The organism is Vibrio sp. 10N.222.49.A3, assembly GCF_041475145.1.
Taxonomy (GTDB): Bacteria; Pseudomonadota; Gammaproteobacteria; order Enterobacterales; family Vibrionaceae; genus Vibrio; species Vibrio tasmaniensis_A.
This window is the reverse complement of sequence record NZ_JBFRVM010000129.1, coordinates 1-42,807: the sequence shown is the minus strand read 5'-3', so window position 1 is coordinate 42,807 and position 42,807 is coordinate 1. Positions and strand designations below refer to the sequence as shown.

35 protein-coding genes are annotated in these 42,807 nt (G+C 45.5%); 9 read left to right on the top strand and 26 right to left on the bottom strand.

What is annotated here, in order from left to right:
• Positions 1-134: 134 nt before the first annotated feature.
• The 6 genes from accC to AB4589_RS19595 form a co-directional block, all read right to left on the bottom strand.
• Complete coding sequence (accC, locus tag AB4589_RS19620) at positions 135-1,478, bottom strand: acetyl-CoA carboxylase biotin carboxylase subunit (protein ID WP_009844691.1); 1,344 nt, start codon at positions 1,476-1,478, stop codon at positions 135-137.
• A 15-nt stretch (positions 1,479-1,493) separates the two neighbouring features.
• On the bottom strand, positions 1,494-1,946 hold the full coding sequence (gene accB / locus AB4589_RS19615) for an acetyl-CoA carboxylase biotin carboxyl carrier protein (protein ID WP_004729736.1): 453 nt from the start codon (positions 1,944-1,946) through the stop codon (positions 1,494-1,496).
• Positions 1,947-2,020: 74 nt separating this feature from the next.
• On the bottom strand, positions 2,021-2,470 hold the full coding sequence (gene aroQ / locus AB4589_RS19610; protein ID WP_009844692.1) for a type II 3-dehydroquinate dehydratase: 450 nt from the start codon (positions 2,468-2,470) through the stop codon (positions 2,021-2,023).
• A 323-nt stretch (positions 2,471-2,793) separates the two neighbouring features.
• A complete protein-coding gene (acs, locus tag AB4589_RS19605; RefSeq protein WP_009844693.1) occupies positions 2,794-4,743 on the bottom strand; it encodes an acetate--CoA ligase in 1,950 nt (649 codons plus the stop codon).
• Between the two features lie 218 nt (positions 4,744-4,961).
• On the bottom strand, positions 4,962-5,594 hold the full coding sequence (locus AB4589_RS19600; RefSeq protein ID WP_009844694.1) for a 3'-5' exonuclease: 633 nt from the start codon (positions 5,592-5,594) through the stop codon (positions 4,962-4,964).
• Positions 5,595-5,605: 11 nt separating this feature from the next.
• The gene (locus AB4589_RS19595; protein ID WP_372101546.1) at positions 5,606-7,435 is read right to left on the bottom strand and encodes a DUF294 nucleotidyltransferase-like domain-containing protein; all 1,830 of its coding nucleotides are present in this window, start codon (positions 7,433-7,435) and stop codon (positions 5,606-5,608) included.
• A gap of 242 nt (positions 7,436-7,677) precedes the next feature.
• Here AB4589_RS19595 and AB4589_RS19590 point away from each other — a divergent pair, with 242 nt between their 5' ends.
• Positions 7,678-8,874 (top strand): 3-phenylpropionate MFS transporter, encoded by a 1,197-nt coding sequence (locus AB4589_RS19590; protein WP_017101054.1) that lies wholly within the window; start codon positions 7,678-7,680, stop codon positions 8,872-8,874.
• A gap of 117 nt (positions 8,875-8,991) precedes the next feature.
• Positions 8,992-12,423, top strand: coding sequence for a PAS-domain containing protein (locus tag AB4589_RS19585; protein WP_372101545.1), 3,432 nt, complete (start codon positions 8,992-8,994; stop codon positions 12,421-12,423).
• 110 nt (positions 12,424-12,533) lie between these two features.
• Here AB4589_RS19585 and AB4589_RS19580 read toward each other — a convergent pair whose 3' ends face one another.
• From AB4589_RS19580 to AB4589_RS19565, 4 genes are all read right to left on the bottom strand, one after another.
• Positions 12,534-13,919: a class II fumarate hydratase gene (locus AB4589_RS19580; RefSeq protein WP_372101544.1), complete on the bottom strand. Its 1,386-nt coding sequence runs from the start codon at positions 13,917-13,919 to the stop codon at positions 12,534-12,536.
• 12 nt (positions 13,920-13,931) lie between these two features.
• Positions 13,932-14,315: a hypothetical protein gene (locus AB4589_RS19575; RefSeq protein WP_017096527.1), complete on the bottom strand. Its 384-nt coding sequence runs from the start codon at positions 14,313-14,315 to the stop codon at positions 13,932-13,934.
• 202 nt (positions 14,316-14,517) lie between these two features.
• Positions 14,518-16,221: a sodium:solute symporter family protein gene (locus AB4589_RS19570; RefSeq protein WP_372101543.1), complete on the bottom strand. Its 1,704-nt coding sequence runs from the start codon at positions 16,219-16,221 to the stop codon at positions 14,518-14,520.
• Positions 16,222-16,231: 10 nt separating this feature from the next.
• Positions 16,232-16,498 (bottom strand): DUF4212 domain-containing protein, encoded by a 267-nt coding sequence (locus tag AB4589_RS19565; protein WP_009844701.1) that lies wholly within the window; start codon positions 16,496-16,498, stop codon positions 16,232-16,234.
• A gap of 449 nt (positions 16,499-16,947) precedes the next feature.
• Here AB4589_RS19565 and AB4589_RS19560 point away from each other — a divergent pair, with 449 nt between their 5' ends.
• A complete protein-coding gene (locus AB4589_RS19560) occupies positions 16,948-18,699 on the top strand; it encodes a potassium/proton antiporter (protein ID WP_372101542.1) in 1,752 nt (583 codons plus the stop codon).
• On the opposite strand, the gene AB4589_RS19555 is transcribed toward AB4589_RS19560, so the two are convergent.
• The 11 genes from AB4589_RS19555 to aspA all read right to left on the bottom strand — a co-directional run bounded on the left by AB4589_RS19555 (position 18,696) and on the right by aspA (position 33,420).
• Positions 18,696-19,325, bottom strand: coding sequence for a response regulator transcription factor (locus tag AB4589_RS19555; protein ID WP_012604978.1), 630 nt, complete (start codon positions 19,323-19,325; stop codon positions 18,696-18,698). The two genes, AB4589_RS19560 and AB4589_RS19555, sit on opposite strands and share 4 nt — an antisense overlap.
• 212 nt (positions 19,326-19,537) lie before the next feature.
• A complete protein-coding gene (locus AB4589_RS19550; RefSeq protein WP_372101541.1) occupies positions 19,538-21,403 on the bottom strand; it encodes a protein-disulfide reductase DsbD in 1,866 nt (621 codons plus the stop codon).
• A gap of 175 nt (positions 21,404-21,578) precedes the next feature.
• Positions 21,579-22,067 carry an arginine repressor gene (locus tag AB4589_RS19545; RefSeq protein WP_009844705.1) on the bottom strand — a complete coding sequence of 163 codons (489 nt, stop codon included), beginning with the start codon at positions 22,065-22,067 and terminating at the stop codon, positions 21,579-21,581.
• Positions 22,068-22,394: 327 nt separating this feature from the next.
• Positions 22,395-22,859 carry an aspartate carbamoyltransferase regulatory subunit gene (gene pyrI, locus AB4589_RS19540; protein WP_009844706.1) on the bottom strand — a complete coding sequence of 155 codons (465 nt, stop codon included), beginning with the start codon at positions 22,857-22,859 and terminating at the stop codon, positions 22,395-22,397.
• Between the two features lie 15 nt (positions 22,860-22,874).
• Positions 22,875-23,804, bottom strand: a complete 930-nt coding sequence (gene pyrB, locus AB4589_RS19535; protein ID WP_004729720.1) for an aspartate carbamoyltransferase — start codon at positions 23,802-23,804, stop codon at positions 22,875-22,877.
• Positions 23,805-24,319: 515 nt separating this feature from the next.
• The gene (locus AB4589_RS19530) at positions 24,320-25,330 is read right to left on the bottom strand and encodes an ornithine carbamoyltransferase (protein ID WP_009844707.1); all 1,011 of its coding nucleotides are present in this window, start codon (positions 25,328-25,330) and stop codon (positions 24,320-24,322) included.
• Between the two features lie 178 nt (positions 25,331-25,508).
• On the bottom strand, positions 25,509-26,420 hold the full coding sequence (gene arcC, locus AB4589_RS19525; protein ID WP_009844708.1) for a carbamate kinase: 912 nt from the start codon (positions 26,418-26,420) through the stop codon (positions 25,509-25,511).
• A 72-nt stretch (positions 26,421-26,492) separates the two neighbouring features.
• Positions 26,493-27,716, bottom strand: a complete 1,224-nt coding sequence (gene arcA, locus AB4589_RS19520) for an arginine deiminase (protein WP_009844709.1) — start codon at positions 27,714-27,716, stop codon at positions 26,493-26,495.
• 804 nt (positions 27,717-28,520) lie between these two features.
• Entirely contained in the window at positions 28,521-29,969 is a 1,449-nt protein-coding gene (locus AB4589_RS19515; protein WP_012604975.1) for a YfcC family protein, read from the bottom strand.
• 510 nt (positions 29,970-30,479) lie between these two features.
• A complete protein-coding gene (locus AB4589_RS19510) occupies positions 30,480-31,787 on the bottom strand; it encodes an anaerobic C4-dicarboxylate transporter (protein WP_009844713.1) in 1,308 nt (435 codons plus the stop codon).
• A gap of 181 nt (positions 31,788-31,968) precedes the next feature.
• A complete protein-coding gene (aspA, locus tag AB4589_RS19505; protein ID WP_009844714.1) occupies positions 31,969-33,420 on the bottom strand; it encodes an aspartate ammonia-lyase in 1,452 nt (483 codons plus the stop codon).
• 284 nt (positions 33,421-33,704) lie between these two features.
• Here aspA and AB4589_RS19500 point away from each other — a divergent pair, with 284 nt between their 5' ends.
• Positions 33,705-34,229, top strand: coding sequence for an FxsA family protein (locus tag AB4589_RS19500; protein ID WP_012604974.1), 525 nt, complete (start codon positions 33,705-33,707; stop codon positions 34,227-34,229).
• A 136-nt stretch (positions 34,230-34,365) separates the two neighbouring features.
• Here AB4589_RS19500 and trmL read toward each other — a convergent pair whose 3' ends face one another.
• From trmL to AB4589_RS19480, 4 genes are all read right to left on the bottom strand, one after another.
• A complete protein-coding gene (gene trmL / locus AB4589_RS19495) occupies positions 34,366-34,845 on the bottom strand; it encodes a tRNA (uridine(34)/cytosine(34)/5-carboxymethylaminomethyluridine(34)-2'-O)-methyltransferase TrmL (protein WP_009844716.1) in 480 nt (159 codons plus the stop codon).
• A gap of 77 nt (positions 34,846-34,922) precedes the next feature.
• Positions 34,923-35,540: a superoxide dismutase gene (locus AB4589_RS19490; protein ID WP_012604973.1), complete on the bottom strand. Its 618-nt coding sequence runs from the start codon at positions 35,538-35,540 to the stop codon at positions 34,923-34,925.
• Positions 35,541-35,616: 76 nt separating this feature from the next.
• Positions 35,617-36,996, bottom strand: a complete 1,380-nt coding sequence (gene cpxA, locus AB4589_RS19485) for an envelope stress sensor histidine kinase CpxA (protein WP_372101540.1) — start codon at positions 36,994-36,996, stop codon at positions 35,617-35,619.
• Positions 36,996-37,685, bottom strand: coding sequence for a response regulator (locus tag AB4589_RS19480; RefSeq protein ID WP_009844719.1), 690 nt, complete (start codon positions 37,683-37,685; stop codon positions 36,996-36,998). Before AB4589_RS19480 ends, cpxA begins: the two co-directional genes overlap by 1 nt.
• Positions 37,686-37,864: 179 nt before the next feature.
• Here AB4589_RS19480 and AB4589_RS19475 point away from each other — a divergent pair, with 179 nt between their 5' ends.
• The 3 genes from AB4589_RS19475 to pfkA all read left to right on the top strand — a co-directional run bounded on the left by AB4589_RS19475 (position 37,865) and on the right by pfkA (position 40,725).
• Positions 37,865-38,374 (top strand): CpxP family protein, encoded by a 510-nt coding sequence (locus AB4589_RS19475; protein WP_012604971.1) that lies wholly within the window; start codon positions 37,865-37,867, stop codon positions 38,372-38,374.
• 163 nt (positions 38,375-38,537) lie between these two features.
• Complete coding sequence (gene fieF, locus AB4589_RS19470; RefSeq protein WP_009848870.1) at positions 38,538-39,446, top strand: CDF family cation-efflux transporter FieF; 909 nt, start codon at positions 38,538-38,540, stop codon at positions 39,444-39,446.
• A 316-nt stretch (positions 39,447-39,762) separates the two neighbouring features.
• Positions 39,763-40,725, top strand: coding sequence for a 6-phosphofructokinase (gene pfkA / locus AB4589_RS19465; protein WP_009848871.1), 963 nt, complete (start codon positions 39,763-39,765; stop codon positions 40,723-40,725).
• A 150-nt stretch (positions 40,726-40,875) separates the two neighbouring features.
• Here pfkA and tpiA read toward each other — a convergent pair whose 3' ends face one another.
• A complete protein-coding gene (tpiA, locus tag AB4589_RS19460) occupies positions 40,876-41,646 on the bottom strand; it encodes a triose-phosphate isomerase (protein WP_012604968.1) in 771 nt (256 codons plus the stop codon).
• Positions 41,647-41,895: 249 nt separating this feature from the next.
• Here tpiA and AB4589_RS19455 point away from each other — a divergent pair, with 249 nt between their 5' ends.
• Positions 41,896-42,243, top strand: a complete 348-nt coding sequence (locus tag AB4589_RS19455) for a 5-carboxymethyl-2-hydroxymuconate Delta-isomerase (RefSeq protein ID WP_004729703.1) — start codon at positions 41,896-41,898, stop codon at positions 42,241-42,243.
• Positions 42,244-42,329: 86 nt separating this feature from the next.
• A complete protein-coding gene (locus tag AB4589_RS19450) occupies positions 42,330-42,752 on the top strand; it encodes a DUF805 domain-containing protein (protein WP_009848873.1) in 423 nt (140 codons plus the stop codon).
• Positions 42,753-42,807 lie beyond the last annotated feature (55 nt).

The following is a 42,807-nucleotide window of genomic DNA, read 5'->3' as shown; positions in this document are numbered from 1 at the left end:
ACTTATCCGAACGGCATTAACGGAATATAATGGGGATTATGAATTGATTATTGCGAGTATTTACAAACAAAAATGCTCACCGAAGTGAGCATTTATTACTGTTCTACAGAGAACGAATTACGGAAGGCTAGCGTCTATTGTAGACCAAGCTTCTTCTCAAGGTAGTGGATGTTTGCCCCACCGTGTTGGAAGTTTTCGTCGTTCATAATAGACAGTTGAAGCTCAGTATTAACGTTAATACCTTCAACAATCATTTCACCCAATGCGTTCTTCATACGAGCGATAGCAACATCACGGTTCTCACCGTAAGTGATCAGCTTACCAATCATTGAATCGTAGTGTGGTGGCACTGTGTAACCCGTGTAGATGTGAGACTCCCAACGTACGCCCATACCACCTGGAGCATGGAAGCGCGTGATCTTACCCGGAGACGGTAGGAAACGTACGGGATCTTCTGCATTGATACGACATTCGATTGAGTGGCCGCGCAGCTTAATATCATCCTGTGTGAATGATAGAGGCTGACCAGCAGCAATGCGAAGTTGCTCTTTCACTAGATCGATACCCGTTACCATTTCAGTAATCGTGTGCTCAACCTGGATGCGAGTGTTCATTTCAATGAAGTAGAACTCACCGTTCTCGTATAGGAATTCAAATGTACCTGCGCCGCGGTAACCAATCTCAAGACATGCACGAGTACAACGGTCGCCGATGTATTTACGCATTTCTTCAGTGATACCTGGAGCTGGTGCTTCTTCCACAACTTTCTGGTGACGACGCTGCATTGAACAGTCACGCTCACCTAGGTGGATAGCATTACCTTGACCATCGGCAAGCACTTGTACTTCAATGTGACGTGGGTTTTCTAGGAATTTTTCCATGTAAACCATGTCGTTATTGAAACATGCTTTTGCTTCAGCACGAGTCATTGCGATAGCTTCTGTTAGTTCTTTTTCAGTACGAACAACACGCATACCACGACCGCCGCCGCCGCCAGAAGCCTTGATGATTACAGGGAAACCAATGCGCTTAGCGTGCGCTTTGTTTTTCGCTTCGTCGTCGTCAAGAGGGCCGTCAGAACCTGGTACACAAGGTACACCCGCTTTTTTCATTGACGTGATAGCTGACACTTTGTCACCCATCATGCGAATGGTTTCAGCTTTAGGGCCAACGAAGATAAAACCACTGCGCTCTACCTGTTCTGCAAAATCTGCATTTTCAGATAGGAAGCCGTAGCCTGGGTGGATAGCAACTGCACCTGTTACTTCAGCAGCGCTGATGATACGAGGGATGTTCAGGTAGCTATCGATACCACGAGCTGGACCGATACAAATTGTTTCGTCAGCAAGCAGTACGTGCTTAAGATCGCGGTCAGCGGTTGAGTGAACTGCTACCGTTTTGATGCCAAGCTCTTTACATGCTCGCAGAATACGCAGTGCAATTTCACCACGGTTCGCGATTACTAATTTATCTAACATAATGAGTGCTCTCTATTATTCGATAATTACTAGAGCTTGGTCGAATTCTACTGGTTGACCGTCTTCAACTAGGATAGCCGTTACAACACCAGATTTATCAGCTTCGATTTGGTTCATCATTTTCATCGCTTCAACGATACATAGTGTTTCGCCAGCAGTTACAGATTGACCCACTTTAACGAACGGTTTTGCATCTGGGCTTGGAGCGCCGTAGAAAGTACCAACCATTGGAGAAAGAACTTGGTGACCAGCAGGAACCGCAGGAGCTGCCGCTTCTGCAGCTACAGGTGCCGCCGCAGGTGCTGCTGCCGCTACAGGAGCTGGAGCTGCTGCATATTGAATAGGCGCTGCAGATACAGGGCTGTTACGACTGATTCGTACTGACTCTTCACCTTCAGAGATCTCTAGCTCAGAAATACCAGACTCTTCAACCAATTCGATTAGCTTCTTGATTTTGCGAATATCCATTGTTTCTTTCTCTTTATCTGTTGATTGAACTTACTCTTTGACTGAGTAGGTTAGTAATAGTTCGTTGTTTTTATTTACTTTGCGTTGAGCTTGTTGAGCGCAGCTGTCAAAGCAAATTGATAACCTTGGGCACCTAAGCCACAAATCACACCTTCTGCTTTATCAGACAGGTAAGAGTGGTGACGGAATGGTTCACGTGCGTGAACATTCGATAGGTGAACCTCAATAAATGGGATAGCAACACCAAGTAGTGCATCACGCAACGCCACACTGGTATGTGTAAAGGCCGCTGGGTTGATAATAATGAAATCAACATTTTGATAAGCACTATGGATAGCTTCAATCAGCTCATACTCACGATTTGACTGTAAGTGAGATAGCTCAACATCGTGTGTTTTCGCTTGCTCGGTCAATGAGCTAATAATCTGGTCAAGTGTTTGAGAACCGTAGTGTGCAGGTTCTCTAAGGCCTAACAGATTAAGGTTTGGTCCATTTAAAACTAGAATGCGAAACTTTGTAGACATTGTGGGGCTATCTTCCTTTATCGTGTTTACGAACGTGAATGTTGCCATTTTATTGAAAATTTGGGGATAATTTCCAGTAAGAAAAACCCAAATTTAAAAATTAGAACCAGATTATAGCTAATTCAGCGCAAATCGCAGCAATTTACTGGTCTAATCTCCTATTGAGAGAGTGTGAGATTGTTACCAACTTAACAAAAAAGCGCCTTAGCCTTAATTTTGTCGAGGATATTTGAGATCAAGATCAGCCATAAAAAAACCGCCACATAGGTGACGGTTTAGAAAGGAGTTGTTTTAAACAGTAATTACGTAATGTGACGGGTTGCTTATGCCAGTTCCGCTTTCTCTGCAATCAGCTTATCGACCACGCTTGGGTCTGCGAGTGTCGACGTATCGCCTAGGTTGCCAGTATCGCCAGTGGCAATCTTACGCAGGATACGACGCATGATTTTACCTGAACGAGTTTTTGGTAATGAGTCGGTCCAGTGCAGTACATCTGGCGTTGCGATTGGGCCTATCTCTTTGCGTACCCAGTCTTTCACTTCTTTATGAAGCTCTGCGGTCGGGAATTCACCATCATTCAACGTGATGTAAGCGTAAATCGCTTGGCCTTTAATATCATGAGGGATACCTACAATCGCAGCCTCTGCGATCTTATCAAATGCGACTAGAGCCGATTCAATCTCAGCGGTACCCATACGGTGACCTGATACGTTCAGAACGTCATCAACACGGCCAGTAATCCAGTAGTAACCGTCTTCATCACGACGAGCACCATCACTGGTGAAGTACATGCCTTTAAAGGTCGAGAAGTAAGTCTGTTCGAAACGGTCATGATCGCCATGAACGGTACGCATCTGGCCTGGCCAAGAGTCAAGAATCACTAGGTTGCCGTCTGTTGCACCCTCAATAATGTTACCCATGTTATCAACCAGCGCGGGTTGTACACCGAAGAATGGACGCGTCGCTGAACCCGGTTTTAGGTCTGTTGCGCCTGGTAGCGGTGCAATCAAGATTCCGCCCGTTTCTGTTTGCCACCATGTATCAACAATTGGAGACTGCTCATTACCGATTGTTTTGTAGTACCACTCCCACGCCTCTGGGTTGATAGGTTCACCCACTGAGCCCATGATTCTTAGGCTGTCACGAGACGTGCCTTCAACGGCTTCATTGCCTTTCGCCATCAATGCACGAATAGCTGTTGGCGCAGTATAAAGAATATTAACTTGGTGCTTATCGACCACTTCACTCATACGGCTTGTGTTCGGGTAGTTCGGCACGCCTTCAAACAGAATGGTTTTTGCACCATTGGCAAGCGGTCCGTAAACAAGGTATGTGTGACCGGTAATCCAACCCACATCGGCTGTACACCAGAAAGTTTCGCCTTCTTGGTAATCGAATACGTATTTGAAGGTCATTGCTGCATAAACAAGGTAACCACCGGTGGTGTGCATAACACCCTTAGGTTTGCCTGTTGAGCCTGACGTATAAAGGATGAATAGTGGGTCTTCTGCGTTCATCTCTTCTGGAGGACAATCTGCAGATACATTAGCAATAGCATCGTGCCACCACACATCGCGGTGTTCGTGCCATGCAACATCGCCGCCAGTACGTTTGAATACTACAACCTTTTCGATGTTCTTCACTTCAGGATTCGTCAGTGCTTCATCGACATTTTTCTTCAGTGGAACCGCACGGCCGCCACGCACGCCTTCATCGGCAGTGATAACGACTTTAGAATTTGAGTCGATAATACGACCAGACAGTGCTTCTGGGGAGAAACCGCCAAATACTACTGTGTGAACCGCACCTATACGGGTACACGCCAGCATCGCAACCGCAGCTTCTGGAACCATTGGCATGTATAAACAAACTACATCACCTTTGCGCACGCCTTGCTCTTTTAGAGCATTTGAAAACAGGCACACTTCTTTGTGTAGTTCATTAAAAGTTAGCGTTTTGTCATCAGCCGGATCATCGCCTTCCCAGATGATAGCGACTTCATCACCGCGCTCAGCAAGGTGGCGGTCGATACAGTTAGCCGAAACGTTAAGCGTGCCATCTTCAAACCAGCGAATATCAATGTGGCCAGGGTCGAAAGAGGTATTTTTTACCTGTGTGAAAGGTTTAATCCAATCAACGATTTTTCCGTGTTCACCCCAAAAGCCTTCAGGGTCAGAAACAGATTGCTGGTACATGGCTAGGTAAGTGTCATTATCCGCGTGTGTGGTTGATTTAATATTTTCTTTTACCGGATAAACGTGGGCTTCACTCATTGCATCTCTCCTTGTGCCTACATTCCTAATGAACTGGCAACTTCCTTTGTGTTCAGTTTCTAGGTCTATTACAGAACCGTCGTTGTGTTATCACTCTCGACTAGGACGGCGATTTCCACAATTAGACTTTAGGATGAGACGTTGCTTTTCACTTACAAAATAGCGAGTTAAGTTCATTTTTGAGATGTTGCTCTCTATGTGAAGCGCCAGTGGTTGAATTAAGAATAAGAAGAGTTGAAACGGGGTAGGTCACCATGTTTCAGGCGAACAAAGATCAGGGCGGCGGAGATAGCGTCTTGTAATGCATCATGTTTATTGACGGGGATAGGTAAATCGAGCTGGCGACAGATAGCGTCCATACTGAGATCAAAATAGGCGTTAGGCAGCTGCCTTTCGAGCTTGTCTTGATAAAGTTGGCTTACTTCGACTAATCGGTTAGGCAGTGGAAATCCAAGCTGTTTTAAACAGGCGCGATCGAGGATTTTTTTATCATAGCGGATGTGATAGCCGACTAAAGGACGATTTCCAATGAAGTTCAGTAGCTCGATTAAAGCCTGTTTTTCTTCGATGCCGTGCTTTAGATCTTGATGGCGAATACGGTGGATTTTTATTGAATTGCAATCGAGCGATTGAGGGGCGCGCAATCGGACTTCAAAAGGTTGGCTGGTAATGATTCGGTTGCCGATGATCTTGGTAGCGGCAATGGTGACTAATTCTGCCTGATTGGGGTCGAGGCTGGTGGTTTCACAATCGAGAGATACGTATTCGTGATTAGCAGGCGCAGTAAACAGAGGCTGATAAGTAGAGCCTTTGAGTTTATGATGCCAGTAATAACGAACCAGTCTATTCATCGTTCAATCGCCTAATCCCGTATCTGATAGTGGTAGCCAAGCCATTGCTTGAATTTTTTGACCACATGCAAGCTATGGCGAAGTAAGTCTCTGTCTGCTCGCTCCATCAATTTGACGTTAATCTTGTTGCTGCTGTGCTGTTGAGAAAGCCTTTGGGCTAAGCGCCACTTAAAGAATTGCTTGAGTGCTTCACTGAGATTATCGGCAGTACTTTGCTCAAGCACTTTCTTGCTAACCAGTTGTTCAATGCGTTCGAAGGTATTGTTTACCGTGACACCATGCTCAAGACAGAGTGCCCTCACACCATGCACGATAGGGAAAATACCGCCTTGTTTGATATCGAGCCCTGACTTGGATTGTTTAACATTGCCAAACAGGGTGAGGGGTACTGAGAAGTTCAGAGCCGGTCGGCAGAATTCAGTCAGAATCAATTCTTGTCCGAGCATCAAATCACTTAGGTGCTGCTTTACGGGTTTTAATAACTCTCTATTACCCGCAACGGCGTGTGCATCCGCCATGATCGCGATATCCATCACGGTATCTGGCGTGGCTTTTTTTACCCAACGGGTGAGGGTTTGTTTCCACTCTTGTTCTGAATGCACCCATTTGGGGTTGTTGACCATCACGTTGCCGGGGCAGAGTGGATAGCCCAATTGCTGCAATGTGTGAGTGAGGTCGTTCATAGCACTCTGGCATTGATGCCACTCTAAACCATCTTGAATAATCAGCGCGTTGTCTTGATCGGTTTTGAGAATTTGTTCTCCACGGCCTTCGGAACCCAACACGATGAGGCAGCAATGATTATGCAGTGCGGGTGGGATCACCAACTCAAACGCTTTCTCTATTATCTGTTCATTAACGGCTGAAATTAGCTCCATGATGAAGCGCGTGCGAATGCCGTTATTGAGTAGGCTTTCGACCAGTTGACGTTGTTTGTTGGAGGCTAATGCGAGCTCTTCAATGCTGGTGGATCGCGCAATACGCAAAGTGAGCACGTGAGAGTGAGTGGAGAATGCACTGAGGATTTGTGTCATATCCACCATGCCGACAGCATTTAGACCGTCACAAACCATCAACCTTTTTACCCGGTTTCTGGTCATGGTAATCATGGCATTAAATAAGAAATCCCCTTGGTTTACGTGCATCACTGGAAATGTTGCAATCTCGCCAACGGGCGCGTCCTGTGGGAAGTTATCGAGCATTACAGCGTGCAATAAATTGGTTCGTGTGACGATCCCATACGGTAAGGAGCCTGAACCAAAATCTTTTATGCCTTTGTTGTCTAAATGCACCAGCGCCGAGTCTAAGCCTTGCTCTTTTAGGATTTGAGTTACTTGGTTGATGGGTTGCCCTGGCTCAAGAATCAGTGGTGGGTGATAGATAGAGTCATCCACTTTGGTCAATATAAACTCGGCAAGGTTTTGTTGCTGCTGAGCGGCCTCAATCAGAGCTTTCCGTGTCGACAGGTTACTATCAAAGTAGGCGGCAAATTGACCATTGGCGTGATAAAGATCGAGAAAAATATCGGTAGGCAGTAGGTAGCTTAAGGTGTCTTCGAGTGCGATATATTGATGTTTGGTGTGAGGTTCAAACTGGCTGCGCACATCAAAAATATCGTCATTGGCGTAATGTGCGTAAATCTCACCATCACTGCTCGCGCGCTCTTCAACGGCTCCTTTGATCAGGATATGCAGGTGTCTGCTCGGCCTATCTGCTTCCAGTATCACTTCTTGAGAGCGGTAATACACCACGTCTAATGAAGAGCGAAGCTTCAATTGTTCCGTATCGGACAGGCTATCGAAGGGTGGGTGCTGCATATTAAATTTTTCAGGCATAAGCATCACAAGAAGTGGGAGTCTTTAATCAGTCTGACAAAATACCAGCGAAGCTCCAGACGACTTTAGTCTAAATGCAGACTAGATATCGATGAACGTGATATAGCTTGGTGATAAGTGATAAGTGATAAGTGATATCTAGGCTAATTAAATATAGGAATGCTATCCCAGTAATAATTCCCTTTTTCATCCTACTCTAGATAGGCATAATTGGAGCCGCCTTTTTCCGCACACTTTATAGGTTATTTATGTTTAGCCCCTCTCCTTACGGATGGATATCTCAGTATTTTCTTGGTTTCTTTTTTGCGTATGGTGTGTACTTGCCATTTTGGGCGTTGTGGTTTGAAGACCAAGGCGTTTCTGCAGGAGACATCGGTGTATTGATTGGTATTGGTTTTGCGACTCGCTGTGTTGCTAACCTTGTGATTACGCCGCGCATCCATAACGTAGAGAATCTTTTGCCCGCTCTGCGCTGGTTGAGCTTCGCCTCATTGTTATTTGTTGGCTTCCACTTCTTCACTGGAGGCAGTTTTCTATTGATGCTGTTGGCAACAGTACTGTTTAACCTCTGTTGTGGGCCGGTTATCCCTCTTTCTGACGCAATGGCTAACCATTACAGTCGTCTTAAGATGCTTGACTATGGACGCACTCGTTTATGGGGTTCGATTGCTTTTATTGCAGGTTCAACCGTGGTGGGTTATTTAGTCGCACAGTTCGGCACTGATATGATTTTGTATACAGCGCTTGCTGGTGTGCTGTTGTCGTTAATGTTAGCGATGAGAAACCCTAACGTGATGCCAGTAACGCAATCTGAGAAACAAGCAGTGCGACCAAAATTAGGTGAGTTACTGCGTGAGTCGTCTGTGGTTAAATTTTTGGCCTTGATGGCGTTGCTGCAAGGTAGCCATGCGGCTTACTACAGTTTTAGTGCGATTTACTGGAAAGAAGCAGGTCACTCAGAAGCGATTATTGGTTATTTATGGAGCCTAGGTGTTGTTGCTGAGGTGGCTGTGTTTGCTCTCAGTAAGCGCTTATTCTCTGGCTGGTCAATGCGTACTCTATTCGTGGTAGCTGCAATCGGTGTGATGGCTCGTTGGGGGATTACCGCATCAACAACGGCGATTTTCGCCTTGGTTATGGTGCAAATGCTGCATGGTGTGACGTTTGCTATGGCGCACATCGCAGCCATTCAATACATTCAATCAGAAGAACAGAATAAAATGGTCGCGCTGCAAGCTCTGTATAACGCGATCCCATTGGGGGCTGTTATCGCACTAATGACGACCTTAAGTGGTTGGGGCTATGAGCTTTGGGGGGCAAACATCTTCTGGGGTATGGCCGCGATGGGGGCTCTTGCTCTGTTCATTAAGTTGGACGAGAGAAGTTCAGTGGTTGAGATTAATCAATCAGGTTCGGAACAATTAGAATCTAACAGCAAATGCTGATAATTAGAGTCTGAAGCACAGAATTTAAGCGATTCGATTGAGTTAATGACCCATCCTTAGTTAAATGAAACCTCTCCCTTATGGAGAGGTTTTTTTATGGATGAAAAAGGGTTTTTAATGCAAGGATGGATAGTAATTCCAGTCTCTTTAGCCTATTTGGGCGTGTTATTTCTGATCGCTTGGTATGGAGACAGGCAGGTTCGTTGGCTATCGCGTTGGCGCCCATGGATCTATAGTCTTTCGATTGCAGTGTATTGTACCTCTTGGACTTTCTATGGAACGGTCGGACAGGCGAGCAATAACCCATGGTCCTTTTTACCCATCTACCTCGCCCCCATTCTGGTCTTTACACTCGGGTGGCGGATCTTGGCGCGGTTGATCCTGATTGCAAAGCGTGAACACATCACTTCAATTGCCGATTTTATCGCGGCTCGTTATGGAAAATCTCAGGGCTTGGCTGTTGCCGTCACCGTGATTGCCGTGGTCGGTATTCTTCCTTATATCGCGCTACAGCTGCGTGGTATTACGATGGGGCTAGATATTGTTGCGCCAAACCTAGCGTCTGATTTCGGCTATCAGGATTATCACGTGTCTTGGTTTGTGGTCGGTGCTTTGGCCATTTTTACCATGCTGTTTGGTACTCGGCATATCGATAACACAGAGCATCACCGTGGCATGATGATGGCGGTGGCGTTTGAGTCAATTGTTAAGCTAGCGGCATTCCTGATTGTTGGCCTGTTTATTATCTACCTGGCGATGAGCAGTGACAAAATTGACTTGTTTGATGTGGCGGCTTCCACCTACGAATCGCCTAATATTCCGACCTTAATTATTCATACCGTTTTGACCATGTTGGCGATTGTCTGTCTGCCGCGCCAATTTCACACCATGGTGGTTGAGAACGAACGTCCTCAAGACTTGCATACCGCTCGCTGGTTGTTTCCACTTTATCTGATTTTAATGGGCCTGTTTGTGCTGCCAATTGCTTGGGCAGGACAGGGGCTGCTTACTGATATGCCAGCTGATACTTACGTGATCAGTGTACCAATGGCTGAAGGTGCGAATCATATTGCTTTGTTAGCTTTCCTCGGAGGTACTTCGGCGGCGAGTGGAATGGTGATTGTCTCGACCATCGCATTAGCGATAATGGTATCGAATGATTTAGTGATGCCATTGCTGCTGCGCCGTATGCGTCTAACTCAAAGAACCCATCGACATTTTTCTGGCATGTTGCTGGTGATTCGACGCGGGTTGATTTTACTGCTGTTACTGGGTGCTTGGCTGTTCTATCAAGCGCTCGATACCATTCATTCACTGTCGGCGATTGGCTTTCTTTCTTTTGCGGCGATTGCTCAATTCGCGCCAGCACTTATTGGTGGTTTGTACTGGCGTCCAGGCAACCGGAAGGGGGTTTATGTCGGCTTAATGGTGGGCTCGTTGATTTGGCTGATCACCCTGATGAGCCAAACCAGTATGCTGGCAGGCAATAGTGAAAGTAACCTTTTACTGTGGATTATCACGCCACCAGAGTTGCTCAACAGTTGGGAGATCAGCAGTTCAAACTGGGGGATTGTGCTGAGTATTTTGCTGAATACTTTGTGTTATGCCGTGGTTTCTATGATGACCAGACCAAGCCTAAGTGAGCGTTTACAATCGGCTGCTTTTATTGGCACACCATTACCAGAAAATGAGAATATCAGCCTCTATCAGAGCCGTGTGACGGTCGCTGAATTAGAGATGCTGGCGTCTCGTTTTGTGGGGCGTAAGCGTGCGAAAAGTGCCTTGCAGAGTTATTGGCAACAGCACGGTCAGCCGCTACTTCCTAACCAACAAGCGCCCGCAAGCCTGATTCGACATGCAGAACGTGTGCTCGCTGGTGTATTCGGTGCATCTTCAGCTAAGTTAGTACTTACTTCGGCCTTGCAGGGCAGAAATATGCAGCTTGAGGAAGTTGCGACCATCGTTGATGAAGCCTCTGAACTGTACGATTTCAGCCGTGGTTTACTGCAAGGTGCGATTGAACATATTGGCCAAGGCATTGCAGTAATTGACAAACAGATGAGGCTGGTGGCGTGGAATCAACGTTATCTTGAGCTGTTTGAATTCCCTGCTGGCTTAATTCAGGTGGGTCGACCCATTTCAGATGTAATTCGTCACAATGCTGAGCAAGGTTTATGTGGCCCAGGCGACCCCGAAGATCACGTTCGACGCCGTGTTTATCACCTTGAGCAAGGCACGCGACACACCTCATCTCGTATTCGTCCGGATGGTCGAGTGATTGAGGTGCAAGGTAACCCAATGCCTAGTGGTGGCTTCGTCATGAGCTTTACCGACATCACGGTTTTCAGACAAGCAGAGCAAGCGCTAAAAGATGCTAATGAAAGCTTGGAATCGAGAGTCCATGAACGAACTCAAGAGCTCGAGAAGCTTAACCATCGTTTGGTAAAGGCGACGCAAATATCTGACCAAGAATCACAATCTAAGAGTCGTTTTCTTGCGGCTGTTAGTCACGATTTGATGCAGCCATTAAATGCTGCTCGCTTGTTTGCTTCTTCGCTATCTGAGGTCGCAAAAGAACAAGAGGAGAAGCAGCTTTCTTCTCATATCGAAAGTGCGTTGGGTGCGGCTGAAGATCTGATTGGCGACTTACTGGATATTTCGCGATTGGAGTCAGGAAAATTAGAAACCAACGTTCATGCGATTGCCGTGCATGATGTACTGACCAATTTGAATGCGGAATTTAGCGCTTTAGCGACACAGCAAAAAATACAGTTTCAGATGATTCCATCGTCACTGTTTATTCATTCTGACCCTAAGTTATTAAGACGAGTGATTCAGAACTTTTTAACGAATGCGTTTCGCTATAACCCTGAAGGAAAAGTGGTACTCGGTGCGAGACGAGTCAATGGTCAGGTACGAATTGATGTGTGGGATAACGGAACCGGTATCGATGAAGACAAGCAACAAGAGATCTTCGAAGAGTTTACGCGTGGCAGCCAAGTTCGTGCCGATCAAGGGTTGGGATTAGGGTTGGCTATCTCGAAAGGGATTGCTCATGTGCTTGGTCATCAAATATCGATGCGTTCATGGCCGGGAGAAGGCAGCGTCTTTTCCATCACCTTAGCGAGAGCAGAGCAGGTGGCTCCGGTTGTACAAGCTTCGACGCCAATGGCGACAAGCGACATCGAGCACCTGAAAATACTGTGTGTCGACAATGAGCGAGAAATTTTGGTCGGTATGGAGAACTTGATAGGACGCTGGGGTTGTGAGGTTAAGACCGCCGTCGACTTAGTCGAAAGTTTGAAGTGTCTCGATGATGATTGGCAGCCGGATGTGATTTTCTCTGATTACCGTTTAGATAATGGCAGAACGGGGCTCGAAGTATTGCAGCAGTGTCGTTTACGCCTTGGAGATTCTTTTGAAGGGGTCATTATCAGTGCAGATAGAACCGATGACATGTTGGCAGCAATAAAAGCCAATAGCTTCAGCTTTATCGCTAAACCCGTCAAGCCGCTAAAACTCAGAGCGGTTCTAAATCGGGTGAGCTAGTTAAGAGTCATCAGCTTGAATTCCTAATTAATGAACGGATGTAAGAGGGCCTCGAATGAGGCCCTTTTTTGTGTTTCTATAGTTCTATTCTGGCTTAGCGTAGTCTCGGGCTAACCCGCAATCCCACCTTGAGTTAGAGCGGTTGGGTTAAGCAACTTGCTGAGCTCTTCTCGGCTGAGATCCGTTTCTCTTTCGGCAACATCCAGAATTGGTAAGCCCTCTTTGTAGGCTTTCTTGGCGATGTCCGCTGCTTTTAGGTAGCCAATCACAGGGTTAAGTGCGGTCACCAGAATTGGATTCTTTGACAGTGCCAAATCGAGGTTGTCTTGGCGTACCGTGAAGGTAGAAATCGCTTTATCAGCCAGTGCGACTGAACTGTTTGCTAACAACTCTATGCTTTCTAATACGTTATGAGCAATAACGGGCAGCATCACATTCAATTGGAAGTTACCCGATTGGCCTGCAATCGTAATGGTGGTGTCATTACCTATTACTTGAGCCGCCGCCATGGCTGCAGCTTCTGGAATTACAGGGTTTACCTTGCCAGGCATGATAGATGAACCCGGCTGTAGAGCCTGCAACTCAATTTCCCCTAAGCCAGCCAGTGGGCCTGAGTTCATCCAGCGAAGATCGTTTGAGATCTTCATGATCGCAACTGCTGCAGTTTTGAGCTGACCTGACAGCGCAACGATCGCGTCTTGGCTGCTGAGGTTAAAAAAGAAGTTTTCACTCGAGGTAAAACTGATCTTTGTCGATTGAGACAGGTTACTTGCAAACTTATCGGCAAAGCGTGGGTCGGCATTGATCCCCGTACCAACCGCTGTGCCACCTTGAGCAAGCGCCTTGACTGCTGGCAAGCTGCTTTCTATCGCTTGCTTGGCATGTTCAATCTGAAATTTCCAACCACCAAGCTCTTGAGCAAAGGTAATCGGCATTGCATCCATTAGATGGGTACGGCCAGTTTTGACTACCTCAGCAAGTTCATGCTGTTTTACGGTAAGTGCCGCAGAAAGGTGGGTAAGTGCAGGCAGTAGCTTATTTTCTGCCATCAAAGCGACACTGACTTGAATTGCTGTTGGCACGACATCGTTACTGCTTTGCCCCATGTTTACGTGATCATTCGGGTTCACGTCTCCTTGCAGGCTTCTTGAAGCGAGTGTCGCAATCACTTCGTTAGCATTCATGTTAGAGCTGGTGCCAGAGCCCGTCTGATAGACATCAATAGGGAATTGCTCGAGGTGTTTACCATCGATGATCTCTTGGCTGGCTTCGGCTATCGCGTTGGCAATATCACCTTCCAGTAAACCTAGCTGAGCATTAGTATCGGCGGCGGCCAGCTTAATTAACGCCAGTGCTTGAATGAAGCTGGTTGGCATCTTGTGTGAACTAAACGCGAAGTTATCAGCGGCACGTTGAGTTTGAGCTTGGTATAGCGCATCGGCAGGAACTTTCACTTCGCCCATGCTGTCTTTTTCTATCCGAAATTGTAGGGTCATCTTCTATCCTTGTTAGCCAAGTGGGGCTTGGACTTGTTGTAGTGTTTGGCTGAGATTCAAAAAACGCGCTTGGCCTTGAGGCTGCTGGCAGTAGTGGCGTTTCAAATAAAATAGTGGTGAGTGAATAGAGTCTAGGCAGATATGACGAAAGGCGAAACTGCGTTCTGGAGACTCAATCGCTTCTATCAAATGGAAGAAAACTTGGCGCAGGTACAGCTCGCACAACAAGATGTTTTCTTGGGCGGCATGCTTTTCATAGTAAGCGGAAAGCGTTAGTGCACACTCGATGTAGTCTCGAATCACAAACGGCTCATGGCCTTGAACTTGCTCTAATGAAGCAAAGCGATCTTGTGCTTTGTAAAACCTCGAATAGAGACTCTGCTGTTCTTTCATCATTATTTGCATCTCTTTAATAGATGTTAATGATAATTATTATCAAATGGGGTTTTAAAAACAACCCTTTGTTTATCTTTTTATAAAATGGAGGGGAAAAGAAAAAGCCGATACATGACGTATCGGCTTTCTTGAGTCAGTACCTAATCCCTACAATGTAAGTACTGATTCTTTTTTGCTAAACATCTTTGTTTCGTGGTAGTGCTTAGTGGTCGTGAGCTTCACCAGCACCTTTCGGGTAACGAATGTTCTCAACCATCTCTTGTACATCTTCAGGAACTTCCGCGGTCACTTTGTTCACTGCAATTGATACTACAAAGTTTAGACACATACCTAGCGTACCGATGCCTTCTGGGCTGATACCAAACCACCAATTTTCCGGTGTGCTTGCTGCTGGGTTAATGAACTTGAAGTAGATGATGTAGCTTGCTGTGAAGGCAATACCTGACAACATACCTGCAATAGCGCCTTCCTTGTTCATCTTCTTGTAGAAGATACCTAGGATGATGGCAGGGAAGAAGGATGCTGCGGCTAAGCCGAAGGCAAACGCTACTACCTGTGCTACAAAGCCTGGTGGGTTAATACCCAAGTAACCTGCACCTACAATCGCGATCATGGCAGCTAAACGAGCGGCTAACAGCTCCTGCTTATCGGTCATGTTTGGTCTGAAGCCTTTCTTCAACAAGTCATGTGAAATCGACGTTGAGATTACCAATAGTAGACCCGCGGCTGTTGATAGTGCGGCTGCTAGGCCACCGGCTGCAAGTAGTGCTACAACCCAGTTTGGTAGTTTTGCTAGCTCTGGAGAAGCCAGTACGATGATGTCACGGTTAATCTTCATCTCGTTGCGTTCATCGCCCGAGTAGAACATTTTGCCATCGCCGTTCTTATCTTCCCAACCTACTAGGCCAGTGCTTTCCCAGTTTTTATACCAGCTTGGTGCGTCTACTGCTGCGACACCTTGCATGTCTGGGCCGTTAATCGTTTCAATCATGTTTACACGAGCGAACGCTGCAACGCCGGGTGCTGTTGTGTATAGCAATGAGATGAACAGTAGTGCCCAACCCGCTGAGATACGAGCATCACGTACTTTTGGTACCGTGAAGAAACGAATGATTACGTGTGGAAGACCCGCAGTACCGACCATTAGAGCTGCACAGATGAAGAATACATCCACCATGCTCTTGTTACCTTCGGTATAGGCGGTAAATCCGAGCTCTTCGGTTAGGCCATCCAGTTTATCAAGAAGATAAACATCCGTGCCAGATAGCGTTGAACCCATACCAACTTGTGGAAGTGGGTTACCTGTCATCATGATTGAGGTAAAGATTGCTGGAACAAGGAAGGCGAAAATGAGGACACAGAATTGAGCTACCTGCGTATAAGTGATGCCTTTCATGCCACCAAGCACTGCGTAGAAGAACACAATACCCATACCAATGATGATGCCTAGGTTAATATCAACTTCTAGGAAACGAGAGAATACAACGCCAACACCACGCATCTGGCCCGCAACGTACGTAAATGATACGAAGATTGCACAGAATACCGCTACCATACGTGCTGTTTTCGAGTAGTAACGTTCACCGATGAAATCAGGAACCGTAAACTGACCGAACTTACGTAGGTAAGGTGCTAAACATAGCGCAAGTAGTACATAACCACCTGTCCAACCCATGAGGTAAACCGCACCGTCGTAACCAACGAATGAGATGATACCTGCCATTGAGATGAATGATGCTGCCGACATCCAGTCAGCGGCTGTTGCCATGCCGTTTGCTACTGGGTGTACGCCGCCGCCAGCAACGTAGAATTCACTCGTTGTTCCAGCGCGAGCCCAGATTGCGATGCCGATATAGACTGCGAAAGTAATACCGACGAGAATAAACGTCCAAGTTTGAATATCCATGTTCTAGCCTCTAGTCTTCCTGTACGTTGTATTTTTTGTCCAGCTTATTCATGCGAACAACGTAAATAAATATCAACGCCACGAAGGTATAAATTGAACCTTGTTGAGCGAACCAAAAACCTAGCTTAAACCCGCCAAATTGAATGGTATTTAGGACATCCACAAATAAGATGCCAGCGCCATAAGACACCACAAACCAGACAGCGAGTAGTGTTCCCATTATTCCCAAGTTTTCCTTCCAGTAGGCTTGAGCATGTTCCGTAGATTCGAACGCCATTGCCTTCTCCTTTAATTCCGTTTTCGTAGAAACCGTTTTGTGAAACCGTTTTTGTAAAATAGCGTGTTAACGTAATGTTACGATTTAGAATGTAGCAAGGATAAGTCAAGGGATCTGTGCAACTTTAGTCGGGACGCTATTAGCGCTAATGTCCTGAAATATGGGAGCTAGGAGACAGAACCATAGAAAAACGTGATGTTGCAATGATGTTAAATTAGCCAAAGGTCTAACAAAAAGGGATGAATTAGAGTGCGAGTCATAAAATTTAACAACTAAATGACTGAGAAACGGTATTTAGTCCTGCCTATGACACGAAGCGAAACATAAGTTTGTTATAGTAACTACGGTACTTTCACCGGTCGTGACTTGCTCAACGGCAGAAGATCAACAAGCTAGTGGCAAAAGATCAACAGGCTTAAGGCTCGAGTTTTATTCTTTGGGGGGACGAATTGGACGCAATAACCATTAACCACTTATTTTTAACTGGTGCGGTGCTCATCGCCATCAGTGTGCTTTTTTCGCAAGTGTCCTCTCGCTTGGGCGTTCCGATTCTTTTGATCTTCCTTTTCGTTGGCATGTTAGCCGGTGAAGATGGACCCGGTGGCATTAATTTTGATGATTACTCACTGACTTATTTGGTGAGTAACCTCGCGCTTGCCGTGATCCTGCTTGATGGCGGTATGCGAACCAAGGTCGCAAGCTTCAAGGTTGCGTTTTGGCCATCGCTCTCGCTGGCGACGATAGGTGTCGCGTGTACTGCAACCCTAACGGGCTTAATGGCGGCTTGGCTGTTCGATCTGTCATTGATGCAGGGTATCTTAGTCGGTGCCATTGTAGGCTCAACCGATGCAGCTGCGGTATTTTCTTTGTTGAAAGGGCAGAGCCTCAATGAACGTGTTGGTTCAACCCTAGAGATCGAATCCGGTACCAATGACCCAATGGCTGTTTTCCTGACTGTGACTTTAATTGCGCTACTGGGTACCCCAGATGCCGAGATGGGAATGAACTTCCTACTCAAAAGCTTCGCGATGCAGTTTGGTATCGGCACCCTTGTTGGTATCGGTGGCGGTTGGGTTTTATGGAGTCTAATTAACCGAGTACAGCTGGCCGATGGCCTTTACTCGATTCTGGTGCTCAGCGGGGGCGTGGCTCTGTTTGCGTTCTCTAACATGCTTGGTGGTAGTGGCATCTTATCGATTTACCTAGTCGGTCTGTTCATTGGTAATCGTCCAACTCGCTCTCGACACTCTATCCTTAATGTTCTTGATGGCATGACGTGGCTAAGCCAGATCGTGATGTTCTTGGTGCTGGGGCTATTGGTTACACCATCGACATTGATGGACATTGCACTTCCTGCGTTAGCATTGGCTTTCGGTATGATCTTGTTTGCTCGCCCGTTGTCTGTTTGGTTGGGTTTACTGCCGTTCAGAAGCTTTACCACCAAAGAACGTTGGTTTGTTTCTTGGGTAGGTTTACGTGGCGCTGTGCCGATCATTTTGGCGGTGTTCCCGATGATGGCTGGCCTGCCCAATGCTCAGCTTTACTTTAATATCGCCTTCTTCGTGGTTATGGTTTCGCTGATTGTTCAGGGAGGTAGCTTGATGAAAGTTGCGAGGTTGGCTCAGGTGACCTTACCACCGACACCAACACCGATTTCTCGTACCGGCATGGAGATTTATCCGACCAGTGAGTGGGAGATGTTTGTCTACAAGCTGAAAGAGGAAAAGTGGTGTGTTGGTGAACCGCTTAAGCGTTTGTCTATGCCTGAAGGGACACGAATTACGGCACTGTTTAGAAAAGATGCTTTGCTTCACCCATCGGGTAGCACCGTGTTAGAGGCGAACGATATTCTCTGTGTGCTTGGCCAAGATAAAGACCTAGATAGTTTAAGTGCGCTATTCAGTGAGGCTCCTCTAGCTGAAGAGGCCGCTCGATTCTTTGGTGATTTCTTCTTGGATGTTGAACTATCGGTTGCAGCGGTCAGTGATTGTTATGGTATTGAACAGGGCTCGGAAGAAGAGCGAGAAATGACGCTAAAACAATTGGCTGAGCGAGAGCTTGGTGTACACCCTGTATTAGGTGATAGCTTTATGTGGCATGACATTACTTGGGTGGTTGCAGAGATAGATGATCATAAAGTCGTCAGGTTGGGTTTATGTTTACCAAAGACGACTTTAGAAGAGGATATAAGTGAAGTTTAGTTGTGGACTTCTTGTAGCAAGATAACCGCCTGAGTTCGGTTTTTCACATCTAATTTACGGAAGATGGCTGTCATATGTGCTTTGATAGTCGCTTCCGAAACATTCAATTCATACGCGATTTGCTTGTTCAGCAAGCCGTCTGAAAGCATCCCTAGCACCTTGTATTGCTGAGGTGTCAGTGTGGAAAGCTTTTCCGCAAGGTCGCTACAGGCTGCATTATTGGTGATAAGCCCTTCAGGAAAGAACGGGTCGCCATTCAGCACTTGATTCAGTGCACTGACCAATTCACGCATATCACTCGACTTAGGAATGAAGCCAAAGGCACCGTGGCTCTTCACTTGAGTGACAACGCTAGCATCCTCGCTGGCTGAGATCACCACAATTGGTAAATCTGGATATTCAGCACGTAGTTGAATTAAGCCCGACATCCCGTTTGCTCCCGGCATTTTAAGGTCGAGAAGTAACAGATCCGGTTCATCTTCTTTTTTTAGTAGAGTCAGTAAGGCATCGAGAGAATCAGCCTCAAGCAGGTTCGCACCGCTGATAGCCATATGAACTGACTGAAACAGGGCGTTGCGAAAGAGAGGGTGGTCATCAGCAATGATGATGGTATAGGTCGAGTCCATGACGTTCATACTTTTAACAATTTAGTTAATATTTATTATCATCCTGATTGAGTATGTGGACAATATTTATGCCTTAAAAGTCTGAACCATATCGACTTTTATCCCCAGAATAAGAAAGCGTTACTCTGAATAGCAAAAAAGCCGCACTGCCATCTCGTTACTGAGGGGCGGTGCGGCTTTCGTTTAGGCGGATATTCCGGTGAATATTGCCGTTATAGCTGGTGGTTTTGCATATGTTTCAAGAATACGTCGGCAGGCATAAAGCCCGTCACACGAGCATTTGGAACATGGTTACCCTCGCCATCCCAGAACTCAATTGTTGGTAAGCCGAGTACCTGTAATTGTTTAAGCAGTTCAATATCTTGAGGCATGTTTCTCGTTACGTCAGCCTGAAGCAGGACGAAATCAGAAAGCTTGTTCTCAACATCGGCTTGGTGGAAGGTGTACTTCTCAAACTCTTTACATGCCACACACCAATCGGCGTAGAAATCGAGCATCACTGGTTTGCCGAGTTTCTTGGCTTCGATGAGCTGGATTTCTAACTCTTCAACCGTGTTGACGCGGGCAAATTGGATTTGTTGCTCAACCACAACGCTCTTTTCTGCGAACCAGTAATTTAGCGCAGGTTGAGCTGATGCGAACAGGCCAAGCATCGCGATGATACCTACAGCGCTCTGTTTCCAACCACCGAATGGCAGTGCATTCTTGTTGTGGTAAAGCCAACCAAAGGCGATGAACCCAAGACCAGACCAAAGTACCGTTGCCCACAATTCAGGAATAATTCGCTCTAGCAGGAAGATAGGCGCTGCCAGCAAGATAAAGCCGAATACGATCTTCACCTTGTCCATCCAGCTACCTGCTTTTGGTAGTAGCTTATTACCAAACACCGCAACCAAAATCAGCGGAATACCCATACCCATTGCTAACGCATACAGAGCGATCGCTCCGGTTAATAGGTCGCCACTTTGAGCCACATACAATAACGCACCTGACAGTGGCGCTGTGGTACAAGGTGAGCACACCAAGCCAGAGATAGCGCCCATTGCGAACACGCCCAAGGTATTGCCGCCTTGCTGTTTGTTACTTTGATTGTTAAGCCAAGTTTGGATACTGCTTGGAAGTTGCAGGTTATAAACGCCAAACATCGACATGGCTAATGCCACGAATAGAACGCTCAACGCAATTAATACATAAGGGTGTTGCATCGCAGCTTGGAACTGCATGCCTGCTGAAGCAACCACTAAACCCAATAAGGTGTAGGTCAGCGCCATGCCTTGCACGTAGATGAAGGACAGCATCAGCGCACGACCTTGGCTGAGCTTGCCGCCACCTAGCACAATACCCGTTAGAATCGGATACATAGGCAGAACACACGGCGTAAAGGCTAAGCCAACACCGAGTGCGAGGAATAATAATGGCGTCCACCAACTGTCACCCAGCTTATCGGCTAAGCCTGCTTCTTTTGAAACGGGAGCATTGGTTTGTTGAGTGGTATTGCTTGCTGCGTCAGCGGTAGGAGAAGAGGCTTGTACTGAATTGTCAGCTTCACCAGCTGCATCAGAAGAACCTTGTAAAGCACCACTGTTTTGCTCATCACTGCTTTTCATATCCCCAGAACTCGTCGCAGTAAACGGTTCAATGTCGATTACTCGGATCTCTGGTGGGTAACAGAAACCAGCATCTGCACAGCCTTGATACTTAACGATCAGCTGTGAGCCATCTTGGTAACTCTGTAGAGGAACTTGCACGAATAACGGCTGAGTATAGATGCTCACCTCACCGAAGAATTCATCTTGGTGTGGTTGGCCATTTTCCATTTCAACATTGCCGATAGTGAGATTTTGTCCAGTGAACGAGAGGCTATGTTGATAGAGGTAGTAGCCCTCTTTTACTTGCCAGTCGAGAAGGACCTTGCCGTCTTGCTGGTAGTAATTGAAAGGGAAAGCTTGGTCTACAGGGACAAAACCGTTGTTATTGCCTCCGAAGCTTGGCTCGGCGTTGTCGTTTCCAAAAAGCGCCCACGCAGGCTGGGTGAACAGGGAAACACACACAAAAAGTAATGTGGCAAGTCGTCGCATACTATTTAGTCATCAAAATGGAGTTGAAGGTATCTTAACTCAATCAGACCGTAATAGTTTGTGATTAGTTTCATCGGTAGACAAATATCCCCTAAGGCGGGTGGGCTATTTTCTGGGGCAGCCGAGAGAGTGTCAGTCGCTCAACATGAGTTGTCAGCTTTTGCCAATAAGACATTTAAGCCACTCCTAAGCGTGCTCTTACTACTTGTTCGCAAGCATCTATATTCGTGGTGTCTTTCGGAATAATTAACACAGTGTCATTGCCGCCAACCGTACCGATAATCTCGGTATGTGGGTCGATATCAACCAATCTTGCGACCAACTGTGCGCAACCAGGGTTTGTTTTTACGATCACCATTGCTTGGTTGTGAGTAATTAATTCGATTTGTGATGAGATTGACGCATCGACACGTACCGGTGCGCTTTCTACGGTGATGCAGTAAACCTTTTTGCCACAGGCGTTCTGGATTTTGACAACACCGAGTTGTGACAAAATACGAGACACAGTCGACTGGCTAATGCCTGTATAACCAATGTCGACGAGTTTCTCTCGCAGCTGGTTCTGGGTCGAGAAGCTTTGCTGTTGTAGTAAGCGTTTGCACGCTGCGGTCAGTGTTTTATCTTCAGCTGAATACAAGCAACCGTGCTCAGTGATTTGGTTCATGAACAACTCCTTAAGGTCAACGTGTTGATATCGCTTGTCCATAGCGCAGAACGCACTCCCAAAGCCGTAGAGTACGATTGTTAATTAGGGCTTACCGATGAATCCCGAAATAAATAGGAAGGGTATGCGTGATGTATGATCTTCTATTCATCCAGTCTACCACTAAAGAATAGTTATCTTTTTGAAGGTGATCACCAAACAAAATTCTGGTTATTTGCTTTTTTTGTGGAGTTTTATTCTTTAGGTAAGTGGATATTTATTCCGGGTTAGGAATAAATATCCATGTAGTTTGAGCGGTTTCTTTTACGAAGGTAAGAGCGCTAAGGGCTAGCGGATTTCACTCATGATCTCGCGGGAGAATACTTTTTCACAATAGTGACATTTTAGTTGGACGTTTTCGTGTTTTAGCTGCACTTTAAAGCTACTTTCAACGGGTTCACCGTGCGAAATACAGTTGCTATTCGGGCAAGAGTACACACTGTTGATTTGGTCTGGCAGTACTAATGTTAGCTTATTAACCACCTTGTACTCTTCAATCTGATTTACCGTCGCTTGCGGCGCATACAGAGCCAATTGGTTGGCTTGTTCCTTGGTCAGAAAGATGTTCTCAATCTTGATCAGATCTTTATGACCAAGCGCAGATGATGGCAGATTCAATCCCATGGTGATGCGTTGTTCTGTTTTGTGTAGCTTAAACAGTTTAAGGATTTTGATACCAAGATGAGCAGGGATGTGGTCAATCACGCTGCCGTTACGGATCGCTTCTACTTGTAGCTGAGTTTGTTTAACCATGACTGTTTCTCCTGCTTATAAAGTGTCGTTAAGAACTAGGGCCAATAGGGCTTCGCGAGCGTATACACCGTTTTCAGCTTGTTCAAAGTAATAAGCGTGTGGCGTTTTATCTACGTCGGTTGTGATTTCATCGACGCGTGGTAATGGGTGAAGCACCTTCATGTTCTGGCGTGCATCTTTCAAGGTATCGGCCGTTAGAATGTAAGCCGACTTCATGTGCGCGTATTCTGACGCATCAAAGCGCTCTTTCTGTACGCGAGTCATGTACAGGACGTCCAATTCAGGCACCACTTCTTCAATGCTGCTGTGGGTGCTGTATTGGATGCCCATCTCTTCCAATTCTTCACAGATGTAATCAGGCATCGCTAACACTTCTGGCGCGATAAAGAAGAAACGCACGTTATTGAATTTTGATAGTGCTTGCGTCAAAGAGTGTACGGTACGGCCATATTTTAGGTCGCCGACGAAAGCCACATTGAGGTTATCGAGCGTGCCTTGCGTTTCGTAAATCGAGAACAGATCCAATAAGGTTTGCGTTGGGTGTTGGTTTGCACCGTCGCCACCATTCACAATTGGCACACCGTTAGAAAATTCAGACGCTAAGCGCGCCGCGCCTTCTTGTGGGTGACGCATCACAAAGGCATCCACGTAAGATGAAATCACTTGAACGGAATCGGCAAGTGTTTCGCCTTTTTTCGCCAGCGATGTGTTGCCGCCATTATCAAAGCCGATGACTGTGCCGCCAAGGCGTTGAACTGCGGTTTCAAATGAGAGGCGAGTTCGAGTTGAAGGCTCAAAGAAGCAGCTCGCAACGACTTTATTTTTCAGCAGCTCAGGGTTTGGTTCTGCTTTGAGTCTTGCTGCAGTATCGACGATAAGCTCCAGTTCATCACGAGATAGCTCTGGAATGGAGATGATGTGCTTGTTAAATAACGAATGCGCCATAACGGGTCTTCCTTTTTCTATGCATACAGTCAAATTGCGGACAAAAAAAAGCCCCCTAAAAATAGGAGGCTTCGAAATGATCAATAGAGCAAAATAAAAATGACACCAACGCCGTTCTAAGGCGTATTGGCTGACAATCATGTGCGAAAAAATTGCGGTTCATTTTTTGCTCTCTTAAGACAAATTGCGGAGGATTATACTCAGATAAAAAGGCCATGCAATACTTTCTGTAAAGTATTCATTTAATGGATTTTTATGCGAGATTACGTCCATTTTGAACTCCCATTTAAGTCTTTGTTGGGGCTAAGACTTACAGGGTTTTCCAGGAAATTATCTCTTCAACCGCATGAAAAAAAATGCGAGTTTTATTCAAGGTCAAAATCCCAAGAACGCCACCCGCATTTCCCTGTCATTGCACTTAACTTATCAACGTATTTCGAACAAGTGAGTGCCTAGCTTCTTAATTTTTAACGTCTTAACTGTTTAGTTTCTTAGTTTCTTAGTTTCTTAGGTAATTAGCTGCCTAATGTCGCAACCATTACTGCTTTGATGGTGTGCATGCGGTTTTCTGCTTCATCGAACACGATAGAGTATTCAGACTCAACCACTTCATCCGTCACTTCTACGCCATCTTTAAGCTGCGGATATTCAGCAGCAAGCTGTTTGCCGACAGTTGTATCTTCGCCGTGGAAAGCAGGTAGGCAGTGCATGAATTTCACATGTGGGTTGCCTGTTGCTTTGATCATGTCCATGTTGACTTGGTAAGGCATCATTAGGTTGATACGCTCAGCCCATGCTTCTTTCGCTTCGCCCATTGATACCCAAACGTCGGTGTATAGGAAGTCACAACCTTGCACGCCTTCTTGAACATCTTCTGTTAGCGTGATTTTGCCGCCAGTGTGTTCTGCGATTTCACGACATTGAGCTAATAGCTCTTCTTCTGGCCAGAACTGCTTTGGAGCAACAAGGCGAATGTCCATGCCCATTTTCGCAGCGCCAACCATTAGAGAGTTACCCATGTTGTTGCGAGCATCACCTAGGTAAGCAAACTTGATTTCATGCAGTTGCTTGCCACGGCCGTATTCCGTCATAGTTAGGAAGTCAGCTAGGATTTGTGTTGGGTGGAATTCGTCAGTCAGGCCATTCCATACAGGAACGCCAGCGTAAGCGCCTAGCTCTTCAACGATCTCTTGACCGAAGCCGCGGTATTCAATGCCATCGTACATACGGCCTAGAACGCGAGCGGTGTCTTTCATTGATTCTTTGTGGCCAATTTGAGAGCCAGATGGGCCTAAGTAAGAAACTCGAGCACCTTGGTCGAATGCTGCTACTTCGAATGCACAGCGAGTACGAGTTGAGGTTTTTTCAAAGATAAGCGCAATGTTTTTGCCAGTCAGTGTTGGCTGTTCGTAACCGTTGTACTTCGCTTTTTTTAGCTCCATAGAAAGATCTAACAAGTGTTGAATTTCGCGTGGAGTGAAATCTAGTAGTTTTAGGAAGTTACGATTGCGTAGGTTAAAAGCCATGATGTATTCCTTCTTAGATTTAGGCGCTTCCTTGTTACAGGGAAATAAAATTCAAGAAAGCGCGATTCAATTTTTAGTTAAAGTTGTTCGGTTTTGTTTGTTTCGTTTAATCTGTTTTCGCAAGCTTTAAAAGCTCTCAAGGTTTAAGGCTCTCAAGATGATAAAGCTCGCTAGTGCATTAACCTTTGGTGATATTGGTGCCCGCTTGGCCTTGCAGGATTTGCAAACCATCTTCGAGTGCGCCGATACCCACTACTTTGCCGCCTTGCTGAATGAACTCGCACGATGCTTCGATTTTTGGCCCCATTGAGCCTGCATCAAATGTAAACTTCGCCAATTCACTTGGTGTAGTACTGCGCAGTGCGTGTTGAGTCGGTTTGCCCCAATCAAGATAAACAGCGTCAGCATCGGTCAGAATAAGTAGTGCATCCGCATCCAATTGTTTCGCCAAGAAAGCCGCTGACATGTCTTTGTCGATAACCGCTTCAACGCCGACTAATTTGCCATTTTCTTTTTTCACTGGGATGCCACCACCGCCAGTACAAATTACGAGGTGACCTGCATCGATAAGTTGAGTGATCGCTTCGTGTTCAACAATGCCAGTAGGGCGTGGGCTTGGCACTACTCGACGGAAATGTTGACCGTCTGGTTTTACGATCCAGTGGAATTTCTCCGCTAACTCACGCGCTTCTGCTTCTTCGTAGATCGGGCCAATTGGCTTAGTTGGATCTGCGAATGCAGGATCGTTTGGATCAACGGTCATTTGCGTCAACATGCATGAGATGTTGCGGTCAGGCAGGTAGTTTTTGAACTCTTGCATCAGCATGTAGCCGATCATGCCTTGAGTCTCACTGCCCAATACATCCAATGGATACGGGTTTACTTTTTTGTACTCCAAACCTTGCAGAGCAAGTAAGCCAACTTGTGGACCATTACCGTGCACTAGAACCACGTTGTACACTTTCGCGATTTCAGAGATGGTTTTAACAGCCGTTTCAATATTACGGCGTTGAACATCGGCTTCTAACGGCTCACCGCGACGAAGTAGGGCATTACCGCCGAGTGCAACAACAACAGTTTGCTTAGTCATAATTGTGTTCTCTCATTTTGGCCAAGTTGAGATTATTTAAGATCGTTCAACTTGGCCGTTTCGTCTTAGTGATTAGATACCATCACGCTCAATTGGGCAGCTCATGCAGCGTGCACCACCGCGACCGCGACCAAGTTCGTCTCCTGGAATCGGAAGAACCGTGATGCCTGCTTTGTCGTATTTTTCGTTGGTGTATGTGTTGCCTTCGTAGCCAATAACGACGCCAGGTTTAACCGTTAGAACGTTGTTTGCATCGTTCCACTGCTCACGTTCTGCATGGAAGTTGTCGCCACCCGTTGTGATTAGGTTTAGCTTGTCTACGCCAAGTGCTTTTTCGATAGCTGTTACGAAGTAGCCTTCTTCTTTCACTTTTACTGCGCCTGACTCATCGCCAGTTAGGTTCCAGCACTGCACGTCTTTACTTACCACTTCAGGGTAAACAGAGAACGTATCTTCGTTCATGTGAGTCATCACGGTGTCTAAGTGCATGCAAGAACGGTGTTTTGGTAGCTGCATTGCGATAACTTGTGTCGCTTGACCGTGTTTGAATAGGCTAGACGCTAAGTGTTCAACACCTTGTGCTGTTGTACGCTCAGACATACCGATAAGAACCGCGCCACGGCCGAGAACAAGAACGTCACCACCTTCGATTGTTGAGTTGTCGTAGTTGATGTTTTCTTCATCACCGAAGTATTTAATGAAGTCTTCGCCTGCGAATGTTGGGTGCCAGCGGTAAATAGCGCGAACGTGGTTTGTTTCACGTTGACGAGCAGGTTTCGCCATCGGGTTGATAGATACGCCACCGTATACCCAGCAAGATGTGTCACGAGTAAATAGGTGGTTTGGTAGAGGTTCGATAATGAAGTCAGTTGGTGCGTGCATGCCTTGCATCATTGAAGATGATTTCATTGGCATTTCAGCGTAAGACAGACCGCCCGTTAGGATTTTTGCTAGCTCTAAGTTTGGTAAGTCGCCCAAGTAGCAGCGCACATCATTGGCGAATGTTTTACCCAAACGGTAATCAGATACCTGGCAGCTTAGTAGCCAGTCTTTCGCTTCTGGCACTGCTAGTGTGTCTGCTAGTAGGTCAGTAAGAAGAAGAACTTCAACACCCTGATCACGTAGCGTTTTAGTAAATGCGTCATGCTCTTTACCTGCGCGCTCAACAGCCAGTACGTCATCAAATAGTAAATCGTGACAGTTAGAGGGTGTTAGGTGAGTCAGTGCGCGTCTTGGGCGGTGAACTAGAACGCGGCGCAATTGACCTATTTCAGAACCTACATAGAACTTACTCATGATCGTCTCTCTCTTATATATTTGAATTACTTTTATCGCTAAGAGTAATTATTTATTTTCAGTGGAGAATAATGAATTATTTTATTCATATCTCTTGTCTGGAATTAATATTACGCCTGCTAGTCAGGTATTCTTAGAGATCTATCACAAATCGTTTTTTATCCCGCAGCCCTTTAAAATTAAGGGTTTTAACAAACTTTATGCACTTTTAGCCATGACGATTACATTCTAAATAGTTAGCTGTTAGGGAACTTTATGCACGATTTTTTGATGAACCTTCCTAGAATCAAAATTGTTAGGGATTATATGCATAATAGTTTTATTGATAAGAATGTACTTAGCTTGGAAGTATGCAAAGTTTCTATTTAGATATTTAATTTTGGATGTGAAATTAATTATTTATTAACAAAATAAATGCGAATAAAGCTGTTGTGGTCACACTTTATAATTGGTTTTTTTAAGCCAGTTTTCTATAAAAATAGCTTTTGTTTCCCCTTTGGTTATTACAAGGTGAATAACTTTAAATATAATTAACGTTAATAAATGACTAAATATCTTTATAAACATAATGGAGAGGAATGGATTATTTTTTATTAGCCTTAACATCAATATTAAAACGTTGATTTACGCTTTGTCGAAGGTGTCCTTGGATTGTTTAAGGTTGGCTGATGAGGTTGGCTATAGAGAGGCTTAAAATAGAGTGTGTGCAGCTCGTGAGGTTGTTTTGGGGACTGGCTCTGAGGGAGATAGCAATAAAAAAGCCGCTAAGAAAGCGGCTTTGAACGAGAAGGTGGTGTGTAGGTTTTAGATAAGCGCACCAATACTTAGTACAACGATGCAGAACACCATCAAGATTCCGATTAATGGCATCACCCATTTAACCCAGCGCACGTAAGGGACACGAGCAATCGCCAAGCCGCCCATTACCACTGCAGAGGTTGGAGTGATTAAGTTGACCAAGCCAGATGCTGATTGGTAAGCGGTGATAACAAGGTCACGACCTACGCCAGCAAAATCGGCTAATGGCGCCATGATTGGCATAGTCAGCACTGCTAGACCAGAGGTCGAAGGTACTAAGAATGACAGTAGAATTTCTAAGAAGAACATCACGTTAATGAAGACAACTGAAGAAAGGCCAGTCACCATTTGTTCTGCTGAGAAAAGAATAGTGTCGGTGATCATACCGCGGTCCATTACGACTACGATACCACGTGCGATACCTATGATAAGCGCAACGCCTAGTAGGTCTCGAGCACCGTCAATGAAGCTAGTTGTGAACTCTTCCTCGCTCATGCGAGACACAATACCGACAATAATAGTCGCTGCTAAGAACATCGCGGAGATCTCTGCCATCCACCATCCAGCAACGGATACACCGTAAATCATCACAGCGAAAGAGCCACCAAAAATGGCTAGGATCAGTTTACGAGTCGCGGTGAACTCCAGTTTTTCACCACTTGCGTTGCCAAGGAAGTGCGCTTTGTTCTCTTCGTATTTGTCGTAAACAATCGATGTTGTTGGATCGGCTTGTACCATTCTTGCGTAGCGCATGACGTAGGCGACACAGATACCCCAACCAATAATCAGCATTCCAATACGCAGCGCTATACCGTCGGTAAATGGAATACCAGAGGCGTTGGCAGCAATAACGGTCGCGAATGGGTTAATGGTAGAGCCTAGCACCCCAATCCCTGCGCCAAGCAATACCGTCGCAGCCGCAACTAGAGGGTCAAAGCGAGCTGCCATCATTACTGGTACTAGTAATGTATAGAATGGCAGTGATTCTTCCGCCATGCCGTAGACAGTACCACCGGCGGCAAACAGTGCCATCAGTATTGGTATCATCAACTCTTCTCGCCCTTCTAAGCGGGCGGTAACGCGCTCGATACCAGCATCAATGGCACCTGTTTTGGTTACTAGTCCTAAGAAGCCACCAATGATTAAGATGAACAGCGAAACGTCGATAGCCGCTGCTTCATAGCTATTGTGGTCGTAGAAGCCATCAATAGGCGCTAGCAGTACATCAATCACGCCTTGAGGGTTACCTTCTACCGCTTGATAGGTTCCGGTTACGGGGACTTCTCGGCCTAGCTCTTCATTCATTGCACGGTCGTATTGGCCTGCTGGAACAATCCAGGTAAGCAGCGCGACGAACGCAATCAGAATAAATAGAATGGTGTAGGCAGAAGGAAATTTAAAGTTGGCAAAGAAGCCGCCCTTTTTTTTCTCGCTTGGTATCGTTTGAGTTGTCATGGCTATCTCCTTACATCATCTTAAATAGAAGTGATGTGAATTAGCGACTAATGATTTATAGATTGTAAATACACGGACGCTTATAAAGCACTCAACGATATAAAATTGCTGACTTTAAATTAAGGTTGTTTTTATATTTACCAATCCAAATGAAGTTAGATTTAATTTAGCTGCGGTTATTTTATTCCTTACGTCAGTATTTAAGTTTGGTGCTGTTCACAAAAATAATGGCTAATGAAAGGGCTGAAAAATGGCAGAAAATTGGCAAGGTTTTTTGGTTAGTTAGCTTGGATTAATATTCGATGGGGATGACGGTAAATCAAAGGGAGATTGACTGGGTAGGCATTCCTAATTAATGGCCTGAATAATCCTGGAATTTTATTCAAACTTTATTTTTAATTGGTTTTTGAATTTTATAACGGTTATTTGACGTGTATCAAATAACACATTGAGCAGAAAACAAAAAAGGAAGCCGAAGCTTCCTTTTTTAGTTTAGAACATTAGTGATTACTAGATGAATAGGCCGCCAAATGCGAAGCCGAGTGCAACCGCTGTACTGATTGTTACCACACCAGGAATGAAGAATGGGTGATTAAATACGTACTTACCAATACGCGTTGAGCCTGTGTCATCCATCTCAACCGCTGCCAGTAGCGTAGGGTAAGTTGGAAGTACGAACAGTGCACTTACTGCAGCAAAAGAAGCCACGGCTGTTAGTGGTGCTACGCCAATCGCTAGAGCTGCAGGCATTAGTGCAACTGTTGTTGCGCCTTGAGAGTAAAGCAGCATAGAAGCGAAGAACAAAACAAGAGCCAGCATCCATGGGTAGTCAGCCAGTAGAGCACCTGCTACGTCTTTGATCTCAGCAACGTGTGCGTTTACAAACGTTGAACCTAACCAAGCTACACCAAGTACACAAACACACGCTGTCATACCAGAGCGGAATGTTGGCGCTGAAGAAATCTTCGCAGCATCAATCTTAGTGAACATCACGATAGCCGCTGCTGCTGCTAGCATCACAGACATGATCGCTTCGTTACGACCAAGCGCTGGGTTTTCAATTAGGCCAACAGAGCTAGAGATAGCCGCTGCGTAGCAAACCACGAAACCAATCGCTGCTAGGAAGATGTACGTTGCTCTCTTCGCTGTTGGTAGAATTTCACGTTTCTCTTCTGTCGCCAGTTTGATTAGACCTTTCTCTAGACGTTCTTGGTAAACAGGATCGTCTTTCAGTTCGCTACCCATGTAGTTAGCAACAACCGCACCAACCATACAAGCGATGAAGGTTGTTGGGATACAAACCATCAATAGCGTTAGGTAATCAACACCAAAGGGTGCCAGCATTGCTGCGAAAGCGACAACGGCAGCCGAGATTGGCGAAGCTGTGATAGCAATTTGAGAGGCGACAACTGCGATAGACAGTGGACGAGAAGGACGAACACCTTGGCCTTTCGCTACTTCTGCGATTACAGGAAGCGTAGAGAATGCTGTGTGACCAGTACCGGCCATTAGTGTCATTACAAAGGTCACAATCGGCGCGTAAAAGGTGATGCGTTCAGGGTGTTTACGCAAAAAGTTTTCTGCAATTTGTACCAACCAGTCCATACCGCCCGCAACCTGCATAGCAGCAATTGCGGTGATAACCGACATGATGATCAAGATTACGTCGATCGGGATGAAAGACTGGCTTGTCGGAACGCCAAGAATCAGTGAAAGGGCAATAACACCAGCACCACCGGCAAAACCAATACCGATACCGCCAATTCTGGCCCCCAAAAAGATAAAGAGCAGGACGACAAATAGTTCTACTGCAATCATAAGTAACACCTCATTTTAGATTTTATTATGTGAACATTCGCCGCTGGAATGTTCACATAATAGTTCTATGGTTTAGATTCTATTTCGCAAAAGTGCAACCAATAGAAATCCACAAAATTAACATGGTTAACCGTATTGGAGCCTAAAAAAGGGCTCCCTTTGGAGCCCTTTTTCGCTAACGTTATTCGTAGCGTTTTGCTTTATACTGAGGATGCATCAAATTTTCAACAGAGAAAATGTCATCAAGTTCTTCTTCGGTTAATAACCCGCGCTCTAGAACCACATCACGAACACTTTTACCTGTTTCTGCACAGATCTTACCAACAACATCACCCTCGTGGTGGCCAATGTATGGGTTTAGGTAAGTGACGATACCGATAGAGTTAAATACGTGAGATTCACACACTTCTTTGTTCACAGTAATGCCGTCTACACACTTGTCGCGTAGGTTCACACATGCGTTTGTTAGAATGTCTAGAGACTCAAACATGCTTTGTGCGATAACAGGTTCCATTACGTTCAGTTGAAGCTGACCGCCTTCTGCTGCGAAAGAAACCGTGTTGTCGTTACCTAGAACTTTAAAGCAAACTTGGTTTACTACTTCAGGCACTACTGGGTTTACTTTAGCTGGCATGATTGAAGAGCCTGCTTGCAGTTCAGGTAGGTTTAGTTCGTTAAAGCCAGTGCGTGGGCCTGAAGAAAGAAGACGTAAGTCGTTACAAATCTTAGACAGTTTAACCGCTAGGCGCTTAAGTGCACCGTGCGTCATTACGTATGCGCCACAGTCAGATGTTGCTTCGATAAGATCTTCAGCCGCTACACACTCTAAGCCCGTTACTTCTGCTAGGTGCTTAACTGCTAGGCCTTGGTAACCCGGAGCTGCGTTCAGACCAGTACCGATAGCTGTTGCGCCTAGGTTAACTTCAAGCAGTAGTTTTGAAGTGTATTCTAGGTTTTTGATTTCTTCGTTGATGGTTACAGCCCAAGCGTGGAACTCTTGGCCAACCGTCATAGGCACAGCATCTTGAAGTTGAGTACGACCCATTTTCAAAATTGTGTTGAATTCTTGGCTCTTAAGCTCAAATGCACCTTTTAGGTATTCGATAGCATCGATCAGTTTACGAACGCTGTTGTAAACAGAGATACGGAAACCTGTAGGGTAAGCACAGTTAGTTGATTGGCTGCGGTTTACATGGTCATTTGGGTTGATGAACTCATATTGGCCTTTTTCTTTGCCCATAAGTTCAAGAGCCACGTTTGCCACTACTTCGTTAGCATTCATGTTTACAGAAGTACCAGCACCACCTTGGAATACATCCGATGGGAACTGATCCATGCACTTACCAGTGTCTAGAATGAGGTCACAAGCTTCGATGATGTATTTAGCTACTTCGCTTGGGATTACACCTAACTCTTTGTTTGCTAAAGCCGCTGCTTTTTTTGTCATCACCATACCGCGAACGAATTCAGGTACATCTGAGATCGTTACATTTGAGATGTTGAAGTTTTCAACTGCGCGTAGAGTGTGGATGCCGTAGTAAGCATCAGCCGGAACATGACGTTGACCTAGTAGATCTTCTTCGAGACGAGTAGCTTGAGGAGCTTCAACTTGAGCTTCTGATAGATTAGCCATAACAGGATCCTTAGAGAATTATTCTGATTATATAGTTAGTTATTAGCCTATTCTGTGTGCAAATACTCCGTTCGCTAGAATATTGGGCTGATAAATCCGTCCTGACTTATGTGGCACATGATACTGTACTTAGCGCATAAAAATATTAAGTTGATCACCTTTTTCGGTTTTGTTTCGTCAATATTTTGCAAAGTTATTCTCGGTCAATAAACACGCTTATTTACAGGATAAATTTGAGATTGATAGGGCTTTCAGCGTAAACTGGATGTAACAAAGGAGGGCGTGTGTTTCCTATCTTATTATTACTATTTATCTTCGTACCCATCATTGAGATTGGGCTATTTATTCAAGTTGGTGGCTTCTTAGGATTGTGGCCAACTATTGCGTTGGTTTTGATTACTGCATTTGTTGGTGCATCGCTTGTTCGTAGCCAAGGCATTCAAACACTTATGTCTGTGCAAGGTCGATTACAACAAGGCGAAATGCCAGCACAACAGATTCTTGAAGGCGTGATGCTTGCGGTTGCTGGTGTATTGCTGCTGACTCCTGGCTTTATGACGGACGCACTCGGTATGTTGGTATTGCTACCAGCACCAAGAGCGATGATTGCTAAGAAAATGATGGAAAAAATGGTGGTGACCAATATGTCTGGCGGTTTCCATGCGGGTGGACAGGCTGGTTTTGGTCAGAGCCCATTTGGACAAGACCCATTCAATCGCGACCCATCAGACCAATCAAAAGACGGCAACACCTTTGAGGGTGAATTTGAGAAGAAAGACGATGACAACGATCGTAACCGCTTAAACTAATCCGTTTTTTCTCTTCTTTGTTTTTATCTCTTCTTTATATAGAGGGAAAAACAGAAAAGGCTTTTACCTTTATCCTTCGCAAGAAAGTGATAATGGTAAGAGCCTTTTTTATTGCTAGCAGGGGGGGAGCGTTCGGTTATACCGCGCCTTCAAAGCCCATTTGTCGCCACGCTTCGAATGCAATAATAGCAACCGCGTTAGATAGGTTGAGGCTACGCGCATCTGGCATCATTGGAATACGAATGCGTTGTTCCATTGGCATGCTTTCGATGAACTCTGCAGGCAGGCCACGTGTCTCAGGGCCAAACATCAACACATCACCTTGTTGGAATTTCGCATCCACGTGGTGACCTGTGGTCTTTGTCGTGCAAGCAAAGATGCGGAAGTCACCCTCGCGTTCATTCTCTAGATACTCAAGAAAGGCTTCTAGGTTCTTGTGACGCTTAACACGCGCTAGGTCGTGGTAATCCAAGCCAGCACGACGAACTTTCTTCTCTTCAAAATCAAAGCCAAGCGGCTCAATCAGGTGCAGGTTTGCGCCGCAGTTAGCACATAGGCGGATGATGTTACCCGTATTGGGCGCAATTTCAGGTTCGTATAGAGCGATATCAAACATGTTGGTTCACAAGAATAATCAAAGATAGCCAGAGTATACGGTGGCAAGCTGAGTGAGTACAGTTCACCACCATTGGCTTACGCTTTATTCGCGAGTGCTTGTGCGTAGTTTTCAGAAACCGCATTCCAATTCACCACGTTCCACCATGCGTTGATGTAATCAGGGCGACGGTTTTGGTAGCTGATGTAGTAGGCGTGTTCCCAGACATCCAGTGCAAGAATCGGCTCACCGTTGCTGGCGATGGTATCCATCCACGGGTTGTCTTGGTTTGAGGTCGAGATGATTTTCAATTGTCCTTCTTCTACTACCAACCAAGCAAAGCCTGAACCGAAGGTATTGATTGCCGCTTGAGCGAACTGATCTTGGAACGTCTCGAAATCTCCGAAAGTACTTTGGATCGCGTCGCCAAGTTTACCTGCTGGTTCACCCCCGCCATCTTGAGCCATGCAGTTCCAATATAAAATATGGTTGTAGTAACCGCCGCCATTGTTGCGAACGGCAGGGCTGTGCTGAGAGATGTTAGCGAAGATCTCGGTCAGAGATTGCTGCTCAAGTTCACTGCCAGAAATCGCCGCAACAAACTTATCGTAGTAGGTTCTATGGTGCTTGCTGTAGTGCACTTCCATCGTCTTAGCGTCAATGTAAGGTTCTAGGGCGTCGTAGGCGTAGGGTAGAGCAGGAAAAGAGTGTGACATGGTAAATCCTCCTTAATTAGAGGACTTACCATAATGATAATGGAAATCATTATCAACTGTGATCTTTGTAGGGGTATTACACTGGCAGGATAGGCAGGGTGATTTTGAGTTGTAATCCACCGAGCTGGCTACGGCTTGCAGTGATGGTTCCGCTGTGTTGACGAATCGCACTCTCTGTAATGGTTAGGCCAAGCCCTGTGCCGCCAGAGTTACGATCTCGCGCCGTTGAAACTCGGTAGAAAGGTCTAAAGATAGAATCCAGTTCGTCATCAGGCACACCATCGCCATTATCATTGACGCAAATCGTCAGCCGATCTTGGACAACATCGAATTGCACATCGACTTGGTCTTTACCGTAGTAGATAGCATTGCGCGTAATATTGTCCAAGGCACTCATCAGTAGCTTAGGGTTACCCGAAATAGAACGGTCTGGGATCTCTGAAAACGTCAGTAATTTACCCATCTGTTCAGCTTCAAATTCTGCATCTTTTAAAATCTCTTCCCATAAGCTCGAAATAGGCTGAACCTCACGAGTAATATGGCTGTCGACCTGCATGCGTGATAGCGTCAGTAGCTCACTGATCATTTGCTCTAATCGCTGAGCTTCCATATCAATACGTTCTAACTCTTGGCTCTCACCCTGTTTACGAATCGCAAGAGCATTGGCCATGCGAAGACGTGTCAGTGGCGAGCGGAGCTCGTGTGAGATATCAGAGAGCAGGCGTTGTTGCCCCGAAATCATCTGGTTTACCGCTTCTACCATCTGGTTAAAGCTTTCACCAGCTTGTCTGAACTCTGAAGTACCTTTTTCGAGTGTTGGATCGACCTCGAATTGACCTTTCGCCACGCGTTGTGCCGCGCGTTCTAGCCTGCGAGCGGGTTGACTCAGTGCCCAAGCTAGCCAAAGCAATAGCGGGGTACTCGCCAGCATAACCGCAAGCAGTAACTGCAGAGGTCTATCAAACAGGCGTAACAAGAACGGAGGTGGTTGAGTCCACTTTATTCCGGCGTACATCAACAACTCTTCACCCGCGAGTTTGATGGGTACAGGACCTGCCACCATGTAGTGTCCGTACAGTTTTTGTTTAGGCACTTCAGGGTTATCTATCGAGGTAACAAAGTTGCGAATCGCTTTAAGTTTGTAGTCTGAATGCCTTTTCGAGGTAAGGACTGCGCCCTCAAGATCGGTCAGATAGATGCGAGCGCGAGAATCCTTGCGGCTGCGTGGTGCCTCAAGTTGGAAGACAATCTTGCCCAGATTTGGTTCTTTGGCGTAGCGTTTCTCTGTGATTTTAGCGATACGCTCGAGTTTATCGAGATGATCGGCAGGCACATCGCGCGCGACTCGAGGGTCTAAATGGGGAAGTGACAGCACCGACAAAAGCACCAGTAACATGGTGAACCAAAAGATAGCAAAGATACGTCCATATAAGCTGGTGATTTTAGGTATACGCATTAATCTTCCTCTACCAATAAGTAGCCACGGCCTCGTAAGGTTTTGATGCGTGATTTACCGTCACTGCGTTCTGGAATTTTTTTACGCAGGTTGGATATGTGCATGTCTATCGCACGGTCAAATGCTGCAAGCCTTTTACCCAGAACATCCAAACTCAACGCTTCCTTGGTGATCACTTGCCCTGGGTTCTGGATTAGGTGACTCAGCAAAGCGAACTCGGTGGTGGTAAGATCGATAAGCTGGCCATTACAATAAGCTTCTTGTTTACCTGGAAATACTTCAATGTCTTGATATTGAATCTTATCACTGGCTGCTTTAGGAGCGGTGTTGATCTGCGTTCTACGTAAGATGGCACGAATACGAGCGAGCAGCTCTCGGTCACTGAAAGGCTTTGGCAAGTAATCATCTGCGCCAAGCTCAAGGCCAATAACACGGTCGATCTCTTCACCTTTAGCTGTCAGCATCAGTACTGGCGTTTCCCAATTTTCTCTTAGTTTCTTTAGCGTTTCCATACCGTTAAGGCGCGGCATCATCACGTCCAAAAGAATCAAATCTATCTCATCATTGATAGCTTCCAACCCCGCATAGCCGTCGTTGGCTTCGGAAACAGTGAATCCCTCAAAGCTCAGTATGTCTTTAAGTAAGCCGGTTAGCTCGGTGTCGTCATCAATAAGAAGAATGTTCGCCATTGGGAAGCCTTAATCAGTTGTTTATAGGTTAATAATACTGCTAATTATTCGTCAACTTTCACTCTTTACGATTCTTTACGCTTTCTAAACGTCGCTTTACGAGGGAAAGACTAATCTATATCTAAGCGCTGAAAACAAACGCAACACATGACTGATTATACCGAATTGAGGCAAAAATTATGAAAATGACTAAGAAACTTGTACTAGTAGCTGCGGCACTTCCACTTATGTTAGGTACAGCAAGCGCGTTCGCATATGGCGGTGGCGATAAAGGTGACCACAAAGGCATGCACGGCAAGTGTGGCGGCTTTGACAAAAAAGTGATGCGTCAACTGGATCTGACGGATGCTCAAAAAGCAGAGCTAAAAGAGATGCGTGAAGCGAACCGTGCTGAGATGAAAGCAAAGCATTCAGGTAATAAAGCGGACAAGATGGCGCAGATGAAAGCGCACCACGAGAAAGTTCAAGATTTAGTTCTAGCCGATACCTTTGATGAAGCGGCGGCAAACGACCTAGCAAGCCAAATGGTAGAGAAGCAAACAGAGCGTCGTTTAACCATGCTGAAGAAGCAACATCAAATGATGAGCGTACTAACACCTGAACAGAAGACTCAACTGAAAGAAATCCAGCAAGATCGCATGGCTAAATGTGCGGACAAAATGGAAAAACGCATGAACAAAGACAAGTAATTCATGGTTTGAAAAAGCTGGATTGATTGAAAGTGTTTAGAAAGAAGCGGCCTAGTGCCGCTTTTTTTGATCTTTAAAATGAATGTATTAGATCCTAGCTGTCATATTCAAGCGGTGTTTTGCGGGTTATACTTTGTGCTATCAGTCACTTTATAGCCAATTTATGAAACAAGAATACGCACGTTTAGTTACGCTCGCCGCTTGGGCTGCCACCATCATTGCCTCCATATTATTGGTTGTGAAGGTTGCAGCGTGGTGGGTGACAGGCTCAGTCAGTTTATTAGCTTCTGTTGTTGACTCACTGTTGGATATCGCCGCTTCTGTCGTCAACCTTGTGGTGGTTCGTTACTCTCTGCAGCCAGCTGATAAAGAACATACCTTTGGTCATGGCAAGGCCGAATCTCTTGCTGCATTAGCACAAGCGATGTTTATTTCTGGTTCAGCTTGTTTCCTTATTCTTAACGGTATTGAACGTTTCTTCCGACCGCATGAGCTGAACTCTCCTGAAATTGGTATTTATGTCAGCTTGTTCGCAATGGTCATGACCTTCGGTTTGGTTCGATTCCAAAAGCATGTTGTGAGCAAAACGGGTAGCCAAGCCATTGCGGCTGACTCACTGCATTATCAATCTGACCTCTATATGAATGCGGCGATTATGCTGGCGCTAGCACTGAGCTGGTTTGGTATCGGTCAAGCGGACTCGGTATTCGCGATTGGTATCGGCATCTACATTCTTTACAGTGCTTACCAAATGGCGATGGAAGCGGTGCAATCTCTACTTGATCACAAGCTACCCGATGAAGAGCTCAAGCAAATTAAAGAGGCATCGTTGAGTGTGGAAGGGGTACTGGGTGTACATCAACTAAGAACGCGCCGTTCTGGGCCTGTTCGTTTCATTCAATTGCATTTAGAACTCGAAGATAATATCCCACTGATTGAAGCACACCGCATTTCTGACGAAGTAGAGGACAAGCTTATTTCAGTGTTCCCTGATGCTGATGTATTAATTCATCAAGATCCATATTCGGTCGTATTTGGCCCAGAGAAGCAGCAGAAATTTCACTCATGGTAATGCGTCTAAAAATTAGGCAGCAAATGGCAAGTGAATGGCTTTTGAACTAAAGTGAGTAAAAATTGCTAACTCAAAGGTGATTCAAAAATCACCTTAGTAACAATTAATGTTGATTCTGATGTGAATCAACAAAGTTATTGAGTAAAACTGTAATACTCTTACAGAAGTAGAAATGTTACATAATTTTACGTGATTTAAGTGCTATTCCTGTTGAGGAAATGTAACATAACGTACAAATATAGATTTAAAATCTTGTTGATATACAATCAGCAAGAACAAGAATTGAATAATAGATTCCCAAAAATCGAGGGTGAGCATGATTAAGAAGATCGGTGTTTTGACCAGTGGTGGTGACGCTCCAGGCATGAACGCAGCAGTTCGCGGTGTAGTTCGTACTGCGCTATCAGTTGGCATTGAAGTTTACGGCATTTACGACGGCTACCAAGGCCTTGTGGAAGACCGTATCGAAAAGCTTGACCGTTCAAGCGTATCTGACGTGATCAACCGTGGTGGTACTTTCTTAGGTTCTGCACGTTTCCCTGAGTTCAAAGACGTGGCTGTTCGTGAGAAAGGCATCGAGAACCTTAAGAAGCACGGTATCGAAGCACTTGTTGTTATCGGTGGTGACGGTTCTTACATGGGTGCTAAGAAACTGACTGAGATGGGTTACCCATGTATCGGTCTTCCAGGCACAATCGATAATGATATCGCGGGTACTGATTACACTATCGGTTACCTAACTGCGCTTAACACTGTTATCGATTCAATCGACCGTCTACGTGATACGTCTTCTTCTCACCAACGTATTTCTATTGTTGAAATCATGGGCCGTCACTGTGGTGACCTTACGCTTATGTCAGCAATCGCGGGTGGTTGTGAGTACATCATTACACCTGAGACTGGCCTAGATAAAGATCAGCTAATCAGCAATATCCAAGATGGTATTGCGAAAGGCAAGAAGCACGCAATTATCGCTCTAACTGAACTAATGATGGACGCGAACGAATTGGCTAAAGAGATTGAAACGGCAACAGGTCGTGAGACTCGCGCAACCGTTCTTGGTCACATTCAACGTGGTGGTCGTCCTACTGCATTTGACCGTGTACTGGCTTCTCGTATGGGCAACTACGCTGTTCACCTTCTTCAAGAAGGTCAAGGTGGTCGTTGTGTTGGTATCGAGAAAGAAGCTCTTGTTCACCACGATATCATCGACTGTATCGAGAACATGCAGAACCCAGACCGTTCTGAGTTGTTCCGCGTTGCAGAAGAGTTATTCTAAGCCAAGCTTAGCGTTCGCTTAAAAAATATTAAAAACCGCTGATTGTTCAGCGGTTTTTTTGTGCCTGTCGTTTGAGTTTTTACAAACGGCAGGCACAAAAAAGGCCAACCTAAGTTGACCTTTCATCTAATCTAAACGGTGAAGTTTAAATTAAGCTTTTGCTTCAGCTGCTGCTTTAGCGATAGCTGCGAAGCTTTTCGCGTCAAGTGCTGCGCCGCCAACTAGAGCACCATCGATGTCTGGTTGTGCGAAGTAAGCTGCTGCGTTTTCTGGCTTAACAGAACCGCCGTATTGGATAACAACTTTCTTAGCAACGTCTTCAGATTTCTCTGCGATGTGTGCACGGATTTGAGCGTGGATGCGTTGTGCATCTTCAGCTGTAGCTGCTTTACCAGTACCGATAGCCCAGATTGGTTCGTAAGCGATGATAGCGCCTTCAAGAGCTTCAACACCTTGAGTGTTGATAACAGCGTCAAGTTGACGAGCACATACAGCAACAGTTTCGCCTGCTTCGTTTTGTGCTTCAGATTCACCGATACAAAGAACTGGAGTTAGGCCGTTCTCTTTTAGGAATGCGAATTTCTTAGCAACGAATTCGTCAGACTCAGCGTGGTATTCACGACGCTCAGAGTGACCGATGATGATGTGAGATGCGCCGAACTCTTTAAGCATTGCTGGAGACATGTCGCCAGTGAATGCACCGCTGTTGTTTAGGTCAGAGTTTTGAGCACCTAGGATGATAGCGCTGCCCGCTTCAGTAAGCGTACGCTCAGCAAGATCAACGAAAAGTGCTGGTGGAGCAACTGCTACGTCTACGCCTGTTACGCCTTCAAGTTCAGCGTTAAGACCGTTTAGTAGATCAACAACCATTTCTTTGCTGCCGTTTAGTTTCCAGTTACCCATAACTACAGGATGACGCATAGGAATATCTCCAAAGTATTTAAATAAATCGAATGTAAAAAAGTAAACTTTATTACGAAATAATATAACAGAATAATATCAACAGATCATGACTGTGGTCATGACTTTCTTGGATCTTACTCAATGGTCAGAGTAGATTTTGAGCAAATATCAGTGATCCGGCAGACAGAATAATAGCTAACTTCTCGGATTTTTCATCGTTAGTTGCTATTAAGGGACAAACGATTGCGTTAACAATAGGAAGTAATAATGCCGAATCTAGTTCTAGAGTACTCAAATTCAGTGGATGAGCGAGTGAATATCCAAGGTTTACTGGAAGACCTTCATCAAGTTACATTAAACTGTGGTTTGTTTGATGTACCTTCTGTGAAGTCTCGTTCACTACGCTGTCATAACTGGTTGGTCGGTGATGAAGAGGACAATGTAGATTTTGTTCATATTAGCTTCGAGTTACTTTCTGGACGTACTGAAGAACAGAAAAGAGAATTGTCGCGTTTGTTAATGCAAACCTTACAAGAACAGGCAAGCCATATCCGTAGCCTAACGGTCAACATACGGGATATGGATAAAAGTTGCTTTCAGAAAGTGATTAACTAGCTAAAAATAATCAACTAACTAAAAGTGATTCACTAACTATTTGCTGCTAACTTTTTGGTAGCGTATTAATTTTTGAGTGTTTTAAGATGTCGATGAAAGATTTACTGCTCTCTTTCAAAGGGAGAATTGGTCGTAAGACTTACTGGATTTGGAATATTTTCTACTACATAGCGATTACTGGTTTTGCTTCTGGTATCTCTGTGTTGTTCCCTGCTTACTCTTACATCCTACTGCCAGTATTCCTATTGCTGCTAGTGATCCCAGATCTTGCGGTCACCGCTAAGCGCTGGCACGACCGCAATAAGTCGAATTACTGGTTACTACTAAATGTGCCCCTAGTACTGGGTCGTTTGGCTTCGCCAATGGCAGCGACTACCACTGAGCCGGTATCGCCAATCCATATGGTTGCGACCGTTGCAGCGTTAGTGTGTGGCTTATGGATTCTGATTGAGTGTGGTTTGTTGAAAGGCACAGAAGGCCGTAATGATTACGGTGAAGATCCAGTTTAAAGATTGGATGATTCATCAGTAAAAAGGGAGCATTGCGCTAATGCCGATCAGTTAA

Excerpts from the sequence above, each read along its gene's own strand:
- accC (WP_009844691.1), bottom strand. The coding sequence starts at position 1,478 with ATGTTAGATAAATTAGTAATCGCGAACCGTGGTGAAATTGCACTGCGT.
- accB (WP_004729736.1), bottom strand. The coding sequence starts at position 1,946 with ATGGATATTCGCAAAATCAAGAAGCTAATCGAATTGGTTGAAGAGTCT.
- aroQ (WP_009844692.1), bottom strand. The coding sequence starts at position 2,470 with ATGTCTACAAAGTTTCGCATTCTAGTTTTAAATGGACCAAACCTTAAT.
- acs (WP_009844693.1), bottom strand. The coding sequence starts at position 4,743 with ATGAGTGAAGCCCACGTTTATCCGGTAAAAGAAAATATTAAATCAACC.
- AB4589_RS19600 (WP_009844694.1), bottom strand. The coding sequence starts at position 5,594 with ATGAATAGACTGGTTCGTTATTACTGGCATCATAAACTCAAAGGCTCT.
- AB4589_RS19595 (WP_372101546.1), bottom strand. The coding sequence starts at position 7,435 with ATGCTTATGCCTGAAAAATTTAATATGCAGCACCCACCCTTCGATAGC.
- AB4589_RS19590 (WP_017101054.1), top strand. The coding sequence starts at position 7,678 with ATGTTTAGCCCCTCTCCTTACGGATGGATATCTCAGTATTTTCTTGGT.
- AB4589_RS19585 (WP_372101545.1), top strand. The coding sequence starts at position 8,992 with ATGCAAGGATGGATAGTAATTCCAGTCTCTTTAGCCTATTTGGGCGTG.
- AB4589_RS19580 (WP_372101544.1), bottom strand. The coding sequence starts at position 13,919 with ATGACCCTACAATTTCGGATAGAAAAAGACAGCATGGGCGAAGTGAAA.
- AB4589_RS19575 (WP_017096527.1), bottom strand. The coding sequence starts at position 14,315 with ATGATGAAAGAACAGCAGAGTCTCTATTCGAGGTTTTACAAAGCACAA.
- AB4589_RS19570 (WP_372101543.1), bottom strand. The coding sequence starts at position 16,221 with ATGGATATTCAAACTTGGACGTTTATTCTCGTCGGTATTACTTTCGCA.
- AB4589_RS19565 (WP_009844701.1), bottom strand. The coding sequence starts at position 16,498 with ATGGCGTTCGAATCTACGGAACATGCTCAAGCCTACTGGAAGGAAAAC.
- AB4589_RS19555 (WP_012604978.1), bottom strand. The coding sequence starts at position 19,325 with ATGGACTCGACCTATACCATCATCATTGCTGATGACCACCCTCTCTTT.
- AB4589_RS19550 (WP_372101541.1), bottom strand. The coding sequence starts at position 21,403 with ATGCGACGACTTGCCACATTACTTTTTGTGTGTGTTTCCCTGTTCACC.
- AB4589_RS19545 (WP_009844705.1), bottom strand. The coding sequence starts at position 22,067 with ATGAACCAAATCACTGAGCACGGTTGCTTGTATTCAGCTGAAGATAAA.
- pyrI (WP_009844706.1), bottom strand. The coding sequence starts at position 22,859 with ATGGTTAAACAAACTCAGCTACAAGTAGAAGCGATCCGTAACGGCAGC.
- pyrB (WP_004729720.1), bottom strand. The coding sequence starts at position 23,804 with ATGGCGCATTCGTTATTTAACAAGCACATCATCTCCATTCCAGAGCTA.
- AB4589_RS19530 (WP_009844707.1), bottom strand. The coding sequence starts at position 25,330 with ATGGCTTTTAACCTACGCAATCGTAACTTCCTAAAACTACTAGATTTC.
- arcC (WP_009844708.1), bottom strand. The coding sequence starts at position 26,420 with ATGACTAAGCAAACTGTTGTTGTTGCACTCGGCGGTAATGCCCTACTT.
- arcA (WP_009844709.1), bottom strand. The coding sequence starts at position 27,716 with ATGAGTAAGTTCTATGTAGGTTCTGAAATAGGTCAATTGCGCCGCGTT.
- AB4589_RS19515 (WP_012604975.1), bottom strand. The coding sequence starts at position 29,969 with ATGACAACTCAAACGATACCAAGCGAGAAAAAAAAGGGCGGCTTCTTT.
- AB4589_RS19510 (WP_009844713.1), bottom strand. The coding sequence starts at position 31,787 with ATGATTGCAGTAGAACTATTTGTCGTCCTGCTCTTTATCTTTTTGGGG.
- aspA (WP_009844714.1), bottom strand. The coding sequence starts at position 33,420 with ATGGCTAATCTATCAGAAGCTCAAGTTGAAGCTCCTCAAGCTACTCGT.
- trmL (WP_009844716.1), bottom strand. The coding sequence starts at position 34,845 with ATGTTTGATATCGCTCTATACGAACCTGAAATTGCGCCCAATACGGGT.
- AB4589_RS19490 (WP_012604973.1), bottom strand. The coding sequence starts at position 35,540 with ATGTCACACTCTTTTCCTGCTCTACCCTACGCCTACGACGCCCTAGAA.
- cpxA (WP_372101540.1), bottom strand. The coding sequence starts at position 36,996 with ATGCGTATACCTAAAATCACCAGCTTATATGGACGTATCTTTGCTATC.
- AB4589_RS19480 (WP_009844719.1), bottom strand. The coding sequence starts at position 37,685 with ATGGCGAACATTCTTCTTATTGATGACGACACCGAGCTAACCGGCTTA.
- AB4589_RS19475 (WP_012604971.1), top strand. The coding sequence starts at position 37,865 with ATGAAAATGACTAAGAAACTTGTACTAGTAGCTGCGGCACTTCCACTT.
- fieF (WP_009848870.1), top strand. The coding sequence starts at position 38,538 with ATGAAACAAGAATACGCACGTTTAGTTACGCTCGCCGCTTGGGCTGCC.
- pfkA (WP_009848871.1), top strand. The coding sequence starts at position 39,763 with ATGATTAAGAAGATCGGTGTTTTGACCAGTGGTGGTGACGCTCCAGGC.
- tpiA (WP_012604968.1), bottom strand. The coding sequence starts at position 41,646 with ATGCGTCATCCTGTAGTTATGGGTAACTGGAAACTAAACGGCAGCAAA.
- AB4589_RS19455 (WP_004729703.1), top strand. The coding sequence starts at position 41,896 with ATGCCGAATCTAGTTCTAGAGTACTCAAATTCAGTGGATGAGCGAGTG.
- AB4589_RS19450 (WP_009848873.1), top strand. The coding sequence starts at position 42,330 with ATGTCGATGAAAGATTTACTGCTCTCTTTCAAAGGGAGAATTGGTCGT.